Genomic DNA, 57,671 nt, shown 5'->3' on the forward strand with positions numbered 1-57,671 from the left:
CCCTACGAGCGATGTTCCGGACTCGGCGGCAGCGGGGCCTGGGCGATGCTCAATGGTAGCGATGGTGTGGCCGCTGAACTCAACCTGGGCGTCGGCTGGCAGGACCCAGCTGTGATTTTCGAGACGGGTCTCTGCGTATGGAGAAGCGGCCAGCGCCCTTCGTTGGAATTGAAACGCGACGGGCAGATGCTCGCCGGCCGGTTGGCTATTTTCTGGACCGGCAAACCCCACGATACGCCGGGTCTCACCGATACCAAACGCGACTACCAGCTGATCCACACCGCCAGTGAGATTGCTCGCGATGCTGTGATCAAGAACGATATCACGTTACTGGGCAAAGCGGTTCAGCACTCCTACCGGGCCCAGCTCGACGAGGGCATGGCTGAGCTCCCCGCGGTCGATGGCGCACTCGCCCGCAAGTACTGCGGCGGAGGTTGGGGCGGCTACGCGGCCTATCTTTTTGAAGACCCCAGTGCCCGCGACGCGTTCCTCAAGAACAAAAACAGCTCGGCAGTTGAGCCTTATCTGCGCTAAAGCATGCGACCGATCCGCTCGCTCTTTCCCAAGCCGACACGAGTAAGCCAGCGGCTCGTGGTCTTGGGAACGTCGCCAGCACAACACTATCAGCGCAAGAAAAATGGCTGGCTACGCGAGGTGCGTAACCAGCCATTTCGTTTGTCTACTAAAGTGACTCGATCTATCGCTTACGCGAAACAACCAAACCAGTCATACCGAGCAAGAACAGCGCGATGCTGGTCGGCTCAGGGACCATCTGAAAAGTTCCGGTTGGGAATGGCGGGGTCGAAGTGGCATTGGTTCCGTCATCGGTGCCAACATTGTTGTCGTCACCGTCCCAGGCGTCAGCACCGGAATAGTAGAAATCGGCAGCGTCGAATACGCCGCCATTGGGTCCAACGCCATCGTTGCGATAAGCCCAACCGTCTAAGCTATCCCAAGCCTCTCCGGTACCATCGGTATTGATATCGCCGAAGGTGTCGATCACGGACTCGGAACCGGTGAACAAACCTGTTGCGTCGAAAAACAGCTCAATTGCATCGTCGCCGTTGTGGTTCACAGCGCCACCGGGTGCAACAAAGTCAGGTGCGAAACCAAACCACTGAGTAAAGTCACCATCGGCAGCATTTGCGACATAGTAGAAATCGCCAGCGGAAAGAGAACCGGCCGGTAGTGTGGCTTCAACGCCATCGGTGCCGTCACCATTGTTTGCGGAGCCAATACCGTACAGACTCAAGTCTGCGATGTCGGCGGTCGCGTATAGCTCGACACCTTTAGGGTCACCGCCTGGTAGCGGCCCATCATAGACCCCGGAGATAAGTAAGCTCGCGTTCGCTTGGCTCGCAGCCAGCAACACGACGCCGCATAAGGCGGCAGTAAGGTTTCGAAGACTCATTAGGTCCCTCCTCAAAAGAAAAAAACAACTACGAATGGTCTATCCAACACCGACAAACCGTTGCCGGTGCTTACAATTTTCCGCCCATCTTGCTGAGGAAAACCTGCCCCAGCGACTGACTCCAGTGTAATCGATCCTTGTGAATATTTGGAGAATCCGACCCCGATTATCGCGAAATTCCTGGCGATCTGCGGAATATACCTACTTGCTGGCCCATCCTTGGAGGTTGGCCGCTAGTGGCTTGACCGCAAACGTCTTCCAGAGCAACCGGATGCCAGAATCGCCGTAAGTCCAAACAGCACAAGCGTTGAAGGTTCTGGCACGCTCTGCACGCTAGTCGCCTGAACGTCGCCGTACTGCAGTTGCCAAATGTCCAGATCGAGCCCATCGACCGTGCCATCGCCGTTGGCGTCTCCCTGGGCGAGGGTTGCTCCCGCCTCCAGGCCCTGTTGCCAGATGAGGAAGTCCTCTCCATCAACCATGTTGTCGCCATTGAAGTCTGCGTCGTCGGCACCCACGATAATCGTAATGCCGCTCACTTCGATGTTGTCGAAGGCGAACGCTTCCTCTTGACCGTTAGTGCCCGCCAACAGCGACAGCGTAAGAACATCACCATCGGCTCCCAAAGCGGAAGTGAGGGTCTGGAATACATTGGTGAGTTGAAGGAGGTCACCACTGTTATTTTCCATGCTGAGTGGATCGTCAAGCATTTTGACTGCACCGCTAGCGAGCGTGTAGACAGCGTCATCAACCGCTTCGTCCACTGAGGAAGTAAATAGGGCCTGTTCTGGACCACCATCGATCGAATAAGTGAAATTGAAGAAATCACTGCTCTCCTCAAAATCGCCCATCGCCGCAAAGTCGATCGAAACACTTAAGCCGGTAGCGCCTGCGATGTCGAATTCCCACGTGGCACTGGCGGTACCAGAAGGGTTATCGTTGTTCACGGTGTCCGAGATACCAAACCAACCATCGGTCTTGATTGCCGCATCGACAATACCTCGTGCGTCGTTGGAGATACCAGCATTGGTCTCATCGACCAACTGAAAGGGAATCGTGCTACTGACGCCAACTTGATACTCTTCAAATCCACTAGCAGGGCTTGTGAACGCCCCCGGCAGTGGACTCTGCACGAAGCTGATCAACCCCATCGGGTTATCGAAATCGTCTTTCGCCAAGAACGGCACCGAGTTGACCTGCCCCACGGTGAAGCTCACCGGAATGTTCACCAGCGCGTTGGCCGCGCCCTGGCTAGAAGTCGTGACGGTAATCACGCCGCTCTTGGTGCCGGTCATCGAGGTATCGAGCCCAATGCTGTGCGAGTTGGCACCCGCTAACGCAAAGCCGGTCCCCGAAGCGCTGCCAAACAAATCGCCCGAGACGCTGATCGAGTAGTCGAGCTCATCCGCGCCAGCGGCAGCTACGACATTCGCAACATTCTGCACCAGCACGTCCACGTTAATCGTCGCCCCTTGGGGCACGTTGCCTGGCATCGAAGCTAGTTGCGCACCTAACACTGCCGGCAATTGGTAGTCTGCCACCACGGGCAGGTGATCGCTAAAATCGTGCAGTGCATCCAACACGCTGGCTGATTGCGAACGACCGACGTAGGTGTTGTTGATCGCTTGGTTGTAGGAGACCCCGTCGTTACCGAACGCAGCGTAGGAATGGGCTAGGCCCGAGAGCCCCGTAGAAGTGGGACCAATGTAACTGAGCCCTTCGCCATCGAGTAAATTATCCGAAACGAGCTGCAAATCGAAACGGTCGTCGAGTCCGCCGGTCGCCCCGCTATCACCCTGGCTAGCGATTCGTGTAGATTGCGTATGGTGAATCGACTCCGACGCTGTATTCGGCCAACTCGGCAAGTCGAGCGGGTCGTTACTCGTTACAAGGAGATTCGTGTAGCCCTGCTCGTGGCTGCCGAAATTGAAATCGCCGGTAAACACGAAATTCGCGCCGGCTCCAAGGGTCAGAGCATCATCGCTCAGAGACTGCCCTTCCGCGGCACGGATCGAACTCCCACCACTCGACGAGAAATGCGACGAGTAAACATAGAATTCGGTGCTTGGATCCGTGTAGCCGATGGGCTGAAATTGGCCGCGGAGTGTAGGACGCGGCCCGGCGGTCGAGATTTCGCTCTGTCCAAGAAAGGAGACCGAAGCGCTATCATAAACAAAGCCCAGCCGATCAGCAAAATCGCTGCTGATTACGGGCTCATAAGTACTCACGCCATAAATGCTGTTGAGCAATCCAGCCATTCGTTCTGCGGTATTGGACGTGCCGAGTCGAGACTGTTCTTGAAAAGTGACGACATCAACCCGTTTGGAAAAGCCATTGGCCAGCGTATTTCCGATAGCGGAGAAGATGGTGCTGAAGTTGCTGTCGTCGGTCACGTTCTGTGGATTATTCAGTGTGTTATACGAAACGATCCGCAGCTGGGCCTGTGCCCCGAGCGAACTCGTCGAGAGCGCGATCGCCGTCAGAAGTCGGAGGAAAAGCTGGCCTGATGGCATAAGTTTATAACGCGGTATGGCGTGAAGTGGTGGTTAATCGACACTCTCAAACGCTTAGCAAATCTTCCGACGCAGACCCAATCCGATGAGCCCTGCTCCCAGCAATGACAGCGCACTTGGCTCGGGCACAACGCCAGCAGCAGCACCCCCGCCAGTTGTGCCGTACTCTGCTTCCCATGCTGAGATCAGCGAAGGGTCGTCCCATTGAATGAGTAGAAAGTCCTCGCCATCGATCATTCCGTCCTCGTTGAGGTCGGGGTCGTCGATCGGGGCGATCACCTCGAAGTCGATATCCAATATCACCAAATTGTTCTCCGCAGACTGGCTGTCACTTGCAATCGTGATCGTGCCGGACTTCAAGCCAACACTGCTGGTATCGAGTTGCAATTGATGCATATTCCCTCCGCCCAGGGCGAGGTCCATGTCCGCGACACTACTGCCAAGTAAATCGCCAGTAAAATTAATTGTGTAGTCGAGTTCGTCCGCTCCGAGCGAGGCAACGACGTTTGCGACATTCTCTACGAAGACGTCCAACAAAAACTCCTCATCGAGGGCAATTGTTGCCGGGATGGTTGTCGCGATTGCCGCGTCCATGACTGCGGGCAATTGATAATCTGCTACAACGGGTAGGTGATCACTAAAGCTGTATAGGGCATTCAGCACACTCGCTGGCTGCGACCGACCCAAGATAGTGTTATTGATGCGGGTGTTGTAAGAGACTCCATCATTGCCGAACGCTTGGTAAGAATGCTCCAATGAACCAAGCCCTGTCGAAGTTGGTCCCAAATAGCTAAGTCCCTCCCCATCGAGCAAGTTGTTCGAAACAAGCTGCAAGTCAAACCGATCGTCCATTCCGCCAGAAGCACCACCGTCGCTCAGATTTGACGTGCGAGTCGATTGGGTCATGTGCTCCGCTATCGAAGAATTCGGCCATGAGGACAGATCGATCGGGTCGTTCGCTGTAACCTCGAGGTTCTCGTAGCCATCTTCACTGCTGCTGCCAAAGTTGAAGTCGCCCGAAAAGATAAAGTTGGCGTTGGTGCCGAGAGCGGCGGCATCGTTACTCACACGCAACCCCTCAGTCGTACGAGTGCTGATATCTGAGCCACTACTCCCCGCTTTGAAATGCGAGGAATAGAGATAGAGGTCTGCCGAGGAGTCAGTATATCCGACCGGACGAAACTGGCCGCGGAAAGTTGGTCTCGGCCCACCGGCAAACACATTGGTGGTGTTAATCAATTCGACAGTTGACGAATCGTAGACTATCCCCACGCGATCAGTCCCAAAGGCGTATAGTGAGGCTTCGTAGGAACTTACTCCGTATTCTGTGTTCAGCAAGTTGGCCATCTCTTGCGCCGTGGAAGTACCGCTTAAGCCTCGCTGCTCTTGCAAGGCTAATAGATCCACGCGTTTAGCGATTCCATTGATGCTCTTGTTGCCTATCGCAGTAAAGATGGTGCTAAACAGCGTCCCCTCCAAACTATCGATTGGTTTGTCGAGCGTGTTATAGTTAACAACGCGAAGCTGCGCGTGAGCCATCAGCGAGGTCGTCAAAACGATGGTCGCCACAAGCGAACGAATAGTGATATTTACCAACGCCATGGAAACCAAACATAAAACTGGCCATGCCGCTAGAGCGGCATGGCCAAAGATGAACGTAACTCGCCGCTTCGGGTATTCAGCTAGCTTTGCGACGCATTCCCATCGCAACCAGCCCTAGGCCCAACATGACCAGCGTGCTTGGTTCAGGCACAGCACCCACCGAGGCACTGCTGCTACCAGCGGTGCCGTACTGAGCTTGAAAATCGGCAATCGTGATCCCAGCTGCCGAAGGGTCACCGTTTTGAATCAACAGTAAGTCGGCGCCATCGACGAGTCCGCTGTTGTTCACGTCAGCGTTGTTGCCACCACCAACATCACCTTCAATGAGCAGGTTGTCGAACACAAAGACTTCGCCACTACCGTTGTTGGCTGCAGAAAATTCCAGAGTAAGCGTAGATCCTGAACCGGTGATTCCAGCTGCATAGGTTGTCAACTGGTTGGTTAAGTCAGTTGTGCCATTGATCTGCAACGGGTCTTTGAATAATTCGAACTCGTCGTTGGTAAACGTGCCGAATGAGTTCATTTCTTGGTAGGTTCTTAGACCAGTCGTGTCATCAAGACCATCTTGAGGATCGACATCACTTGAAGAATAGGTGATCGCATCCCCGCCATTATCGAACGGGCCATTAGTAGAGAGTTCATCCCAAATCGCCGAGTTGAAAAAGCCATTAGCCGCGCCGGGGTACGTATCGCCACTTTCCATAGTAACCGTGTAGGTTACACCTTCGTTGGCAGTAATATCAAAGAGCGTCTGTGGATTTCCGCCATCAATCGTTGCGGTGAACACGAATGAATCAGCTAGTTCAAAGTCGCCGATGGAGGCCATGTCCAATGATAGCGACAAGTTGGAAAAACCGCTGATATCGTATACCCAAGTCGCAGTACCGGTACCTCCGATATTATTTCCATTCTCCAAATCCGCGATACCGAAAACGTTGTCCGTCTTGCCCGTGAAAAGGATGCCTTCACTGTCACCAACAAAAGTACCGGCTGAATCATCGGCAAAGTCGAAATTGACACCGCGGTTGGTGATTCCAAAGACATCAAAGCGACTACCCGAGAAAGAGCCAGCAACATCCGCACCGTTTGAGTCCAGTATGATATTGGCCGAGTTGTCTGGCGTGATGACACGTGAGGTGAAGTCACCGTTAGGTGTGCCGCTAAAGATGCCGTCACCACCGACGAAACCGAAGTCGTCGAAGCCAACTTGAACGGCCGAACTTACATTAGCTGTTGCGAACAGCAGGGCTACTGCCAATGCTGCGATTGAATAACGAGACATTAAGGTCTCTCCCATTCTGGTTCCTAGAGAAATAAACTGACGGACATCGCCATTAAACTAGCGACATAACTCATTCCAAACATTAAGGTCGAACCACGAGTCACAGACCTATTAAGCGGCAAAGTGAGATACTAATCCATTGTATCAACCCAAAACAAATAATACCCGCTAAGCCCCCCCAGAATATCCGAAAAGTGAGAAGGTATCATGTAGACTGTCCATTTTGCAGGCATCCACCATTTCCAAAGCCACGTGGACAGATTATTTCAGTACCGTTGTTCAGTTAGTTTTTGCTAAGTATATTCGAATTTCAGGCTTTACGTGTAAAGTCCTGCAATTACGGAGAGCGTTTCTCCTGATTGAAGATCGTCTCGATATTCGATTTTGAAACCGTTACTGCATTTCGCAGAACGGACAACAACTAGGTGATTCCCGCAGCGTGTGCCAATTCTTTATAAAAACCGGCTATAGTGGGTAAGATCAAATCAGATACTCCAGTATCATTTTGCACTAGCAAGAAGCTGTGCTACCCGTTCATTGTGGAGAGCCAAAGCCTCCACGGCTGTGTTAAACCGGAGCAGGTCATGACCAGAGAAAAATCCATCAAAGAGACAACTGCAGGCTTCACCCTTGTTGAGCTTCTTGTCGTCATCGCCATCATTGGCGTGCTGGTCGGCTTGCTGCTTCCAGCCGTACAAGCGGCGCGCGAGGCCGCTCGTCGTTCGCAGTGTGTGAACAACCTCAAGCAAATGGGGCTCGCAGCCGCAAACTACGAAAGCGCCCACGGAGTCTTTCCTCCCGGTCGACTTATCCCCGACTGGTCTACCAACGGCACCGAGAAATCCCTCGGCTATACGAATTACGAGTCGGTGCCCGCAAATGCGAGCACTAAAACTGGTTTCTACTCGGTGCATATTTGGTTGTTGCCATTCATGGAAGCTGGCAATGTCTATAATCTTATCAATTTCGACATTGCTCAGGTCAAACGAATGACCACCAACGGAACGCCTACAAATCCGAATTACGACGCCTACGCAACGGCCCAAGGTCTCTTTATCTGCCCGAGCGACGGGAACACCGAACGTATTATCTCGGAGAATAACTACCGCTGCAACTTCGGAGGTTCAACACCTGGTGCCGGAGGGCGGGGCGGGAAGACCTCTCGTACCGGAGCGTACGGCGAACAAGATGGCGATGTCTGGAATGTTGGCGGCAATGGAGCATTCACCATCGGAAAGAAAGGCCTAGCTGCGAAGCGATTCACCGATGGCCTGTCAAACACCGCATTCTTTTCAGAACGCACGAAAGGTTCGGGTGGGCCCCAGCAAGGGAGAACTGCCATTGGCGACATGGTCCGCTGCCCCAAATATGATTTCGATCCCACCGAATCATTTGCTGAAATCTATGACAAGGCCGACCAATATTCAGGGAAAATTGAGAGCTTCATATTTAGTTGGGCCGGGAGATGGGCCACCAGTGGCGATTCTGCCGACTGGTCGAACGGCTGGCCCTTTGCTGGCTATGACAGCACGCAATACAACCATGTGGCGCCCCCGAACTGGAGGGGCCAGGATTGCGGTGCCAGCTTCATACCCGATACACCTCAAGAACACGCCATTATTGCCCCACGAAGCCAGCACCCTGGCAGCGTGGTAACGGCCTTCGGTGATGGTCACACGGACATCATCAACGATAGTATCGACCTCTTGGTCTGGCGAGCAATTGGCACGCGTGAAGCAGAGCAAGGCGAGCCTGTGAGTATCGATTACTAATCGTCGCGACGATGGCCAACTATCGTGAATACCTGAGGCTGCTGTTGTTTTTCAGCTTAGCATGGGCTTTGCCCGTTCAGGTTTCGGCGGACATCGATCAACCACAACCAGCCCTTCGCTTTGCCACTTTCAACGTCTCGCTCTACGGCGAGAATTCTGGCGAAGTCGCCCAGCGGATTGCCGGTGGCAAAGATCCACAGGCGCAGGCGCTTGCGGAAATCATCCAGCGAGTTCAGCCCGACGTGCTGCTGCTCAACGAAATCGATTACACGCCTGACGATCGCCTGCTGAAAGTTTTTCTCAAAGAGTATCTCGGCAAGCCCCAGAACAAATCCGGCTCACCGGACGGGCCAGCCAAGCCGGTTGAGTTTCCGTATCATTTCACCGCTCCCTCAAACACCGGCGTCCACTCCGGTCGCGATCTTGATCACAACGGCATCATCGACTCACGGCCCGGCAGTCGCGACTACGGCGGCGACTGCTGGGGCTTTGGCGTTTACGAAGGGCAATACGGCATGGCTGTGCTCTCGCGCTTTCCGATCGACGAAGGCAAGGCACGCACGTTTCGCAAGTTTCTGTGGCGTGATCTGCCCCATGCTCAACTTCCTACCGAGCCGCAACGTGCTACTTCGCCGCAAGGACTGGTCGAGTCGTGGTATTCGCTCGCCTCGCTCGCGCAGTTCCGGCTTAGCAGCAAGAGCCACTGGGATGTGCCGGTAAAGATCAATGGGCAGCGCGTTCACCTGCTCGCGTCGCACCCGACGCCGCCCGGCTTCGATGGCCCGGAAGATCGCAACGGCCGGCGCAATCAAGATGAGATCCGCTTCTGGACGGACTATCTCGCCGCGGGCAAGGAATATCACATCGACGATCGCGGCACCAAGGGCGGTCTGAAAGCGGGCGAGCGGTTTGTCATCGCAGGCGACTTGAATGCCGACCCGGCCGACGGCGCTGCCAACCAGGCGATTAGGAACTTGCTCGCCTCACCGAGGGTTGCCCAAGCGGACGCCCCTTCGAGCGTGGGTGCCGTCGAGCAGTCTGAGCGTCAAGGTGGCGTGAACGTCCAGCACACCGGCAATCCCAAGCACGACACCCTGGACGCTTCTGATAATGCCAATAAGGGCGGTCCCGGGCGAAATCCTGGAAACCTGCGCGTCGATTACGTGTTGCCATCGGTAGGATTTCGCATCACCGGCAGCGGCGTCTTCTGGCCTGAGACGAGCGACCCGCTCTTCAAGCTTGTCGGCGTGCATCCCTTCCCCAGCTCCGATCACCGGCTGGTATGGGTTGATGTGGAGTTTGAATAGCAGTTTCTCTGAAGCTAGAGAGCGAGCCACCAAGATTTCTACAAATTGGTGCCCCTCCTACCAGAAGTCCGCAGCTTCTTTTGTTATACTTCTGGCCTTGAATGCAACTGGCTCCCTATTTCTCTAGTGAGAGTTTCGGCGACTATGAGTAACGAACGTTGGCCCCTAGGCGTATTCGCAAGCGTAGATGCAGGCTTCGGAGTGAAGCTCGACGTGGCCGCCGCCCTGGGCGTGCCGACGATCCACCTGCACGCACCCGCCAATTTGGCTGATCCGGTCCAGGCAGCACAAGACTATTCCGAGAAGACAGCCCACCTGGGCATCCGCCCAACGCTGGTGTTCACCGAATTTGGCGACGAGAGCTACGAGAGCATCCCCATCGTCAAGGAGACTGTTGGCCTCGTGCCGGAAGCGACGCGAGAGAAGCGCGTCGAGATCCTCAAACGGACCGTCGTGTTTGCCAATGAGCTAGGAGTGAATGCAGTCGGGTTGCATGTCGGCTTCGTACCGCACGACACGGAGGACCCCACCTACGCGGTGATTGTGGAGACGCTGCAAGAGGCCTGCGACTATGCAAAAACGCACCAAACCAGCATTCATCTCGAAACGGGTCAAGAACCGGCCGACGTGTTGCTTGCCTTTCTTAAAGCGGTCGATCGCGCAAACCTATTCATTAATTTCGATCCGGCGAACATGATTCTCTACGGCTGCGGCGAACCGTTGCCGGCACTTGAGAAACTGGCCCCTTACGTGCGCAGCGTCCACTGCAAAGATGCCACCTGGAGCGACCAGCCTGAAGAAACCTGGGGCGCTGAAGTCCCCCTCGGCGAAGGCGATGTCGGCATGCGAGAGTACCTGCAAACACTCAAGAAAATTGGCTATGAAGGTCCGCTGACCATCGAGCGCGAGATTTCCCAAGAACCGGCGCGGCAAGAAGCAGAGATCGGCGCCGCGCTCGGGCTGCTGACGAAGCTGAAGAAAGAACTATTGAGCTGAACTAAGCCTCTGTACGAAACGCCGCGGAAGCCAGCCTCAAGAAACTTTGCACCACAGCTTTGCCATAAAAGCATCCCCTCGATTTTGAAAGAATGCACCGATGGGCGTAAAGACACGACTTTGCATCATGATGTTTCTCCAGTTTTTTACTTGGAGCGCTTGGTTCAACACGCTCGGACTGTACATGGGTGCCAACGGGCTCGGAGATTTCATCGCCGGTGCCTACGGTAGTGCGCCGATTGCGGCGCTGATTGCCCCGCTATTCTTGGGTCTCGTTGCCGACCGGTTTTTCGCATCGCAACGAGTCATGGGAGTCTTGATGCTGCTGGGAGGTGGGTTGTTATTCCTTGCTCCCACCTATGCGGCTTCGGACGACCCAGGAAAGTTTGTGTGGGTCTGCATTGCTCACATGTTGTGCTACATGCCTACCCTAGGCCTAAGCAACACGATTGCCTTCTCACACATCGGCGACCAGGATGAGTTTCCAAAAATCCGCGTTTGGGGAACTATCGGCTGGATTGTGGCCGGATTGGTTGTTGGTTTTTCCGGCTGGTCGGCCAGTCCTCACATGTTCCAACTGGGTGGATACGCCTCGATCGCGTTAGGGCTGTTTTGCTTCACCCTTCCGCACACGCCCCCACCAGCAGCAGGCAAGCCAGTCGATATGGGCACGCTGTTCATGGCAGACGCTTGGAAGATGCTTGCCGAACCAGCGTTCTTGATCTTCATTGCCGCGTCCACACTCATCTGCATCCCGCTAGCTTATTACTACGCGTTCACTTCTATGCTGCTCGGTCAAATGGGCTTCGCGGCACCCGCGGCAACGATGACACTCGGGCAAATGAGCGAAATCATCTTCATGCTGCTCATCCCGTTCTTCTTCCGCCGACTTGGCGTCAAGTGGATGATCGTGATCGGCATGGCTGCCTGGGCTGGTCGCTACTTGCTCATGGCCTACGGGGCAGAAAGCCAAACCGCCTGGATGATCTTGCTAGCAGTCGTGTTGCATGGAGTGTGTTACGACTTCTTTTTCGTCACCGGCTTTATGTACACAGATCGCAAAGCTCCGGCTGAGGTTCGTGGCCAGGCACAAAGCTTGCTTGTGTTCTTTACCCAGGGTGTAGGCATGTACATAGGTTACGCGGTAGCGGGAAAGTTCTTTGCAAACGTAAAGCCCAAGGCCGACTTACTCAGCGAGCAACTTGCCAACGACCAACCCGCATCGACACTCTCACTAGAATCTCTCGGCAGCATGTTTTCTGTGAAGGTTCCGGAAAGCGTCGATCCGCAAATCTATCAAGATACGATGACTCAGTGGAAAGAGTTTTGGATCACACCTGCCTGGATGGCGTTGGCCGTGCTTGTCGCCTTCGCACTCCTGTTTTACGACAAGCGTGCCACGAAGAAAATCATTGAAGAACAACTAGGAGATAATTCATAATGACACGTGTAGGAATTGCCGGCATCGGCTTCATGGGGATGGTGCATTACCTCTCTTACCAGAAAATTGACGACGTGGAAGTTGTCGCCCTTTGCGAACCGGACGACAAACGGCGTGCTGGCGATTGGCGCGATATCAAAGGCAACTTCGGCCCACCCGGAGAACAAATGGATCTCTCCGGCGTGACGACGTACAGAACGTACGAAGAGATGGTTGCGGACGAGAGCCTCGACATCATCGATATCACGCTCCCCCCCGCGATGCACCACGACGCGGCCCTTGCGGCTCTTGGCGCTGGTAAGCATGCGTTCACCGAGAAACCGCTGGCTATGAAGCAGGCCGATTGTCAAAACATGCGCGCTGCTGCCGAGGCAGCAGGCAAGCACTTGCTCGTCGGACATGTGCTACCCCACTTCCCGGAGTACGCCTGGGCGCTGCGCGAAATCAATAGCGGTAAGCACGGTAAGCTTTTGGCCGGCTCGTTCAATCGTACGATTTCCGATCCCGCTTGGCTGCCGACCTTTTGGTCCGCAGAAAAGATCGGCGGTCCGCTGCTCGACCTCCACGTGCACGATGCTCAGTTCATTCGTCTAGCCTTTGGCATGCCCAACGAGGTCATCGCTCGCGGGCGCATGCGTGAAGGTCTGGCCGAGCACTGGCACTCCCTCATGCAGTTCGAGGGCAACGACATGACGGTCCACGCCACCAGCGGAGCTATCCCTTACGCCGGACGTTCCTTCCTGCACGGGTTTGAAATTCAGCTTGAAAAGGCGCTTCTCACTTTCGAGTTCTCAGTGATTGGCGACGAAGGAAAGTACTCCCGCCCACCCACACTGCTCACCGGCGATGGAAAGATTGAATTCCCCGAACTGGGCGACGGCGACCCGATGAACGCTTTCGAAGCCGAGCTGAGGCATGTGGTCGAAGTCGTTGCCAACGACGCTCCGCTAGGAGCCCTCGATGCGCAGCTCGCGCAGGATGCTATTGCGATTTGCGAATTGGAGCGTGAGAGCTTGGCCAGTTGATGCATCCCTAACTAATGTCTGCGGCGCGAAGAGTCGTAAGGCTGGGTGTCGTTAGTTACTTTCTATCACGCGCAGGAACATTGCGATTGTGCATCGCATCCTCTCAATCGCTAGCACCGGAGGATCGGGCGGTTCGTTGGATGGATTGCGAGAGCGACGGCGGTTCGCAGGTACCGCTGAGCCGGTCGCGGAGATATTCTAAGGCGCTGCGGCCGAGTTTTTTCGACGTCTGCACGATCGTAGTGAAGACGTTCATCGCACGGGTTCTGCGGATGCTCACGCTATGTAAGCTCACGTCGCGACGGCGCGCACTCACCCGAGCGCCTAATTCCGAGGCGTCGTTGTGCAGCGGGACCGAAGACTCCGATATAACCATCAGCAACTCGTCTCGCTTCGACTGCGTCTTGGCAATTCGATCATCGAGCGCCTCGTATCTGGTGCGAATCGAGAACAGCTTGTCGAATTCCACTCGCAGATGGGCCGCCAATTCCACGGTTGGTCCCGCGCGATAGTCTTGCAACCCTCCATAGTAGTTCCTATACGCTTCCCGGAACGCTTCCAGCGCCTCCGCATGGCGACCCACCGTTAGTGAACGTTTTTTGTAATGTCGCCCTGCAGCGACTCTTGCAAATATACAGGGCCAACACAAACCGAGTTTGTCCGTGAGCAGCTTGAACTGGCCGGCGCCGTCGCTAACCACCGACCTGACGATCGGCACGGAACTTTGACGCCGATAACAGACAATCGCCGCTGCCTGCTCGCTCGCCGTGCGGAGTTGAGCGTTACGCATGCCGAACCAATCGTCGAGCAAAGCACTCAACTCGGTCGCCTGGCAGCTCGATGTCGGTAGCGTAACATTAGTTCTATAATTAGCACTGAGATAAACCGGGGCCTTTGCTGCTGAGAGCGGCAAAACAGCAACAAAATGCTCAGAGCTACCTGCCCCAACAAGCCCTCAAGGGCGAAGTGGCTCAAGACTTGATAAACCTCTTCAATGCGGCGGACCGCGGGGAAGCGGATCGTCTCTTGCAGATGGCAGCCGACAAGCACCGCCAGGCGGCCCCGAAGTTGGCCGAGTGGATGGAAGACAACGTACCTGAAGGGCTCGCTGTGTTTCACCTGCCGGCCGCACATCTCAAACGCCCCAGGACGAGCAACGTCTGCGAAAGACTCAACAAAGAAATCACTCTGCGAACACGCGTTGCCACGCTGTTCCCGAACGAGGCGTCACTGCTGAGGCTTGCCTCAGCAGTACTCGTCGAAACTGATTAAGAATGGCGCACAGGAAAGCGGTACCTAACCGCGGAAGCTAACTCGTAAATCAAAAAGCGATTTACAGCACTACCGTTGCTTTACCCAAGAATGCAGCGTAGAGTGTTCGTGTTTTGAACTGGTACGATAAAGTCACTCTTGATCGCAATCGTTACTAAAGTCCATCCCCTCACCTTCACAATGAAATTGTGCGATGCAACGAATCTTGGTCATGATGACGTGTGCCCTGGCTTGCGTTCAATCTGCAGAACACCCTTCGGTGGCAGAAGATAGTACTGCAACGTTTGATAGCCAGGTCGTCGAGCAGGTATCTAGTCCACTGCGTGACTATCTATTAAAAGAGGACCTCAGTTACACATGGGAAAAAGTCCGTGAAGGCAAGATTGCTGGCGTCGAATACGTTGAGCTTATTCTTACCTCACAAACTTGGCGGGATATTGTCTGGAAACATCGCTTGTTCATCCTCAACCCCGGCAAGGTAGCAAAGAGTACAAACGCACTGCTAGTCATTGCTGGTGGTAGATGGAAAGAAGAGTTCGCAGATCCCTCCTATGATAGTGCCCCAGGCAAAGAGGCATTACTGTTTGCAGCTTTTGCACGACAGCTTAATTCTCCCGTTGCTGTGCTCCTTCAGGTTCCTCAGCAACCTATTTTCGATGGAATGGTAGAGGACGAAATCATCTCCTTCACCTTTGAGCAATTCCTTGATACCAGAGAGCCGGAGTGGCCCCTGCTCTTACCCATGGTAAAAAGTGCTGTGAGAGGCATGGATGCCATCCAAGCGTTTTGTGAGGAGGAATGGTCTCTCTCGATTGAAACCTTTACCGTGACGGGGGGATCCAAGCGAGGTTGGACCACATGGCTCACAGGCGCAACGGATCCTCGCGTAACTGCCATCGCTCCGATGGTCATCGACATGCTGAACATGAGGAGTCAACTAAAGCATCAGCAAGCAACCTGGGGAGAGTTCTCTCCAATGATTCATGATTACACTCAAAGGAAGATTTTTGAAAGAATAGAATCTAGTGAGGGAAAGGAACTCCTAACGATCGTCGACCCCCTGGCCTACAAGGATTCGCTCAAAATCCCTAAGCTCATCGTCCTGGGCACAAACGACCCCTATTGGACTCTTGATTCCCTCAACCTGTATTGGCCAGAACTTCTTGGGCCGAAGCATATTCTCTATGTGCCAAACAACGGGCACGGCCTGAAAGACATGCCTCGCGTACTAGGTGGAGTCTTGGCGCTGCATGAGCAGACAAGTGGTGGAGACGAACTTCCGGATTTGTCTTGGTCTTTCCGCGAAAAGGGCGATAAGGTGGTCCTTTCTATCAAGTCGGATATCCCCCCAGTGAAATGCCACTTGTGGACCGCAGAATCGATATCAAGAGACTTTCGGGAGTCCCGTTGGACAGCATCAGAAGTTCTGCCGTTTGAGGATGGCTATACCATTGAAATTGACAAATCCAAGACTGGATCGAAGGCGTTGTTTGGGGAAGTTGTTTACGACCGCAAGATAATGCCTCTCTATCTGTCAACGAATGTGCACATAACTCATTCCACCAAGCCTGCACAGCAGCATGAATGAGGTGGTCCTAAATTGACGGACAGGTGGGGAGCTTAAAATGGGGACAGAAAGGACAGCCGTCGCGCCCCGCAAGAAGGTACAATCCCCGAAGTCAGGATGCCGTGCCTGTTCTCAGGAGTTCAACCAGGAAGCGGTCCAGGTGCTGCTGGACGGTCACACGACCAAGTCAGTGGGGGCTCACCGGTACCAACCTACTCTACCGCTGGAAGCGAGAACAACTCTCCCAGAGTGGCACAGCGGCAGGCACCATAGAAGCACGCGTTCATGAGCTAGGACTCGATCTGCGTCGCGTCGAGCGAGAGCGAGATGTATTAATGAAAGCGATGGCAGTTTCAACTGCCATTCACAAAATGAAGAGAATCACCTGTCCGTCCATTCAGGACCACCATTATGGCGGCCAAGAAGAGTATTCACGACAACCGGACAACACATGTTTGACTACAAGAATGAAGCATGCTGCGACCATACCACCTGAGGGATCTCGCTGCCCCAGTCAATTCGCAGACGTCCTTAGCGGCGATCAGAGCCAAGAACGCAGTCCTTGCACCAACTGTTCGGGGCAGCCGCTCGCTCGGACGATCCGCGACCAAATCGCCAGGTAAGCCCACCTGCCACCCAATACGACTCAACATTGGCGGCGGATTGGCCGAATTGATCTTCCGTGAAGAACATGCCACCGGCATTCACGTCGAAGTCGACGCCCGGCAAGAAGTCACGGATGCCGAAACCGGCAGAGAGGCGGTGTTCGTTGATCGAAGGGAACTGGGATTGCAGATACTGAATCGCCGGTAGCCCATCAGGTGGAATCACGCCTCCCACAACCAGCGATGGCGCATCCAGCATGTTGTATTCAGCAAATGTGTACCCCAGGCGGATGCGGATGTTCTGTGTGAGGGAGTATTGAGCTCCGGTTTGCAAGACGAACTGGTCTTCCCAAATGGCTCTGAAGAAATCCGACTCAGAATATCGTTTGTAGAGGATATCGCTGGCCAACAGCAGACGTCCACCCATGAGTCGATCGTTGGCAATGCCCCAGCCGAACGTTTCGGGCAAGTCCAGTTGGATATCTTGCGCAGTGGAAAAAGCGCCGCCGCCAAGACTGAGGCGCACGGCGTCTTCGAAGCGAAAACTCTCTTTAGTCATCCAGTAGCAACCAAGCGTCGTATGGTCGGTCGCTTGATAGGTAGCGCCAAACAGGCCGCGTAACCCATAGGCCGTTGTGGCGGAGCCGAGACCGGAAAAAGGCCCATCCAGGATACCCGTCGTCACGTAGAGTTGCGCGCCGACCGACAAACGGTCGCTGACCTGCACGCCGACACCGGAGGCGACGTGCAGTGCAAGTAAACTTGCCGCGGAGCCATTGCTTTCGGGCGCGTCGAAATACTTCACACCCAGGCCGGCACCGCTAATGAATGCAGCACCCCAAGTGACTGGCAATCCGAGCGCGGAGAAGTCTTGCGTCACAGCAATATTGGCCAAGGCGTTTCCAGGCGATCCGGACTTGGCTTCGTAGGGTGAGATGCTTGCCAAGGGTAAATTCGCGTCATTGTCCACGTTGATAGTAGGTTCCACCCAGCCGCTGCCAAAGCTGAACTGTGTGCCGCGAAATTGTGTGAGCGTGGCAGGATTACCGGTAAAGGCTGACTGGACGTCTTGGGGCCGAGCGACGCTTACCCCCCCCATGCCACCAGAGGCCGGCATCATCGCGGCGTGCAATTCCACGCCAAAGGATTGGGCCGAGACGTCTTGCTGAATCAAAGAGGCGATAGCAACCGCCAATGAAAATATGAGTCGTCGGGCAATTGGGCGCCGTGGGCAAGACATTTTGGACCCTTAGTTGGAGTCAGACTGATTCTAGCGATGATTAGGGAAATCTTTACCGATGGGATCGACCGAGTTTGAGCGCATAGGCGAGATAAATGGAGAGTTTTACCCCACTAAGTGATGGACTTATTCGGGTCGGGCCGATTAGGAGAGTTATGCCGCACGAACTGGGCCAATACTCGTCCCCGGATTTCCCAGATGACTTCCCGAACTATGGCACGCAATTCGGGATATTCCCTGGGGTAGCAAGGGGTTCTGCCAATTCGAGCCATCATGGCAGGAGGACCTAATGAGTGATTGCCAAAACGTGGGTTTACGGGTCGGTTACGAGCGCCGCCTGAACGTCAAGTTCCTGGTAAGTCAGCTCACTACCGACACCGAGCGAGTGGCGGCGAGTGCTATTGCCGGTGATCGCCAGGTATGGCCACTTGGACATCTCCAATTTCTTGTGCCATGAGGTGAAGCACTAGTCGCCGACCACGCTAAGCAAGAAGCTGGTGAAGATTGCGGTGAAGGTTACCCTGCATGCAATATACGTGCGTTTCAACTTGCCGAAGTGGCTATCACTCGGAGATTGTTCGAGGCAATTCTCGACCACATTGAACGGCTCACTCTGCCGCCAGCGGTGATCGCTCAGTGTCGTGTGTAGTAATTTGGATTGCTTTTACATTCGATACTGGGAGTAATATCTGCTCAGAAAGGTTGGGAATGTGCGGCTCAGAAGCTTGAATCTTGTTATGGGCGGTAAAAGTCAGAAAATGGGTATGATAGCCAACGAACAGGAAATGTTGTCATGTGCTACTCATGGGGGGGGGGGGCTCATTCTGTTACAATAGGCGACATGCGAGTCTGGGTTGGTTCCAGGCAATCGCAACCGGAGGATCTCGGATCAGGTAATCATCAGCAGCAAATGGGGATCACAAAGATGAAACGCTATGCAGTACTTGGGCTCGGCCTCGCGGTAATTGCCGCTGGATCTCTCCAAGCTCAGCAATCGCAGCACAATACTGACGCCCCGTACTACGACCTTGGTGGGGTTCACTACCCAGTGACCACTGACTCGGAAGCGTCGCAAACGTGGTTCGACCGCGGTTTGGCGATGTGCTACGGCTTCAACCATGAGGAAGCAGTACGCTGTTTCGAGAAATCTCTCGCTGCCGACCCTGGCAACGCGATGGCGTATTGGGGCCTTGCTTATGCCTGGGGGCCGAATATCAATAACATGTTGATCGAGCCCGCGCAAATTGCGCAAGCAACACTGGCCGTACGTTTGGCACGGCTGCATTCAACGCATTGCACCGATTTGGAGAAAGCGCTGATCGAAGCGATGGCCTCACGCTACGCAACACACGTGCCGGAGGATCGTGATCCACTTAATCAGGCGTACGCCGATGCGATGCGTACCGTTTACCAGCAGCACGGTAACGACCCGCTGGTAGCAACTCTGTTCGCGGAATCCCTGATGAACTTGCAACCGTGGTTGCACTGGGCTCCCGATGGCAAGCCGGGAGCGCACACGTCGGAAATTGTCGAAGTATTGGAAGCAGGCATGAAACGTTCGCCCAAGTACCCGTCGCTCTGCCACTTCTACATCCATGCGATGGAAGCTTCCCCAACGCCCGAGAAAGCGCTACAGGCCGCGAATCACCTGCGCGACGCACTGCCGGACCAGGGGCACCTGTTGCACATGCCCACACATATCGATATTTGGTTAGGCGACTACGAGAAGGTAATTGCTGAGAATCTCAAGGCAATTGAAGCGGACAAAAAATTCCTGAGCCGCGAGGGGCCGCTGAATTTCTACTCGTTGTATCGGATTCACAACTATCACTTCTTGGTCTACGGCGCGATGTTCGATGGCCAAAGCGAATTGGCTCTCCAGGCCGCGCAAGCGATCAAGGAGCAAGTCCCCGAACCGATGCTTCTCGAACAGGTCGACTTCTTGGACGCCTTCATGCCGACCGATTTGCATGTGCTCGTACGATTTGGCCGCTGGGAAGAAATACTCAAGCAGCCAGAACCGGCCGACTATCTACCGATGTCCCGCAGCATCTGGCACTACGCCCGCGCGCTTGCCTATGCCGCCACGGAGCGAATCGATCAGGCTGAAGTCGAGCAGGACTCGTTTGAGGAAGCCTTGGAGCAAGTCCCCGAGACAAGTTTCCTCTTTCAAAATCCCTCGATTAACATTCTCGGAGTCGCCGAGGAGATGATAGCCGGGGAGATTGCCTATCGACGAGGTGAATTCGATGTTGCCTTTGAGCACCTCCGCGAAGCAATCCGCCGTGATGATGCGCTCAACTACGACGAACCTTGGGGGTGGATGCAGCCCGCGCGCCACGCGCTCGGAGCGCTACTGCTCGAACAAGAGCATTATGAGGAAGCCGAAGCAGTCTATCGCGAAGATTTGCGGCGGCATCCCAAGAACGCCTGGGCGCTGCATGGCCTGGCGGAGTGTCTTGAAAAACAGGGCAAGACCGAGGAACTGGCGCAATGCCGCGAGCAATTCACAATCGCCACCCAACGCACTGATGTGAAGATTGATCGCTCATGCTACTGCAAGTTGAAAATGGATGATGAATCCGACGACTGAAGCAGTCTCAAGAATTAGCCAGCTTGTTCGAAGGCCAAGGGTCTGCGATGGCGAACGCGAGGCGTTCGTGTTGTAGCTTATCGAAAAGCGTCCGTCTGCTCGCTGTGTCTCAACAACTGAGCGAGGCTGGCTGGGCTGTTAAGATCCTACTACATTAATCATAAGAGACTGGTTCCCTATGCAGCGGCAGTTCAACTGCCTACTGCTCCAACACGTAGCTCAGCGCAACCTACTAGTTCGTTGCAGCTCATTGTTCGAGCGGGGTCTGTAACCCGAGTCGACAGACAGAAGTTACTCTGTCATCAACTGAAGACTGGCGACCCCGCTACCCGAAACAAATCGAGGCAAACTGGGATGCAGTCCTATTGAGTAAACATCTCGATAAACACACTTGGTATAACTCTTGAGGTACTAGCATGAGCCTAACCATCGTCGGTGTAGTCGTTCACCTGCTGGTAGAACTTGTACTGATCATACGTGTGATGACTCGGCCGCATCGCGAGCCCGCATCGCGAATTGCTTGGATCGCTGTCATTGCAGCGGTGCCATTCCTGGGAATGTTGGTCTACCTTTTGTTTGGTGAGACCAACATCGGTCGACACCGAGTGGAGCGAATGAGGCAAGTCATTCAGCATTTGCCCTCAAGGGTGATTGCTAGCTCGGGCGAGGAAGAGAATGCCCTAGCCACTGTGCCCAAGCGGTACGAGCATCTCTTCCGCACCGGTCAGTCGATCAGCGGTTTTGAAGCGATCGCAGGCAACTCGGCACAGCTGATGGCTGACTCGAATGCCGCCATTGATGCAATGGTGGCGGATATCGACAGTGCCACCGACCACGTGCACTTACTATTCTATATCTGGCTACCCGATCGCAACGGCATGAAGATGGTCGAAGCCCTGAAACGTGCGGCGGGACGAGGCGTCGTATGTCGTGCCATGGCAGATGACCTAGGCTCTCGGACCATGATTCGTTCGCGACATTGGAAAGAAATGCGGGAGGCCGGGGTTCGGGTAGCCAGCGCGCTGCCCATTGGCAATCCACTATTACTACTCTTGCGGGGTCGCATCGATCTCCGAAACCACCGTAAGATTCTGGTGATCGATGGGCGTATCACTTACTGTGGTAGCCAAAACTGTGCTGACCCCGAGTTCTTGGTCAAGGCAAAATATGCTCCCTGGGTAGATGCCGTGGTTCGATTCGAGGGCCCCATTGTCCGGCAGAACCAACATCTGTTTGCCAGCGACTGGATGAGTTACACGAACGAAGACATCGGAGATCTGCTGCGATCGCCGATTGCAACGCCGCCATCAGGTTTCCCGGCCCAGGTCATTGGCACAGGGCCTACAGTACGCTACACAGCTATGCCCGAGATGTTTGAGTCGCTGTTTCACGCGGCTCGCCGTGAATTGACAATTTCTACACCGTATTATGTGCCCGATGAGTCCATGCAGAATGCGCTTTGTGCAGCGGCCTGGCGGGGTGTTAAAACCACGATCATCTTTCCTGCCAAAAACGACTCGTGGATCGTGGGTGCTGCCAGTCGCAGCTACTACGCGGCCCTGTTGGAAGCAGGTGTGGAGATCCACGAATACGTCGGAGGTTTGCTGCACACCAAGTCGCTCACGCTGGACGGCGAAATAACGCTGATCGGTTCGGCCAATATGGACCGGCGCAGCTTTGACTTAAACTACGAAAACAACATCCTGTTGTACGACCCGAAACTCACCACGGAAGTTCGAGCCCGCCAGCAGGAATACATTTCCAGATCCCGACCCGTGACTCGAGAGGTCGTGGAGTCGTGGTCAGTTACCACCCGACTCTGGAACAATACGCTGGCAACCTTAGGACCGATCCTGTGACCGGCCGAAACGACTTATTGGGTCGATGTTCAAGTTGGCGGAAATGGCGGAATTGTGGTTGAGTGCAATGGGTACGGTAGAGTTAGATCTAGCTTTGGAACGCAAGTTTCGATGCTAGTCATAAGTGTGCCGTCTGTGAATGTGGCGGATTGTTCTTACCAGGGATGTGTGCCCATCGATGCGCTGGCGTGCGAAGGCGACAGAGACAATTCCTCCCAAAAAAAGTTGCCGACTATCGCCATTTTCGGTCGGCGGGGGTAACATTGGGGACATCGAAATTGCGATAGACGCATCGGCGATTAGTTGAAGCGTACCGGCATTGGGCCAGGTCCGTTAGTTTCATGATGTACATGTAGCATTACAGGACAAGGCGTGTGACACGGACTATTGTTGTTCTTCAGACTGCTCGAATTCTTTCCTAACGATGCGACTTTTCTACACTGACTGGGGATGCAAGTTATGAGAATTGATGTTTGTCGTGCTTTGTGTTGCATTGCGCTATCGATTGCGTCTTTGGGAGCGTGCGAAGCTCAGGAGACAAAACGACCGTCAATAGTACAGTCGCCTGAGTCTACCGAAGCTCAGGATAAGGAATTTGCCGCGCTTCGCGCCGGGGCGCAGGCATTTGTTGAAGCCTTCAACAAAGGGGACGCCCAAGCGGTCGCGGCATTGTGGACTGAAGACGGCGAGTACGTTGACGATACCGGACGTAGCTTCGTTGGCCGCGAGGCGATCGAGAAAGGCTACGCCGAGTTTTTTGCCGACAACGGCAAAGCTAAAATTCAGATCATGATCGGCTCCTTGCGGTTGTTGAGTAACGATGTGGCTATCGAAGACGGGCACACCGCCAATGAGGCAGCAGCGGACGGTGCTGCGGGAATTAGTGACTACACCGTCGTGCACGCCAAGGTCGACGGAAAATGGCATATGGCTTCAGTACGCGTCGAGTTGATAGAGAGCTTGGTTGCGCAGCAAAACCTTGCGGATCTTGATTGGCTGGTGGGGACTTGGGTTGCCGAAGACCGCGGAAACAAGCACAAGTCCGTCTGCCGTTGGGTCAGTGACCAGAGCTTTGTCCAACGAGATTTTAAGGTCACTCGCTTAGATGGGACACAAACCTCGGGCGTGCAGTTGATCGGTTGGAATCCGCAAGGCGGTTATGTGCAATCCTGGACTTTTAGTGCTGATGGCGGCCATGCTGTTGGTGCTTGGACCCCGACCGAGGGTGGTTGGTCAGCACAGATGCAAGGGATGACGGGCGATGGCATGTCGACCTCATCGACTAACATACTCAAGCGCCTGGATGATAAAGCCTACGTGTGGCAATCAGTCGACAGAACCATGGGCGGTGTTGCCTATCCGGATACCGATGAGGTGATCTTGAAACGTCTGCCAGTGAATCAATAGAACAGCCAAATATCCAGAACACTTTCAATTCGTGAGCTTTAATGATGGTCCGACAATTCTTATTTACGCTCTTCGTAGTCAGCTTGGCATTCAGCCTACCGTTGGAGGACTGCTGTGCCCGCGGGGGTCGCGGTGGTGGGGGCGGCCGTGGAGGATTTAGTGGCGGCGGTGGTCGCGCCGGTGGTTTCAGTGGGGGCGGAAGTCGCAGCGGAGGATTTAGTGGGGGCGGCGGATTCAGTGGGGGTGGACGCATGCCGAGCGGAATGGGCGGAGCTGGCTTCACCGGAAACGCTCGTAGCCCCGGTGCTTATAGCGGTAGTGCTAGTCGTGCCGGAATCGGCGGATATGGCACATCGGGCGCGGCTGGCGGTCGAGCTGCAGTCGGCGGACTTGGTGCGTCAGGAGCAGGTAGCGGCCGCGCCAGAGTCGGCGGAGCTGGTACTGCGGGAGCAGCTGGCGGCATGGCACGTGGAAACACCTCGCAAAGAAATTTCAGCCGACCCAGCAGCAGCCAGCTGAGTAGTTTTTTAAAAATGCCATCGGATGAAGGTCTGCATAGTTTTGCCACCAGTGGGAGATCAGCGCCGAGTCAGTTGCCAGCAGGCGGCGGCAACTTTGAAGTGAACCATGGCTCGACAACCGGTCCGCGCGGCGGTCAAGTCGGAGGCGCAACAATAACTGGTAGCAGGGGCAATACAGTGGGACGGGCGGTAGGCGTCGGTCCGAATGGCGGAGTTGGTACCGTCGGTGGAGTCCAGGGTGCAGCGGGTGGTAAGGCGGCTCGAGGCGTGGGCGTCGGTCCGAATGGCGGAGTTGGTGCCGTCGGTGGAGTCCAGGGCGCAGCGGGTGGCAAGGCGGTTCGAGGCGTAGGCGTAGGACCTGGCGGGCAAGTTGCCGCTGGCCGGGCAGCAGTTGGTCCTGGTGGTCGCGCGGCAGCCGGTGGCATCGTTGCCGGCCCTGCGGGCGTCGCCGCCGGCTTTGCTCGAGTCACACCCTCGGGACGTTACACAGCCGCCGCTGCCGTACGAACCAACTACAACCGTTGGGGAATTTATAACCGGGGTTGGCATGCCAATTATCCGGGCGCTTGGTTTGCCGCCGGATGGGCCGCCAATGCTGTATGGAATCCATGCACTTGGACCACAGCCTCGTCCTATTGCGGCTACAGTGATGTGCCTCCGGTTTACTATGACTACGGCAACAATATCACCTACCAAGACAACAACGTCTACATGGACGGCAACGATGTAGGGACCTCGGAAGAATATTACAATCAAGCTGCTGATATTGCTGAAGACGGAGCAAAGGCAAACGCTCCGGAGGACGGGGACTGGTTGCCTTTGGGTGTATTCGCGTTGACCAAGCCCGACAATCCTAAGTCAGACGTAACCATCCAACTGGCTGTTAACAAGGAAGGGGTCATTCGCGGTAACTCGACCGATTCAGAAACAGACAAGAACGAAGTTATCCAAGGTGCGGTCGATAAGGAAACTCAGAAGGTCGCCTTTACCGTCGGCGATCATCCTGAAGTAGTTGTCGAAACGGGGATTTACAACCTCACCAAAGACGAGGCGCCGATTCTAATCCACTTCGGCAAAGACCGTACCGAACAATGGCTACTGGTGCGACTGCACAACCCGGATGCTTCCGCCGGAAAGCAATAAGGTACTACGTGTTAGAGAAAGCATGTGAGGGTCGTACCACGCCCTGAAGTCGTATATCAAAATCCCAGTTACGCAATTTGCGACGGGTTTTATTCTTCTTGGTTCGCTTCTTTAGTCCACCTACTATGAATTTACCCCAAAGCGATTCCGCTTTCGACTGGGTGTTCATTATGGCGTCACGCTGTAGGGTCTGGTGCAGGTTCACGATGTCATTGTGTGCGTTCCGCGAACCCCATTCAGGGACTGCCTAGAACTGGCAGTGCTCTAAAAGCTGACCTCCATCACGCGTTCCCGGACGTGTCCGATCCGCGAACCGCCCCCTTGGCGGTCGTGGGCCAGTCAGCGGCCGAGACTTCGATCCAGCGAATGCAGGCGGTGCAATTCGCGATTTAACCACGGACCGCATCAAGGTCACTCATCGCGGCGTCGGTTACGCCGAGCGCCATCTCGCTCGGTTTGGCCCTGATGGTCCGAATCAAGTGATGACCCAGCGTTTACGAGACATTGCAGATGGCAAACTAAGTCCGACACGATACGATCGTAATTTCTACATCCATGAACTGCGTGAATCCGTGAGATATCGCCGTCTCGGTCACCGTACTGGTGCAGGTAATGACTATGACTTGTGGAATAACGCACACACGGGCACACTTGAGGACTACCGGTTGCCAGACTTCGATGCGAATGGAAACCGCACGCCTTACCATCCCGATACTTGGCATCTGTTTAATTGATGCGAGAGGAATTAAAATGAACAACGTTCAAATAAAGCTGTTGCGATCAATTGAAAGGTACGATGGTGAGTGGGGCTGGTACCAACTTGATCGCGTTGTTAATCCGCGAGACTTTCCGGATGGGTTAACACTTATGGATGTTCTTCGTTCGCTTGAAGTAGACGGATTGATTGAACAACGACCAGCAACCCCACAGAACAAGTATGTGATTACCGAGACAGGTGCCGCAACTATCAAAGCCGTTGAGAATGAAGAAGCGTGAAGCTCTGTTGTCAATTCACCATAGACTCAGCCGCATCCTCGGCCTTCCACACGTCGGGCAAGAACTGCCCAAGCTTCTCACGTGGCGTCGCCCCAATTTTCGCCAGCACGCTGATGAGATAACGTTGCGGATCGATCTTGTGGCGTTCGCAGCTGGCGATGAGGCTCCACAGCCGGACGTGATTCTCTGCCGCTGTGTCGTTGCCGGCGAATAGCCAGTTCTTGCGGCCGATTGCGACTCGCTTGAGCGCCCGCTCACTAGCGTTGTTGTCGATGTTGAGGTAGCCCTGCGTGGTAAAGGTGTTGAGCGCCTGCCACTGGTTCTAGGCGTAGGTGATCGCAGTGGCCATCGGGCTGCGGGGCAGCACAACTTCTTGTTCACTGTCGAGCCACAACTTGATCTGCACGAGTATCGGCACGCTGCGATCCTGACGTAACGCTATTCGCGTTTCATTATCTGTGTCTTTCCCTTCACGCTCGATGGCATACAACTGCCCAACGAGCGCAAGCATTATCAAGGAGCGCTGCTCGCCAGAGTCCTGCGCGTAGTAGAACTTTCGCCGCGCATGCGCCCAGCAGGCGTACTTGTGGCGAATGTGCTTGAGAACTTTGAAGCTGGCCGGGAAGTATTCGAGTTGCTCACTGATCTCGGCACCGATCCGGCAACGCTCGTTCCCGCAAGCTGGGCACGCTTTACTGTCGAGATCGTGTTCGATCTCAATTCGCTCTAGATGCTCGGGCAGTTGCTGGCGACCGTGCTAGTCGCGGTTCTTGACCCGACGAGTGACGAGCGGTTCGCCCGACTCGTCTTCGACGCTCGCCTGATCGAGGTTGGCTCTATCGATGCGTTGCCCGAACAGCCAGAGTTGCCGCGGGTCGAACTTCTCAGAAGGAGGACCATAGTAGCGACGCAAGATCGCAGCGACGGCAGCCTTCACCGCTTCATCAATGGCGGCTTGCTGCTCCTCTTTAAGATGCTCGATCTCAGAAGTATGCTGCCAATGCTGTTCAGCAATAAATTGCTTCAACGCATCCACATCGTTTGGCAGTTCTTCCATGGCAACCGTCATGCAGCCCGTTGTAAAGCATGAGGCAGGACACGCAGGACAAGTTCTCAAGAATGTTCACACACTTGCGCTGCGCGACACTCATGCCAGAAAGCAATCGCAAGAGCTGATCGCAACTGACCTCGACGACCGGTTTGCCCGTACGTGGGAACTGAAACTCGCCACGCTCCAATCGCTTGTAGTAAATCGCCAAGCCGTCGCGGTCCCACCACAGAACTTTCACTAAGTGACCGCCTTTGTTGCGGAACACAAACAGGCTCCCGGAGAGCGGATCGTGCCCAAGGAAAGAGCGGACGACCTCCGCCAACCCGTCGAACGACTTCCGCATATCGACCGGCGTGGTTGCGATCCACACTTGCACGTCTTGCAGGTTGGCGGCAATCATTGCGTGTCTCGTGATCGGGGGGTGTGAACCAGTTCCGCGATCCGCTCGGCGGTAGTCGCTGGCGGAAGGCGAAGCTCTAGGTCACCCGCCTGTTTTATCACGAACGGCGATTCGGGGCCTGGCTCGTCGCTGATCACCGCCGGAACGAAGGCGAGTGTCTTGGAAGTCGGCTTTCGAGTGCCATCACGTTCTGCAACCGTCCGTCGCCAGGCGTAGAACGCAGATTCAGTCACCTGCTCGCGCCGACAGAACTCGCGAACGCTCAGGCCGCTGGTTGAAAATCGCTGTAGCGTCTTACGCCAAGATGCTTCTTTCGCGGGGTCTCGCTGCTTGTTCGCCATCGCTGGTTTCCTGAGTGAGAAAACCAGCAGCTTGACCCGAACGCGCGAGAACTAGAAGATGTGTTTAGCGGAACGCACACGCTGAGACTGCTCAAAAAGCTGAGCTGTCGCATCGTCAGTGAAGTTAAAGACCTTCCCCGGAACTGTGGTCCGCGGCACGGACACTGACATAGTCCCGAGAATTCGTGCCGACTCAAATTGACACCACCCACTGGTGTCACGTTTGATTGGTCAACGTTTCCAACTAGGGTGAGTGATCACCGACGCTGGAATCGTAGCTCGCCAATCGTCGAAGCTGAGTTGTGGTGATGACGAATCACGCACAGCTGCTATTTAGGCTTCGAAGGGCGTTCTAGCACTTGGCCGTCAGCTAGCAATTGATGGCGTAGTTTGGCGTAGGGTATGTCTTGAACGGAAACTTGGTGATCAATCGCCAATGAGGCAGCGGTCGCAGCGCTCTGTCCGAGCACCATGAAAACAGGCTCCATGCGGATGGATCCGAACGCGATGTGCGAACTGGAGAGACACACTGGGACCATTAGATTAGTGCATTCTTCCTTTTTGGGGACGAGCGAACCGTAAGCGATCTGGTAAGGCTGCCTTGGAGGGACGCCGATGTCTCCTTCGTTTTGGACGTACCCATTCGGTTTGATGTAACGCTGTACATTGTGCGAGTCCATCGTATACGACCCCATCCCAATGGGACTCGGCGGCTGACGTTTGCCCTGCACATCGTTTTCTGTGGTCACGTACTCGCCGATCATGCGTCGTGCTTCGCGAACGTAGATCTGATGAGGCCAGTTGCCATTGTCAATGAACTCGTCTTTCGCCAAGCCCCACGCATTCATGCGGTCTTGAAGTTCTTTTGGCACTCTTGGATCGGTACAGATGAAGTAGAGCAGACCCTGCTGGTAAGTCTCGTGTTCCTTGATAATTTCGCTCCTGCGCTCGTAGCTGGCTTCGGGATAGTCCCAGTTCATTCCAATATTGTCAAAACTGAACGGCCCGTGGTTGTTGGTGTCGGTCTTTCGGTTCGGGATCAGGTCGAATTTCTTAAAGACGTACATCGGATCGAGACCCGCCTCAAAGATGCGCAGTAGCAGCTCGTACTGGGCAGGATCGTAACCTTCGGGCTTCGGGAACGGGACGCGGTTTTCCGGATGATCGGTCAGACACATGCGGAAACAGTAGGCCTGCACGCGCTTGTCACCCTCTCCTTTCTTGCCTGGATCTGCCGTAGAAACTTTGGGCAATACGCCGCTATTGGGATCTCCTGGAGTTTTATAGGGCGATACCTGGAGTTCGCCGAAATGATGCTGGTGGTGTAGGACCCCCACCTGAATGCCGTTCCAACTCTCATCGTAAACACGGTTTGCCTCTCGGCCGACGTGATAACTTGCACCTGCCGCTGCCATTAAATCCCCTTCATAGGTAGCGTCGATGAAGACCTTGCCCTGAATGGTTTTATCGCTGAGAGTTGTTATCGAAGTGATGTGGCCATCCTCCTTCTTGACTCCATTCTCTCGATCTAGCCATTCGTCCCTGTAGACAGGGATTTCGTATTCGGCGACTAGGTCCTCGAATACTTGTTCCGCAATATGTGGTTCAAAGATCCACATGCTGCGGTCTTTACTATCGGAAGGCGGCATGACACGCCCCCGAAAGCTGTAGTCAGACCTGTCCTGCCATTTCCATGTTTCTGGCTTGTCGTAGTAGTTAAAAATCCGTTCGTAGAACTCTCGGGAGAGTCCCCCGATGACGGATTTATTTCCTGAGTCGGTCCAGCCAAGTCCTCCGGATGAGAGTCCCCCCAGATGCTTGTCGGGTGAGATAATCACCACAGACTTGTCCAACTTCTTTGCTTGCACCGCTGCAATGACCGCAGCTGAAGTTCCTCCATAGATGACAATGTCGGCCTCCAGCGTCTTGGGAGTGGTCTGGGCCTCGGCGAAATTGGCAAACGCAAGCAGTAAGGCTGCCAATATTGCGATTGAGTTTTTCATGATTGTAACGTGAAAGAGAGTAAATCGGTTCATCTAATGCTGCTCAAGCTGTGCTCCAGCTTGACGGAGGGGGCAGGCATCTGCCCATAATCCAATAACTTTTGTCGTAGTTTAGTATAAGGCACGTCCTGCACGGCTTGGTGTTCATTGCAAACAACGCGTGAGCGCCCTTGAGAATCCTGGCCGAACCGCGAGTTGCTTGATCCGGCCTCTAATCTCTCTACCCATAACGCCATAAAGGCTCTACTCAGCCCCGCGCCAACGCGTCGCTCTGCTCGACAAAGTCGTCGCCATCCCACTCGGCGTCTTCCTTGATCATCTTCTCTTTCTCATGGGCTGCCTTCTTCGCAGCTCGCGCCTCGGCTTGGCGTTTCACAAGATCCGCATGGGTCGTGAAGAACTGCAAGCTGTGTCCTTTGAAGTCTTCGAGCGTTTCAAACTTGTGCTTCTCCATGAAGGCGAGCAGTTGGTCCTTCATCTCTGCCACGCAGCGGTAGCCCATCTTCATGACACCGGTGCAAACTTGCACCGTGTCGGCACCCAGCAGAATAAACTGTGCCGCATCGTTGCCCGTTTCTACGCCACCAATGCCTGAGAGCGTGCGACCGGGGAATTCCTTGTCGATGCACGTGGAGATTTCCATGCACATGCGAAGTGCAATCGGCATGACTGCCTGGCAAGAATAACCACCCGGGGTCGTGTACCCCTCGACGCTTGGCTCTGGGCGAAGCGTTTCCAGGTCCACCCCCACAACGCTGCGAATCGTATTGATCGCCGCCACACCTTGGCAGCCAGCTTTTAGAGCGGCCCGCGTGGGGTCTTCGATGTGCGTTACGTTCGGAGTGAGCTTTGCCCAGACCGGCTTCTTAGCGACTTCCATCACCCAGCCGCACACTTCTTCGAGGATGTCCGCGTTCTCGCCCATCGCCGCGCCCATACGCCGCTCTGGTAAACCGTGTGGGCAGCTCATATTCAACTCAAACGAATCGACCCCCGCCTCTTCGCAGCGTCCCACGATCTCTTGCCAAGCGTCCTTGTTGTACTCCTCCATGATCGAAGCGATGAGCACGCCCTCAGGATACTTATCCTTGATCTGCTTGAACTCATCAATCCAAGTGTCGAACGAACGGTCGGAAATTAGCTCGATGTTCTCCCAGCCATAAATTTCGTTCGATTCACGACTGCGCAATCGCACATACCGCGGCTGCACATTGACTACCTTCTCAGCATCAAGGCTGACGGTCTTACAGATGACCGCGCCCCAACCTTCATCAAATGCCTTGCCAATCACGTTCGCATTCGTCCCGGGAGGGCCCGAACCGATGACGAAAGGATTAGGAAGTTTCAGACCATCGACGGTAGTTTCTAGAGTAGGCATGGTGATTGACCGGATTACGGGATTTTCGGGATTGACTGGATTTTCTTAACTACCGAGCTGGGAGGGACTTCAGGTCGCGAACCTCCCTGCGAACATTCACACCTGTTGACCCAAAGTTGATGAGGAGCCCTACTTCTTTACTAGTGGCTACTAAGTAGTTTACCAACTGCACTTCGTGAGACTGACTCAATGCTTCTGCGGCTTTTAACTCAAGGATGAGCTGATTGTTGACAATGATATCTGCGTAGAAATAACCAACCGTGTGCCCTCGGTAAATAACATCTAACTTCACCTGTGGGATCGCTTGCAGTCCTACTTCGCGAAGCTCGATGAGCAATGCGTTTCATAGACTGACTCGAGAAATCCCGCACCTAGAGAATTGTACACCTTATAAGCACAGCCAATCACCTTCTCTGCCAGATCACCGTGCTGCATCAATTTGAACCCCTTCCAAGCGATCCTGTTAATCCCGCACGATCCGGCAATCCGGTCATTCCCCAAGCACTTCATCCAACATCGCTAGCAAATAATTAGCATCGTCCTTAGTAATACACATCGGCGGTTTGATTCGCAGCGTGTTTCCATAGAGCCCGCCTTTGCCGAGCAGCACGCCGCGCTGTTTCATTGCTTCCATCACGTCGGACGCTTCGGTGTTGGCCGGTTCTTTCGTTTTGCGGTCGCGCACGAGCTCCACGCCGAGCATGAGCCCCATGCCGCGCACGTCGCCGATGATGTCGTGTTTTTCTTGCAGCGCGAGGAAGCCGTCCTTCAGGTGGTTGCCGACTTCGAGCGCATTCTGTTGAATGCCGTCCTCCTCGATCACTTCGAGAGTCGCCAAGCCTTGTGTCATACTAATCGGATTGCCGCCGTAGGTATTGAAGTGAATCTTGTTGGTCATCACTTCGGAGATTTCCTCGGTCGTTGTAAACGCGCCCAACGGGATGCCGTTGCCAATTCCTTTGGCCATGGTGATCGCATCGGGTACGACATCGTAATTCTGGTGCGACCAGAAATGCTTACCGGTACGTCCAAAACCGCCCTGCACTTCGTCGGCAATGCAAATCCCGCCGTGCTGGCGTACGATGTCGTAGACGATCTGGAAGTATTCCTTCGGCGGCACAACCGCGCCTCCAACGCCTTGGATCGGCTCGCCAATAAAACACGCCACCTCGCCAGAGGTTTGGTACTCGATTACTTCCTTCACGTCGTGTGCGCATTTTAGATCGCAGCTCGGGTACTCTAAGCCATATGGACAGCGATAGCAGTAGCCTGCGTGCGTGTGAACAATACCCGGGGCGTTGTTCGATTTAAACTTCCACGAACCGTGCGCTGTGAGCCCCATCGTGGTCGCGGTACCCCCATGATACCCGTTGCGCAAGCCGATGACCTGCGTGTTGCCGGTATGCTCGCGTGCGGAAAGAATCGCCACCTCGTTGGCTTCGCTGCCACTGTTAGTGAAGTAGGAGCGAGTGAGTCCGTCGGGCATTTTCTCCGCGAGTTTCTCCGCGAATTGCGCAATCGTCGGGTGCAAGTAAATAGTCGTGGTGTGCTGTAGCTTGCCTGTCTGCTCTTTCACCTTCTCGACGATCTTCGGATGGCAATGCCCCACGCTGACCGTCACAATACCCGCGAATGCATCCAGATAGCGCGTTCCTTGGTCGTCCCACACGTACTGCATATGCCCTTCGACGACCATCATCGGCTCACGATAGTACGTAATAACCCCCGGCGACACGTACTGCTTGCGCAGTGCAATCACTTCATCACGCGAAAGGCCGTCGTAAGGCGTGGGCTGGTGGTCGATGATGGGGAGTTGCATTTGTGCTTTCGTTGTCATTTGTGTCACTCGCTATCTTCAACTAAAAGATTTAGCCACAAAGTGCACGAAGGACACAAAGAAGAACTGCTTCTAGTTCTTAGTGGAGGGACTTTGTGCTCTTTGTGGTTCACTAGTTAGTAGGTTCAATATCAACATCACCCGCTTCAGGTACCAGTATACCCGGTCCCGTATCACTAAGTCCCCTCTCTTCCTTGGTGCCTGGCACAAGGTTATCCAATAGGATGCCCAGGATCGCAGCCACTGCCATTCCAGTGGAGCCAATCGCAATCGCTACGCCGTAGAGACCGTTCCCAAAAGCGTTGGCACCCCCATCTTCTCCCGATCCGCCCACATTGGCAAGCCAAGCGAGGTCGGCCTTACCTGTGCCAAAATCAAAGTAAAACGGCACGCTTAATCCCATGAACAGCGCGAAGCCGCCGATGAACAAGTTGCGATCGCTGTTTAGATCGGCCTTGGCGAATTGTCGAACGCCCACCGCGGCAATGAGGCCAAACAACGCGCAATACAAACCGCCCACCACTGGCTTAGGAATTGCTGAGGCCAGTGCGCCAAATTTGCCGAACAGTCCCAGCAAGATCAGTACCACGGCTCCGATTTGCACGACGTAGCGACTACCCACTTTAGTCAGTCCTACGAGCCCGATGTTCTCTGAATAGCTGGTACTACTGAACCCACCCAGCACCCCGGTGAGCGAGCACCCAACGCCTTCAAACCCAATACCTCGCGAGATTTCCTTTGGGGTAGGATCGCCACCGCCGGCCATGTTTTTACAAGCATGGTAATCGCCGAACGATTCGATCATCGATGCCAAGTACCCAGCCAGCACTGCCACCACTGCGCTGGTCGCCAGCTTAGGAAAGCCCCACGGGAAGAAAACTGTCGTCGTGCGGAACCAGTCGGAACGGCTAACAGCAGAAGTATCAATATAGGCAGCGTTGCCCGGTTGAAAAATTCCCTGACTCGTCAGCACAGCACATACACTCACGCTAATACCAATGGCCGAGAGCATGGGAAAAAGTTGGAAGAAGCGGACTTGCTTGGAAAGCACGAGCGAAAACAGCACGATTAAAAACATCGTCAGCAACGATATCGGCCAGTGCGTCGCCGCTACTGGTGCACCGAACTGATAGAGCGCCAATCCAATCAACATGATCACCGGCCCGATCACTACGGGGGAGAGCATCCGGCGCACGTACCCCATGAGACCCGTGAAGCCAACAATCGCCTCCAAGATGCCGCCGAAGATGATCGCTCCGGCGATGGTTTGCATGCCCGAGGAACCGGCGGCCTGCCACTGATCGACAATCGCGGTTATGTCTTCGTCGGATGCACTGCCAGCGGCTACGCTACTCCAATCAAGTCCTGCCTGCTGGTGTACGTCGGCAATGATCGCGAAGAACGCTGCTAAGAACGAGAACGAAACACCCTGGATAATTGGCAATCGCGAACCAAATGTAGACTGCAAGAGTGTCGCCACGCCGCTACACAACATGACGCTCGAAATGAGTAGCGCCGTGTTGGTGAGTTGCATCTCAGTGAGCTGCGTCGTTAACTCCGCCGAAAGCCCCTCTGGCATTGGCCACAACACGGGACCAAAAATCAATGGCACCGCGACAGTCGACCCAAACATTGTCAGTACATGCTGCAACCCCAACACCACCGACCGAGCAAAAGGCGGCTTGTCGTCGAGGCCATAAATGATAGTGCGTTCTAGCATAGGCAGATGATAGACAGGATTAACAGGATGAGTCTTGTAGGCCGAAACAAGCAACGCACAGTTACGGCATGGATACCACAATGATTTGAACCACAGAGGTCACGGAGGAACATAGAGAAACATTTGTTAAGCGAAGTTTATTCTTGATGCTGCGAGCTTAGATACTGCTACGGTCAAGCGATTTTCATCAAATTTTCGGTCCAGTCTCAATGCTGAGCATTGCATTAGAGTTTTCGTCGCGCTAATCACGCAGGGCGGCAGCAAGGTTAGAAAAGAACTCCGTGTTCCTCCGTGATCTCTGTGGTTCAATAACACTGTGGCCACTCTAGCCAGAACGGCCTGCAAACAGATCACGGCGCAACAATCGCGCCGTACGTTTCCGGCCGGCGATCGCGGAAAAACTGCCATGTGTTGCGCACTTCACGGATCATGTCGAAGTCCATATCGGCAATCACGATGTCGTCCTCGTCACGCTTATCACTCTGCTGGACGTACTGCCCGCGCGGATCGACGAAGTAGCTTTGCCCGTAGAATTCACCGATGCGCCAAGGCTCTTCCCAGCCGGGTCGATTAATCGCGCCGACGAAGTACTGATTCGCCACGGCATGCGCAGGCTGTTCGATCTTCCACAAGTACTCGCTCAACCCGGCTACCGTGGCCGAGGGGTTGAAGACGATCTCCGCGCCGTTCAGTCCCAGGCAACGCGCACCATCCGGGAAGTGGCGATCGTAACAAATGTAAACGCCCACTTTGCCGACGCGCGTTTCAAACACGGGGTAACCCATATTGCCCGGGCGGAAGTAAAATTTCTCAAAGAACCCCGGGTTGCAGTGTGGGATGTGAATCTTACGAAACTTGCCCAGGTACTCACCATCCGCATCGATTACCGCAGCAGAGTTGTAGTACACGCCGGTGATGTCCTCTTCATACATGGGCACCACGAGCACCATCTCGTGCTTTTTAGCAAGCTCCTGCATGAGCTTCGTGGTCGGCCCATCCGGTAGGCGCTCCGTCAGATCGTACCACTTGACCTCTTGCTCCGCACAAAAGTACGGCCCGTAGAACAGCTCTTGCAGGCAACAAACTTGCGCCCCTTGGTCGGCCGCTTGGGCGATCATGTCGACATGCTTATCGATCATCGCCTGTTTGATTTTTTGCACCGGCGAAGTAGCCGGCTCACAGAGGGTTGCCTGAATTAACGCGCCGCGAACTATACGTGCCATTGCTGATGCTTTCATTGAAATGATTGGTCGGAAACGACTAGCGCGTAGACTAGTTGCGCAAGCTGATGGGCTTCCGCATCATAGCGTTTTCGCTTCGTAATCTCCACCAGTTATTATTATTGGACAGGCCCGTCAATCTCTTTGGACAGGATTAACGTGATCACCCTGCGGCAGAAACAAAACTTGCGGAAACTACTCATCCGGGAGGCTATTACCCCTGAGTTTTGCTACGATAGGATTGCCCCGATATTGAATCCGGTGACTTGTTACCACTAACAGAAAGCACTCTTCCATGACTGCCACCGCCACCCAAACGCCCTTTGTGCCTGTGCTGTCCGGCAGCAGTTGGCAAACCGTCGAGACAGAAAACTTTACCGAAGTTTTCAATCCATCGACCGGTGAGGTTATCGCCCGTACGCCTCACTTGAGCGCGGAACAAACCAACGACGTCGTCGCTGCCGCCAAAGCCGCCCTGCCCGCTTGGCGCGAAACGCCAGTCGTCGAGCGAGCCCGCGTGATGTTCCGCTATCGCGCGCTCATGGAACAGCATTTCGAAGAGCTCGCCGCACTGGTCACACGCGAGCATGGCAAGACGCTCGCCGAAGCGCGTGCCGAGGTGAATCGCGGAGTGGAAATGGTCGAGTTCGCCGCGGGCTTGCCGAGCCTGATGATGGGCGAAACGCTACCTAATATCGCGCGCAGTGTTGATGCGGAAGCGGTCAAGCACCCAGTCGGCGTGTGTGTGGGCATCACACCTTACAACTTTCCGAACATGGTCCCGCTGTGGATGTTCCCCGTAGCAATCACCTGCGGCAACACGTTTATCTTGAAGCCGTCAGAGAAAGTACCGCTGTCAGCCGTTCGCTTGGCTGAGCTGCTCCTTGAAGCCGGCTTGCCTGAAGGTGTGATGAACGTCGCGCACGGCGATCGTGTTTGTGCTGAGACATTACTCACCCATCCCGATGTGGCGGCCATTTCGTTCGTTGGCTCCACCCCAATTGCCAAAGCGATCTACGAAACCGGCACCAAGCACGGCAAACGTGTTCAGGCGGCCGGCGGAGCGAAGAATCATCTAATTGTCATGCCGGATGCCGATCAGGAACAAACCGTCAAAGCGCTCTCCGCCAGTGCGTTCGGCTGTGCCGGACAACGCTGCATGGCGGGTAGCCTGACGGTTGCCGTCGGCGAAGCGGGCGATGCCGTCGTGCCCAAACTGGTCGACTATGCCGGTGCGATGCGCGTCGGCCCGAGCGACGGTAATGAAAACGTGGATATGGGCCCCGTAATCCGCAACGACCACCGCGAACGGGTCGCCAGCTACCTGGACATTGCCTCCGGCGAGGGCGCGACCGTCGCACTAGACGGCCGCCGTGATTTTTCTGGCGACGGCTTTCTCATTGGCCCCAGCGTGGTCGATCACGTGGCTCCCACGATGCGTGTCGCCAAGGAAGAAGTCTTCGGCCCGCTGCTATCGGTGGTGCGCGTGAACACACTCGAAGAAGCGCTCGCACTAGGCGACGACTGCGAGTTCGGCAACGGAGCGGTCATCTTCACGCGCAGCGGCTACGCGGCCCGGCAGTTCAAACAACACTTCAACGCCGGCATGATCGGCATTAACGTCGGTGTACCGGCCCCGATGGCCTGGTTCCCGTTCACCGGCTGGAACCGCTCGTTCTTCGGCGACCTACACATCCAGGGCACTGAAAGCATCCAGTTCTACACACGCCAAAAAGTGACGCTCACCCGCTGGCCGCAAGAGGGCGAGTCGCACCACGACCCGGTGTGGAAGAGTGGTTCGGGGTCGTAGGGTCCGCTGTGCGGACCATCAATTTGGAGTGACTTGAGTACGAGTCTGTCAGCAATTTGGCATTTCCAGTTGGCTCCCCTTAGGTCGCCCTTTTCGAGTCTAGTGGTCCGCACAGCGGACCCTACTTACCGTCGGCGTAGCTCGGCGGCTACGGCCACTATGGAGCAGTTTGTTGCTCAAAGCCAGAGTGAGTGACCGAAATTGGTTGAAGCCATTTTGACTTTGAGAAGTTTGCTTTGGTAGAATGTGTAGGAGTTGTGTTAAATTGCAATCCCACTAGCAAGACGCCTTTTTCAATTCATCGGAAATGAGAGCCATGACCGACGAAAGCACCCTGCCGCGAAGCACTCCAAGAATCCGCGTAGGCCGCATTTCGCTCATTGCCGTTGGGCTTTTTCTATTGGCGGGGTCTATCGCTTGGCACTATCGACTGCTGCCGGGGTCGTATCCGAGCGCTCGCGAGAATGCCATTATGGTCATCGCTCCCTATCGACATGAGGGCACTTGGGTATTCGACGATGATTCCACAGGTCTTGTCAAGGAACCGTTTCTGGCAGGTGTACCAGAAATGATCGACGTTCTCGTAGAAGACATCCCCGACGCAGACGAGGGCTTCCGACTACTGTTCAGTGCAAAGCCTTTTCCAGGTCACCAGGAAAAGCTGACTTGGCTTCGTGGCGACTCCGAAGGCAACTTCTACGCCATTGATGATCCACCGATGGAGGGATGGATTTGTCCGGCCATGTTCAAGTACTACTCGAAAGCACCGAAGAATCTCTATGTAAAGGCTGAGTGTATCCAGGAGCGATAAGGGCAAGTCAGCCACGACATCACGAGGCGGCGTCTGGTAAAACGTAATGCCCCACCCAGCAGCCAAGTCTAACACCTCGCCTGCCGTATCCAAAACCTGTCAGCAGCCGCCGAGTGCCAAGGAGGACATTCGCTACATTTTTTCAAGCCCGACGACGACCGGCACCAAGGGAACACATCACGACAAGAGCTAGAATTATGCTGGTAGGCTCAGGCACCCGGGTAATCAGTACCGCGAACACCTCGCCACTCGCAGAGGAAAGCCCCGTGGGGTTACCAAACACGTGCGGCGCATTCGCAATCAGTCCCCCATAGATGTAGCCCACCTGCGTGGTGCCGCCCACTGAGGGTATTTCGCAACGACCCAACGCCGCTGAGTGACGTCACGGCACTTCTTGTGGTAGTAGCTACCTTGCCAGTGCCTAGTTCGCTCATGCTGCTTCTATCTGGGAGCTCGCTATTCAGCAGGCGTGTTCGATGAATTGCCCGGCTCCAGCGAATATACCTTAAAATTTGTATAGATATGGTGAGTGCCAACCATGCGAAATCCGAAGTAGCCCTCCCGGTAAACCGGAAAGCGATCCGAGTCATACACGGCGTCTCGCACAACTCGCTGGCCTTCACTATCGCGTCCCTCGATCAGAATCCTGTCGCGGCGACCGATTTGATAGATCAGCTTGCCATCAACGATGTATTGAATCACGTCGTCGTAGGCCACCAGTTGAACAGTCATCACTTCGTCCGGAGTTATCAGATAGGCTGGCTTACCGTCTTTGTCGTTCAACATAAGATGCTCGGCTGGCTCTCCATCCAATGCACGCGGATATCGCCGCATCCGGGTTGTCTGGTTTCGACGCCCCCCGGTACTAGCGTAATAGCAGTGCATCTTGTCGTAGCTCCCAAAATCTCCGGTGTACCGCGACGAATCGAATAGCCCTTGTATTGGATCTGCTGGGTCGGTTGCCATCCAGAAATTATTAATGTCGCTCGGCTGGACTCCTTCGATCGCCGGTTCATGTGTGGGACAAAGCACATTATAAGTGATCGTCATTCGCGTTGGGAATTTCTTCTTGTACCAGATCGTGCATCCACGTCCCGGAGTTAAGCAATCCAACGAACGGTCTCGCGCCACAACTCGTGCCGAATCAAACCCCGACCGCCGCTGAATCTGAACTACCCAGTTGTCAAGGCTCTCGAAGTTATCCTGCTCAAGCAGCGGCCCAACAGTGAACAGTCCTGCGCCATGGCCGAGCACTAGCGGACTTCCGCCGGAAGCTGGCTGGCTCTGGCCGGTCTGCGCCTGATCTGCAGTCGGTTGGGCAAGCGCATCAGAATATAAAATGGCAAGCACAAGCAGACCTGATAGAGTCGCGTTCATTCTCATTGCTAGAATACCTCCCTGAGTCACCTGTCACAGTCACTCTTGATTTCGCGTGGATGTCGAACTGCTACGATGTCGTGGTCACCGAGGAAGGGACCACACGATGCTGGCAGCTTGCAAGAAGTCAATACTTGGCTGTTCTAGCTATCCTTTAGCCGCCAGGCAACCATTGGCGGCGACTATCGAACGGATGATGGAAGTTCCTGTAAGCGGAGAACATTACGGCACTAGCGCCGGTGAACACACCCGTTAGAGGTAGGCGACACTCCGAGCTTGGATTGGGTCCGGGCTGTTTTCCGACGAGCAATCTGGGTGTAGGGATTATTATCACTGTCATGAAACACGTAGTGATAGACTTTCTCAAGCAGAATTCCTAGCAAAGCTATTTCCATTCTGGAAGCGTGATCGTCTATTGAGAGTCACTCTGGTACAATGTCGCGTGAAAAGTTCCCATTCGTAAACTCTTCTATTCGAGATCTGCAATACGCGAAACTTCCGGAAAATACGCCGGCGTGGCGTGAAATCAGTGGTCGCTATCCTAGCGGTTGTTTTCGTCGTGGCAGGAATTAATGCGTGGCTGAGTCTTTCCCCCACAGAACCACCAGCCCGTGAGCCGGGAGTGGTCCTCTTTCGCTACAATTTAAATAGTGTCAGCACAGAGTTGCGTGAATAAGGATTCCTTAATACGCTCTCCGCAGAATTCCCAGAGATTAAGGTCCTTGATTCCAAACAGTACCTGGGGGCCTCGCGCGAAAACTTTACGCAACGCGCGAAGCTGCTAATGGAAAGATGTGGGGACGCGCTCCAAGGTGTCTTCTGTGTCAACGAGCCCAACTCCGACAGCATGCTGCAAGTCTTCGAAGAGTTCAAGCTTTCTGGGAAGGTTCCATTTATTGCATGTGACTCGAATGTCCCGCTAGCAGAGGCTTTGAAGAACAACAAGATTTCTGGCATCGTGCTGCAAGACCCTGTGGGGATGGGATACAGCGCAGTGAAAACGATGATTGACCACCTCGATGATAAAGAGATCGCTCTGAAAATCAGCACGGGCCAAACGATGGCAACCCCTGAGAATGTGGATTCCGATGAGATCCGCAGCCTCCTGTACCCGGAACGGTTCAGCGGCACAGAATTCGAGCCAGAGAAAGCACGCTACACCATCGCAGTCGTTGCCAAGGAACATACCCATGAGTATTGGCAGTTCGTTCACGCCGGAGCGGAGAAAGCTGCGCGCGAGGCAGGCGATATCAAGATTCGCTTCGAAGCGACCGTACGGTAGTGTCCGTCAACCTGCGCACATTCATTTTAGGCTTTGCTCTTGCTGGTAGGTCCTCCCCAGCATCACAGGCGGCGAGTACATCTCGTCGAAACTCTTTCGAATACGCTTGCATCGATTCACCTCCTAGCTGAAGTGAACCTAGCTTAGCTAACTTGCCTAGGGAGCGTTAGAGCTAGTCAAAGAACGCACCCATGCTAATCGTAAATACTCAAAGTTCGACTGTGGCACAAAGAGACAGCCTTGCGTCTTTCAAGGAAATGGCTTGCGACGAGTGCTTTTCAGTGGGTCGACTAGCGCCACTAACGATCGCATGGCAGCATCTTCTGTAATTAGTTTGTTTCGAGCATTCGCTGTCGATAATGTTCGTCAGACCTTGCACCGATGCGTTCCACCTGTTCAACGGGCATAAAGATGGGGCCACCTGCGGTCGTAGCACCCACAAATACTCGTGCTGCTTTCTCTGCCATCATAAGTGCTGCCTCTACTTGTTTCGCGCTACCACCGATCGCAATCAGGCCGTGGTTTTCTAACAAGATCGTCTTAGGAATGCAGCCAGTCCGGTCCCTAAAGGCTTCGACTTCTTGCGCAATGCAACGGGCCAAGGTTAGCCCAGGATCGACGTAGGGAATGAGCACCGACTCTTGTCCGCAGTAAACAATCTGATCGGGGAAGAGACGACGCTTGGCATAATCTTCAGCTCGCGGAGAACACAGTAGTTGATTCACGCAAATCGGATGTGTATGGCCCACAAAATGAATGCCTGGAAGTTCCAATAGCCAGGAGTGAAATAATGTCTCCACGGAAGGCTTGAGGGCATCAGGGTTTGCCCGGCTTTCCAGCAATAAGGATTCTACGCCTTCATCACCGGTATCCGCGCCGTCCAGCGACTTCAGGATTACTTGCGAGTTAACCTCTACCAGTTGGTCTGTTGTTAAGGTGCCAAGTTGCGTACCGCTTGCTTTTATCAGCAACCTATCGGCATCTAATTGTCCTGAGACATTGCCCTCACCCAGTATTGCCATCTCCTCGAACTGCGCAACTTGGTGCGCCATTTCGATGAGGTCCTGCTGGATCGAAGCTAGATGTTTCTCGGCATCTTGTTGGCTATTCACTTCATGCACCTTTCATTGGTCCGCTGAGCAGAACTAAATCCTACGAGCCACACCTTTATGCTGCTCACTAGACCAAGCTATCAACAGAATATACATACTTGCTCACTGTGACGGTTCACCCGAAGAGTGGCCCATAATTGCGACAGGCACGGAAGTCGGCCCCTTCAGGGTCTGCTGTGCCGAAGGCGTTCCATGAGCTTGGACGGAAGATATTCTCATCCGACACATTGTGCATGTAAACCGGGATACGTAGCATCGCTGCCAGGGAGATCATGTCGGCGCCAATGTGGCCGTAGCTCATCACGCAGTGGTTTGCACCCCAGTTGTTCATGACATTGTAAGCGTCACGAAAAGCTCCCTTGCCAGTAATCCGCGGGGCGAACCAGGTGGTGGGCCATGTCGGGTTGGTGCGTTGATCCAGGATGTCGTGCGCTTCGTCAGGGAGTTCCACGGTGACTCCCTCGGCAAGTTGTAGCGCAGGACCAAGGCCCTGGACAAGGTTCAAGCGGGCGATCGTGGCCGGCATTCCACCCTTCGTGCGATAGCGAGTCGACCAACCGCCTCCAGGAAAATACTCGGTAATTGATGGATGCCAAGTGGTCGCTTGCAAGCAGGCTTGCTCCTCCTCGTCGGTGATTTGCCACCAAGGCTTTATTGCCGGCTCCCCATCGACTTGCTGTTCACCCGTTCCATCGAGAGCTGCTGGTCCTGAGTTAATCAAGTGCAGCAGGCCACTGGCGGCGTCGCCCTCCAGCTTGTGGCCGGTCGTCCGCTGAACTGCATCAGGACTCCAGTAGGTGCGTAGATCTGCAAAAATTTGGGCCGTGTTCGTTAGCAAATGTCCGAAGAGCATCGTAACAGCATTGAGCGCGTCATTCTCAGTGGCCACCATGTAAGGGCAGCGGCGACCATTCCAATCGAACGAGGTGTTGAGGATCGCCTCCATGAAGTCACCGTTGGGGTAGGTGTCTGTCCATTGACGCTGCCCCTGAAAACCGGCGGCAATCGCATGGTGTCCTTGCGCTTCTTCATGAAATCCCATCTCCGCTAGGCGCGGATTGCCTACCATGAGGTCTCGCGTAGCGAGGGCCATCTTCACGCTGGTTTCCCACTCCTTATCGAGCTTATCGCGACTCCGCTTCTTATCGTCCGAATTGGCATCGAATCCTTCCGTGCAATTTTCCTTGACCCACGTCATGGCACGTTGATATTCGTCTTGGTCAAAAATCCCATCACGTTCTCGACGGGCAACTTCCGTCATGTCGACCACCTCAACACGCATGCCAAGGTATTGCTCAAAGAAGGCAGAATCGACGACCGACCCAGCAATGCCCATCGAAGTGCCACCAATGGAGAGGTAAGACTTACCCCGCAGTTGGGAGACCGCTAGCCCAGCACGAGCGAAGCGAAGAATCTTCATCGCAACATCATCCGGTATGGAGCTATCGCCTGCATCTTGCACGTCACGACCGTAAATTCCAAAAGCCGGTAGGCCTTTTTGGGTATGACCGGCGAGTACCGCCGCCAGATAGACCGCCCCTGGGCGCTCGGTGCCGTTGAACCCCCAGACGGCTTTGGGCCGGAGCGGGTTCATATCCATCGTTTCTGAGCCGTAACACCAGCAGGGAGTCACGGTGAGCGAAACATCGACACGTTCGCGTAAGAAATGCTCCTCAGCCGCAGCGGCTTCCGCGACACCTCCGATGCACGTGTCGTGTACGACACACTCTACCGGCGATCCGTCGGTTAGAAAAAGCTTGCTGGAAATCAGCTCGGCTACGGCATGGGCTTGCCCCATGGTCTGGGCTTCCAGCGACTCACGTACGCCACCCATTCGACCATCAATTGTTGGGCGGATTCCGATCTTTGGAGTGCTATGCTGCGGCATTGGGGGGTGTTTCCTCAGGGAGTAGTTGTACTAAAAAAGTTCTCATGGAATTCCATGGCTGTTCAAGACGCCACTGATTGGCGCTCGGGTCACAACGGGGTGACGCCTTTCTTCAGAAGAATATTACCGTACTTACAAGTCTCGCCGGTCATCACTACGGCAAATGCCTTCCGAGCGCGGTCGTAGAACGCAGAACGTTCAACTCGAGCAATTTCTGCGACCTCAGGATTGTGACGATCGACAACCGATCGATACGCGATTTCGACTGCCGCGTCGATTTGGTCGCCATCTACGGCAGCCATCATTACGAGTGGTGCATCAGCGTAAGTGTCGAGTTCAAACAAAGGTAGAATCGCGTCTATGAGATCAGGAATCCTAATGCCATCGGCACGCAGTACGTTGGTATTCGTCGAGTGCCCAGGAAAATGGGCATCAGCGAGAACAATCTCATCTCCGTGACCCATTCGGCAGAGACAAGCCAATAACTCAGGCGATAAGATTGGTGAGATACCCTTAAGCATAACGTTTCTCAGCTCATTTATACATGATTCTAAATCGTAACAAAACCATAGGCGTCGATGACACTATGCGATAGCCCACCACAACGGACAGCCTAAATGATTGCCTCCTGCCGTGGCTAGGCGGTCAAGAAATCGGGGGTATTTGCGAACTTTCTTCGATAAACTACGGCATATGTTACGGATAACTCAATATAAACAGGGAAAACCCGATGGCCCTGAGAGCATCGGAATGGAAAATATCATGACTCACAAACTTAGTGTTTGGCTCGTCCTACTGCTTCTCGCAGTTTCGCCGGCGGCACATGCTGCTCAGCGTCCCAATGTGATGCTCGTGATTACTGACGATCAAGGGTACGGAGACCTCGGTTGCCACGGCAACCCGGTACTGAAGACACCGAATATCGACTCGTTGTACGCCCAGAGCGCCCGGTTCACTGATTTCCATGTAAGTCCGACTTGTTCGCCGACGCGTGGAGCGCTGATGAGCGGACACTACTCCAATCGCGCTGGCACTTGGCACACCATCATGGGGCGGTCGATCTTGTTCGAGGGTGAGACAACCCTGGGGGAGGCATTCTCCTCGGGAGGTTACGCGACCGGCATGTTCGGCAAATGGCACATTGGGGACAACTACCCTTATCGACCGGAGGACCGCGGCTTCGGCACGGTCGTGCGACACGGTGGCGGCGGAATTGGGCAGACTCCCGACGTGTGGGACAACGCCTACTTCGACGACTCATACTTCTGCAACGGCCAGATCGAGAAACGCCACGGTTACTGCACCGATGTGTTCTTCGACGAAACTAAGAAGTTCATCCAAGGAGCCGTTGCCGAGGGAAAGCCGTTCTTTGCTTACCTGTCGACGAATGCCCCGCACGGTCCGATGCTTTGTCCCGAGGAGTTTTCGGCACCGTACCGAGAGCAAGTCGGGGAGAAGCAAGCAGTGTTTTTCGGCATGATCGCCAACATCGACAAGAATGTGGGTGAGCTCCGCGCTTGGTTGAAAAACGAAGGGTTGGCAGAGAACACCATCTTTATCTTCATGACAGACAACGGCACCGCAGCCGGCGCGAGGATTCATAACGCTGGCATGCGAGGTGGCAAGGGCAGCCAGTTTGAGGGGGGGCACCGCGTGCCGCTGTTCATTCATTGGCCCGAAGGAGGCATTGATAAACCCGTTGATATTGACCGACTCAGCGCCCATATCGACGTACTACCAACGCTCCAGGAACTCTGCGGACTACCCGAGCAAGAAGACTATGAAATCGATGGCGTTTCGCTCATGCCCCTGTTGAAAGACCCGCAAGCCGATTGGCCAGATCGGGTGATTGTCACTGATTCGCAACGGGTACTCGACCCCAAGAAATGGAAGAATTGCAGTACAATGACCCAGCGGTGGCGGTTGGTGAACGGCAAAGGTCTGTACGAGATCGCGAAAGACCCCGGACAGAAACACGACGTCTCCAAAGAGCATCCACAAGTCGTTGAAAAGCTGCGAGCCGCCTATGAAGACTGGTGGCAAAGCCTCCAGCCGGCCTTGGCCCGCCATGCGGAAATCGTCCTCGGCAACCCGGAAGAGAATCCCAGTCGACTAACCTGTCACGACTGGTTGACGGATGACGGCGGGCACTCGCCGTGGAACCAAGCGACCATTCGAGCTGGCCAAAGTACCGTTGGCGACTGGGCGGTACGCGTCGAGCAGGCGGGCAAATACCGCATCACTCTCCGGCGTTGGCCAGCAGAAGCCGCCACGCCCTTGACTGATGCTCTGCCAGCTGGCTCGACTGTGCCCGGCATGGAGGCGTTTCGCGAAACGCCCGGCAAAGCATTGAAGATCCGATCAGCGGGCATTCAAATCGGTGACGTCAAACTCCAGCGACCTGCCGCATCGGATGCTGAGTCTGTAGAGTTTGAGGCAAAATTGCCCGAAGGTTCAGAACGTCTGCGGTGCTACTTCGAGCTAGCCGACGGAAGTACTATCGGGGCATACTACGCTGACGTAGAGCTGCTTAGCAATTAGCATAAGAGAAAGCCCAATTGCCCATGGGATCGGCCCATGGAACCGATTGACCAGTTCCTCGCTAGTAGGTCAGGATGCGGAGATGATGCAAGAGCCCAATCGTGTAGACTTCATACTAGCTGCGACGCTGTTCTTCCTTTCGGGATTGCAGCCAGAACTTCGCGCCGAGGAACCCACGTCTGCTAAGGCGACCAGTTTTGTGCATCCGGGCATCGCGCACACACTACCTAGTATCGCGTTTGTAAAGCGCAAACTAGCAGCCGGCGAGCAACCTTGGACAGAGGCTTGGGAGCAACTCGAAGAGTCTCGCTATGTCCGTAGACGCAGGCAGCCTCAACCGCGAGCCCACGTCGCTCGGGGACCTTACGGGAATCCCGACCATGGCGCTTCCGAGTTTGTTCGTGATGGCACCACTGCTTACACGCTTGCCTTGAAATGGGTCATTACCGGTGAGGAAGACCATGCAGGTGAAGCGGCGCAGATATTAGATGCGTGGTCTCAAACTCTTGAAAAGGTCACCGACCATGATGCCGCGTTGCTGATTGGTATGTGTGGTCACCATTACTGCAATGCTGCCGAACTCATCAAACATACCTGGGATGGGTGGCCCAAAGAGGACCAAGCTCAATTTGAATCGATGTTGAGAGAAGTTTGGTACCCAATCATCAAAGATTTCTACCCGAGCGCTAATGGGAACTGGGATGGTTCCATACTTCAAACCATGTTGGCGATGGGAGTCTTTCTAGATGATCGGCCAATGTTCGACCGTGCTGTAAACTACTACCTGGAAGGCGAAGGAAACGGTGCCGTGCGGAACTATTTCAACGAGTTCGGCGAATGCCAAGAAAGTGGTCGCGATCAGGCTCACACTCAAATGGGCCTAGAGTATTTGGCAAATTCGTGTGAAACGGCTTGGAACCAAGGGATCGACCTGTACGGTGCGTATGATAACCGGTTGTTGAAGGGATTTGAGTACACAGCGAAGTTCAACCTTGGATTTGAGGTGCGCTACGAACCCTACAAGAGTTTCGAGGGGCGTTATTTTTATGAGTCAATCTCGGAGGAAGCTCGTGGTCGGCTTCGCCCCATGTACGAAAAAGTCTTGAATCACTATCAAAACCGCAAAGGCCTGGACGCGTCTTTCACCAAGAAAGCCGTCGCGAAGACTCGTCCTGAGTCTCGCGGACGATCAATCCTGCCTTGGGGCACACTCATGTTTGCCGATCAACCAGCTGAATTTCCAGTAGACAAGTAGTGGGCTTGCTAGTTTCACAACTTGCAGCCTTCCTCTCCACTCAATGATCGAGACAGCCGCTTCCATCGGTTCGAACTAGTCTGTTGGCGTTAGCGTGACGCGGTGCAAGTCAAAGCCTTCCCAGTCATTTTTGTTTGGCTTGAGCCCCAGAGTATAGATGCCGGCCTTGGGAATGGTAATCTCGCCAAGACTAATTGACCGAACGCCCTTTGCATCAGTCGCCAGGACCTCGATGGGTTTCTTAGTTTTGTTGAATTCAAGGGACAACTTACTCTTTCCCCCCCCCTCGATTTCAGCCATGACGTCATAGGTGCCTGCCTTGGCCGCGCGAAAATCCCACGACAACCACGATTTCACTTTGTTCCAATCAGTGATCTTCGCGCTATTTCCCTTCTCTTCCAAACGGGCGTGCGAGCGGATCGTGTTGTGGATGTCTGCCCAGACCGCGTCAAGCACGATGCTGCCATCGGGGAGCGTCCCCGGCAGGTGAGGCACTACGTTTAGCGGACCGGTAAACTTCAACTCGACCACACTTGCGATTGCGTCGGGAGCATTTTGAGGAACAGTCACTACTACATCGCCCTCAGTTGCCTTAGTTGAAAGCTCTGCACCCGTGGCCAGCAATCGCGCAGCTGTCACTTCGTTTCGGAGGCCGGGAATGACCAATTTCTGATCTGATGGCCAATCAAACACATGAATGTAAAGTGTTCCGCCATTTTCCGTGGTCTTCTTGGTACAGCGACCCCATTGCAACTTTGCAAAGGGGCTGGCGGTGGTTCCGTAAATGGCGGATCCATTGAGCTTCATCCAGTCTCCCAATTGTTGCAATCGCTGGATGCTCGGCTCGGGGATTTCTCCTTCTGCGGTAGGCCCGACGTTGAGGAGGTAGTTACCACCCTTACTCACAATGTCGATGAGGTTGCGAAGAATTACTTCCGTGGATTTCCAATTGTCGTCGTAACTCTTATAGCCCCAGGTGTCGTTCATTGTCATGCAGGTTTCCCAATCACGACCCTCGATACCTGTGGCAGGAATGTGCTGCTCGGGTGTCTCCGTGTCGCCCTTGTAACCGCCACCGAGACGGTTGTTCGTGATGAGTCCGGGGCGCAACGCGATCAGGTCGTGCAACGGCTTCGCACGCTCAGGCGTCATCAAGTGTGGCGTGTCCCACCACAGAATGTCTGGCTTGATGCGTGTCAGGATTTCGCGAGTCTGTGGCACGGCGATCTTCTTGAGGTATTCATCGAAGCTGCCCTTATGGGCATCGTCCCAACCGCCCCCTTCCTTGGAGCCAGCCTTCGCCCCGCCTGGATGTGTCCAATCCTGAGCCTGCGAATAATAAGTACCGAACTTCAATCCCCTGTGGCGTGCTGCTTCCGCCAAGGGCGTAATCAAATCCTTTTTATACGGCGTAGCATCTGCAATATCCCACTCCGTTGCGTCCGAAGGGAACAGCGCGAAACCGTCGTGATGTTTCGCGGTGATCACGATGTACTTCATGCCAGCGTTCTTGGCGAGTTCCGCCCAGGCTTCAGGATTGTACTTGACTGGGTTGAACCCCTTGGCATAGCCCTGGTATTCGGCGACGGGGATCTTTCCACGCTGCATGATCCACTCGCCGATACCCTCGATTTGCTTACCCTCGTAAACTCCAGCGGGCACAGCATAAAGACCCCAATGGATGAACATGCCAAACTTGGCGTCCCTCCACCACTCTAAGTGGTCGGAAGATTGCTTTGGTGAATCTCCTGATTCCGTTTTTTGGGCACTGGCGGGTAGAGCCGCAGTGGTCAAGAGAACTATTAGAAGTAGCGGGAGAATTGCTCGCTTCATGGTGTTTCCTTCTATTTCTATGTGACTAGAAAGTAAAATTCATAGGTACTTCGCGACCTATTGTACTTAACTGAGTGTGAACGAATTCCAATGGAAAGTCACTACTTGGAGCTAACGGGTAGTGCCCCTTGCCAACCGGCAAGCCATTGCTGGGTAAGTTCGTCTACCAGGGTTGCATGGGCCGGATCGTCGGCGATGTTGGTGTTCTCTTGCGGATCCGTTTGATGGTCGTAGAGTTCCACTGCGTCCACCTTGGTGTGATCTTTGCGATCGACCCAACGAGTGAAACGGTAGCGATTGGTACGCATTGAGTAGCCCATCAGTCTCTTGCCCTGGACGGTTCGCGGATACTGGCTGAAGGCAGCTGACTTCCAAGATCGTTTAGGGTTTTTGAGCAACGGTTTAACGCTTGTTCCCTCTAAATGCTCAGGCAAAGGAATATCTGCAAGCTCGGCCAATGTTGGATAGATGTCAACAAACTCGACCAAGGCGTCGGTCTTCTTGCCTCCGCCCTTCGTACCAGGGGCTGAGATGATCAGCGGCGCCCGAGCATCGTCCTCTACGTTGCTGTGCTTGCACCAGCGATTGTGCTCGCCTAACTTCCAACCATGATCGCCCCACAGAATGACAATGGTGTCCTCACGCAGATCTAGGGCGTCAAGCTCCTCAAGCACCCGACCGAGTTGGGCGTCCATGTAGCTTACTGCGGCATAGTAGCCGTGCTTCAGCTGCTTCGTGTAGTACTCCGGCAGGTCCTTCACGTCGGGCACGCCACTGTAATTCCACATCTCGTTCTTTTCAACGAGGGCGTAGCTCGGGGCATCGCTTGGTAAGAACGGGTTGGGCGCCGGAGGAATCTGCTCTGGATTGTAAAGATCCCAGTAGTGTTTTGGCACGCTGAACGGTAGATGGGGCTTGTGGAATCCGACGCCCAGAAAGAATGGCTTTCCGCTCGCCTTGAATTGTCGTAAGGCTGCGATTGCTTCATCAGCCAGCTTCCCTTCTCCGCCACCGTTGGGGGGATCGTCAGTCGCTCGGAAGGCTTGGCCACGATTCGTCTGGGTCAATCTGTTTGCCCATTCCCTGGGCACGTTGTTGTTGGTGGCTGCTAGGCTATTTTTGCGCCGGGTACGATTCTTGCGCGGTGTGGAAAAGGCTCCGGCAGCAACCGACCAGGATGGTGCGTCGCCTAAACCGCCATGGTAGATTTTCCCCAGACCGGCGCACTCGTAACCATGTTCCTTGAACAACTGCGGGAGGGTCACCACGAGAGGCAAGGCCTCGCGAAAGTGAGTCCGCAAGTCCCACACCCGGCTGGTGTCAGGTCGAGTTCCCGTCAGCACACTGGTCCGCGAAGGCGAACAGACCGCCTGCTGGCAATAGGCACGATTGAAGACTAGGCTCCGCTCGGCGAGTCGATCGATGTGAGGACTCTTGATCACCGTGTTGCCATAGCAACCAAGCTCCGGTCGGAGGTCATCAGCAATGAGAAACAGCACGTTGAGACGTTTCGGTGTCGCGGTAGCGGTGGTTTCTGCCAGGAGTCTAGCATTCCAATTCACCGACAGTACGACCAGCAAACCGAAAATGAGTTTGACCATAGTAGTCACCCCTAGTTGGTCTTCCTGGCGGACTTTTCGAGGACAATCTCGGCGTCGTTGGCTTGTTTCGGGCCCGGCGTGCTGCGACCGTCTACCACAAATTGTCTGAGCAGCTGTGTTAGTCGCTCAACCTCTTCTGGAAATTCCGCTTGTAGGTTCTTGGTTTCATCCAAATCGAGGGCGAGGTTGTAGAGTTGGGATGCAGGCAACGCCTTTGCTTCTCGGCTTCCGGGTTTCGGGGTACTCCAACCGCCAGAGCCCGGGCAGAGTGCAAGCTTCCAGTCTCCTTGCCGGATCGCGAAAGAGCCATTGATGGAGTGATGCACGATGGCATCACGTCCTGGCGACGACACTTTGCCTTTGCCGAGGAGCGCGGGCAGGAAGCTAACACTATCCTCTCCGGCGTCGGAAGGCAGCTTTGTTTCGAGCAGTTCAGCGCAGGTGGCCAGCAGGTCAGTCAGGCAGATAGTTTGTTCACTAAAGACGCCCGCCTTCACTTGGCCTGGCCAACGTGCAATGAAAGGAATCCGATGGCCGCCTTCAAAAATATCTGCCTTGGATCCCCGGAGGTCGGCGCTCGGGTAGTGCCCCTGCGCTTGAAGCTCGGGAATCTCGGCAGCCTTCGAGCAACCATTGTCGCTTGTGAAGATTACGAGTGTGTTTTTCGCGACGCCCGCCTGGTTGATCGCCCTAAGCACCTCACCCACCACCCCGTCGGTCTCCATGACAAAGTCGCCGTAGTCGCCAAGCTCACTCTTTCCTTGCCACTGCTTGCTCGGCACAATAGGCGTGTGCGGTGCGCTCAGCGGCAAGTAGAGAAAGAATGGCTGGCCTGTCTTACCTTGCTGGTCGATGAACTCGACCGCTTTTTTGGCCAACAAGGGCAGCATATCGACTGGCTCAATCATTTGCGTCACGCGATCATTCTCAAATAGCGATTTCATCATCCGCGCGTGATGAAAGCCGATGAACTCATCAAAGCCGCGCGTTATCGGCCCGTCGTGTGTGATCGCACCCAACGGTGCTCCAAGCAGTTCGCCTCGGTTCTTACGTTTACTGCCCCCCGACTCGTCGGCACCTTCAATCGTGAACCCCAAATGCCATTTTCCGATGCAAGACGTGCGATAGCCGTTTTGCTGCAACAGCGATGGTGCGGTTAGTCGCTTCACTGCAATCAAAGGTGTCGCATATCCAGAAAGCACACCCGCCTGCAAACGTGTCCGCCAGGCGTAGCGACCCGTGAGAATGCCGTAGCGTGTTGGCGTGCAGACCGATGAACCAGAGTGCGCATCGGTAAAGTGCATTCCCTGAGCTGCCAACTGATCGATGTGCGGTGTGGGGATTCTTCCGCGATCGCGATTCAAACACTGCACATCCCCATAACCAAGATCATCGGCCAGAATATAGACGATGTTCGGCTTGGTGGCTGCGAAAGCGGACGAAGAGACCAACAGGAAGCCGATTTGCAGAAGAATTTTCTTGTTCATAGATTGACCGACCGATACAAGAACGTGAGGTGACACAATTGAGGAGCGTTGTTAAGGTCAGGTGCGTTTCTTTACGCCATTGGTCACGTCTTTGTGCCAGTCCTTCAATAGTTTGATGAATTCACTGACCAGCTCAGGATGCTGCTCGGCTAGGTCGTGCTTTTCGCCGAGATCGGTCTCGAGGTTGTACAGGACAGGGTTCTTGAAAGCTGTAGTGGTGACGAGCTTGAACGCTCCCTTTCTGATTGCCAATCGCGTTCCCATACTCCAGAAAATCGGGCGAGGAGCCAGCGGACTCGCGTTGGTCAGATGGTCAAGCAAACTCTCGCCATCGATGGTAACTTCCTCGGGTAACGAAGCCCCCGACATTTCCGCCATCGTAGGCAGCAAGTCGGCCCCCATCACCGTTTCCTCCGAAACTCTGCCTGCTTTAATCTGACCGGGCCAGCAAGCCACTGCGGGCACGCGATGTCCGCCTTCCCAGATGGCGCCTTTCCTGCCCCGTAGGGGACCTACTGAGCCAGGCCTTGCCGGGCCGTTATCCGAAAAGAATACAATCAGGGTATTGTCTTCCACGGAGGCATCCTTAAGAGCTTGCCGAATACGACCTACCCCCTCGTCCATGACTTCAATCATCTCCTCGTAGACTCCAGGTCTAAACGGATTCTTGCGCTTCCCCTTTCCTCGCGTATAGAACTGCGGCTCCTCACGTCCTTGATAGGGATAGTGCGGGGCTGCGTGAGCGAGATAAAGCAGAAACGGCTTGTCGTGGTTACGCTTGATGAAGTCGACCCCGTAATCGGTGATCAGGTCAGTCGAATAGCCTGCCTCTGGGGTCAGTTCATCTTGCTTCCACCAATCTTCTTCGCCGGTTTGATCGAGATGGGCGTGGTAATCGACGTTACCAGCAACAAACCCAGTGTACTCGTCGAAACCTTGTCGGATTGGATTGTAAGCCGGTTGGTAACCTACGTGCCATTTGCCGAACAAGGCCGTGGTGTAGCCAGCAGTCTTGAGAATCTCTGCGAACGTCGTTTCCTGCAAGTCTAGTCCCGTGTGGCGATGGCTCTTCGCGGTGACGACTCCCACAATGCCCGTGCGCTGCTGGTATCTGCCTGTTAAGAGCGCTGCCCTAGTTGGACTGCAGACTGACCCGTTGGAGTGGAAGTCCGTCAGCCGCACGCCATCTGCTGCCAGGGCATCGATATGGGGCGTCTCGACTTCGGTGCTACCGAAGCAACCAACGTCTCCATAGCCCAAGTCATCCGCGACGATGACGATGATGTTTGGCTTATCGCTTGCTCCAACCGGCATCGAGCTCATGAGCAACATGATGGTTGCAAAGTACCGACACAATAGTTTGTTGGAAAGGTGCATGGCGTCTATCTCGATAATGCATTAACCCGTTGGTAGTTTACTTCAACTTTAGTCTCAGCTTTCGAAGATTGATTGGCTGCCAACTGTCTGCTTCGGGAATGATCTGCAGGCTGTAAGTTCCCGCCTGCTCAATCTTTATCGTACCGAGAAACTTCTCCGTATAGGAGCCATACCCGCCTGTGGAGGTGACTTCCACCGTGACCTGCTTCTCCGGCAAACCAATGCGGAAGCTGGACTTCGCTTTCTCGATAGCCATTTCTGCCGATACTTCGTACGTTCCCGGTTGGTCGAATTTCACCGACCACTCGACCCAAGCGTGGGCATCAGTCCAGTAGCCGATATTAGGAGTGCCTTCTGCACCTTGCACTTGTATGTCTCGGCTGCCTTCATTGTTATGGAGGAAGGCCGTTTCGGCGGTCAGAACCAGCGATCCGTCCTGTTGCTCAAGGGAGGAATCGCTGTCGATATCCAATGCTCCCTGCACCTTCAGCACAATAACGCTATCATTCTCGTCAGGCGCATTGGAAGGCAAGGAAACCAGTACTCCCGCCTCCGTCAGGCGAGTTTTTAGGGGGTTTTTGTCGGCCAACAAGAACGCTTCCTGAACTGTACTCTTCAAGCCGGGCACCAACAATTCGTCGCTGTCGGGCCAGTCGAACACGTGCAGATACAGGATGGTTTCATCCCCGGCCGTCTTCTTTGTACAGCGTCCCCACTCTAGTTTGCCAAAGGGGCTGGCGGTCGTCCCGTAGATCGACTCGTTATTGATCTTCATCCACGCGCCAATGGCTTCTAGCCGCTCGACTGCTTGGGGGAGCAAAGTCCCTTCACCTGTCGGGCTAACGTTGAGCAAGTAATTTCCACCCTTGCTCGCGATATCTGCAAGGTTGCGAATCAAAGTCTGTACTGATTTGAAGTTATTGTCACCTCGTTTGTAGCCCCAACTGCCGCTGATGGGCATGCAAACCTCCCAATCCTGGGCGGTCGGACCGACGGGGGGAATCTTTCGCTCAAAAGTCTTATGGTCGCCTGGATAACCTTCACCCAGACGATCGTTCGTGATGAGGCCGGGCTGCAGAAACCTAGTTGAATAGAGGCTATCAAGCGCTTCCTTGCTCATTTTCCGCGGCGTGTCCCACCAGAAAATACTGATCGGGCCATATTCAGTCAGTAGTTGTTTCGCCTCGGGATAGGCCTTCTCGCGAACGTATTGATCATTGCTCACGCGTTCGAGGGTCTTGTCCCAGTTGTTGCCCATGCCACCGGGATGGTGCCAGTCCTGCGCCTGCGAGTAGTAGAAGCCAAGTCGAATCCCTTGCTTCTGGCAGGCCTCGGAAAGTTCCTTCATGATGTCACGCTTGAAGGGAGTGGCATCGACCACATTGTAGTCAGTGGCCTGAGAGCCAAACATGGAAAACCCGTCGTGGTGCTTAGCGGTAATGACGATGTATTTCATGCCAGCGTTTTTGGCCATATTGACGAACTCGTCCGCGTCGAACTTGGTTGGGTTGAATTGATCGGCATATTTCTTGTACTCGGCTATGGGGATCTTCCCTCGGTTCATCATCCATTCTGCACTGTTGGGAAGTTTTTGCCCTTTGTATTCTCCTCCGACTACGGAATAGACGCCCCAGTGGACGAACATGCCAAACTTGGCTTCACGCCACCAAGCCATCCGAGCGTCGCGATCGTCTGACAGATCTTTGGCGACCTTCATCGAAGGAAATTGCCTTTCAAGGTATCCTAATGAACTCAAGAATCGATCAGTTTCTATTAGGGTTTCCTGATACTTAGTTTCCGGCTTTGACTGATTGAAGAATCCGTGCCGTGCTCCCTCATACAATCGCAAATCGCATCGAACACCAGCCGCCTCCATTCTCTTCTTATACTCTTCGGCGGTGGCTACAGGGATGAGGTCGTCTTTGGTACCAAGGAGAACCAACGTGGGGGGAGCCTCCTCGTCGATGTTGTGCAGCGGAGAGATCTCCTGCCAGTAGTCTTTCACGCGATAGTAGCCGTAGCCTGTCTCACTGTTGTCGAAGACTGCGTTGTAGAGGACGAGCGCATTAGGGAGGCAACTAATTGACGTATCTTCGCCAGTCTCGTTGAACCCGTCCGTTAGCGCGGCCGCCGCTGCAACATGCCCACCGGCCGAACCGCCTGAGGCTACGATCCTATCTGGGTCGATACCCAACTCGTTAGCATGAGCGCGGGTCCACCGAATGGCCGACTTGCCATCCTTAACGCACTCTTGCGGGGTTGTCTTGTGCCTGCTCTTCACGCGGTAGTCCGCGCAAATGGCAACCATGCCCCGAGAAGCGAGATACTCACTCTGCGGGAAGAACTGCTTGACGGTCCCCCCATTCCACCCCCCGCCGAAGAAGAATACGATGGCAGGTCGCTTATCGGTAACTTGGTGATTAGCTGGATTGAAGACGTGCAGCTTCAATTTCACTCCGTCGATAACCTTGTATTCGACAATCTTGTCGGGTTGCTGCTCGTCAGACGGATTGTCAGATTTTGGAGCAGCCATGACGCTGCCGACTTGCAAGGCTACTGCCAGTGCAACAAGGAATACTCGCATGAATCTTCTCATCTGCTTGGCCGTGTTGTGAGTTGTGAGTTCGATGGTTTGCTTATCAGTCTTGTTTGTTGATTGGGTTCTGGACATGCTTCGCAATGAGTCGGGCTATAATCCGATTTCCTTCTGGTGACGGATGTACCCCGTCGCTGTGCATCCAGTTAGGCTCTGCTCCTAACAAACGATACAAGTCGACACTCGGGACATCAAGTTT

At 54.5% G+C, this 57,671-nt stretch carries 46 protein-coding genes and 3 pseudogenes (2 of these 49 running past the window's edge); 20 read left to right on the top strand and 29 right to left on the bottom strand.

Annotation, left to right across the window (positions count from 1 at the left end; genetic code table 11):
- Nucleotides 1–534: the 3' end of an adenylyltransferase/cytidyltransferase family protein gene (locus HG15A2_RS19910; protein ID WP_145062607.1), read on the top strand. Its footprint begins 543 nt before the window's first position; 534 of the gene's 1,077 nt are visible here — the last part of the coding sequence; the start codon falls outside the window, past its left edge; its stop codon occupies nt 532–534.
- Nucleotides 535–697: 163 nt separating this feature from the next.
- On the opposite strand, the gene HG15A2_RS19915 is transcribed toward HG15A2_RS19910, so the two are convergent.
- From HG15A2_RS19915 to HG15A2_RS19930, 4 genes are all read right to left on the bottom strand, one after another.
- Complete coding sequence (locus HG15A2_RS19915) at nt 698–1,411, bottom strand: PEP-CTERM sorting domain-containing protein (protein ID WP_145062609.1); 714 nt, start codon at nt 1,409–1,411, stop codon at nt 698–700.
- Nucleotides 1,412–1,644: 233 nt separating this feature from the next.
- Nucleotides 1,645–3,924 carry a dockerin type I domain-containing protein gene (locus HG15A2_RS19920; RefSeq protein ID WP_145062611.1) on the bottom strand — a complete coding sequence of 760 codons (2,280 nt, stop codon included), beginning with the start codon at nt 3,922–3,924 and terminating at the stop codon, nt 1,645–1,647.
- A 54-nt stretch (nt 3,925–3,978) separates the two neighbouring features.
- Nucleotides 3,979–5,526 carry a PEP-CTERM sorting domain-containing protein gene (locus tag HG15A2_RS19925; protein ID WP_145062613.1) on the bottom strand — a complete coding sequence of 516 codons (1,548 nt, stop codon included), beginning with the start codon at nt 5,524–5,526 and terminating at the stop codon, nt 3,979–3,981.
- A gap of 76 nt (nt 5,527–5,602) precedes the next feature.
- Nucleotides 5,603–6,808: a PEP-CTERM sorting domain-containing protein gene (locus HG15A2_RS19930; RefSeq protein ID WP_218932122.1), complete on the bottom strand. Its 1,206-nt coding sequence runs from the start codon at nt 6,806–6,808 to the stop codon at nt 5,603–5,605.
- A gap of 584 nt (nt 6,809–7,392) precedes the next feature.
- On the opposite strand from HG15A2_RS19930, the gene HG15A2_RS19935 reads away from it, so the two are divergent.
- The 5 genes from HG15A2_RS19935 (at nt 7,393) to HG15A2_RS19955 (ending at nt 13,349) form a co-directional block, all read left to right on the top strand.
- A complete protein-coding gene (locus HG15A2_RS19935; protein ID WP_145062617.1) occupies nt 7,393–8,580 on the top strand; it encodes a DUF1559 domain-containing protein in 1,188 nt (395 codons plus the stop codon).
- A gap of 11 nt (nt 8,581–8,591) precedes the next feature.
- Entirely contained in the window at nt 8,592–9,887 is a 1,296-nt protein-coding gene (locus HG15A2_RS19940) for an endonuclease/exonuclease/phosphatase family protein (RefSeq protein ID WP_145062619.1), read from the top strand.
- A gap of 144 nt (nt 9,888–10,031) precedes the next feature.
- A complete protein-coding gene (locus HG15A2_RS19945) occupies nt 10,032–10,883 on the top strand; it encodes a sugar phosphate isomerase/epimerase family protein (RefSeq protein WP_145062621.1) in 852 nt (283 codons plus the stop codon).
- 100 nt (nt 10,884–10,983) lie between these two features.
- Entirely contained in the window at nt 10,984–12,324 is a 1,341-nt protein-coding gene (locus HG15A2_RS19950) for an MFS transporter (protein ID WP_145062623.1), read from the top strand.
- A complete protein-coding gene (locus tag HG15A2_RS19955) occupies nt 12,324–13,349 on the top strand; it encodes a Gfo/Idh/MocA family protein (RefSeq protein WP_145062625.1) in 1,026 nt (341 codons plus the stop codon). The genes HG15A2_RS19950 and HG15A2_RS19955 overlap by 1 nt, the downstream gene beginning before the upstream one ends.
- Nucleotides 13,350–13,452: 103 nt before the next feature.
- Here HG15A2_RS19955 and HG15A2_RS19960 read toward each other — a convergent pair whose 3' ends face one another.
- Nucleotides 13,453–14,139 carry a hypothetical protein gene (locus tag HG15A2_RS19960; RefSeq protein ID WP_145062626.1) on the bottom strand — a complete coding sequence of 229 codons (687 nt, stop codon included), beginning with the start codon at nt 14,137–14,139 and terminating at the stop codon, nt 13,453–13,455.
- A gap of 104 nt (nt 14,140–14,243) precedes the next feature.
- Between HG15A2_RS19960 and HG15A2_RS19965 the strand changes: the two genes are divergently transcribed.
- Both HG15A2_RS19965 and HG15A2_RS19970 read left to right on the top strand, forming a co-directional pair.
- Complete coding sequence (locus HG15A2_RS19965; RefSeq protein ID WP_145062628.1) at nt 14,244–14,621, top strand: transposase; 378 nt, start codon at nt 14,244–14,246, stop codon at nt 14,619–14,621.
- Between the two features lie 259 nt (nt 14,622–14,880).
- Entirely contained in the window at nt 14,881–16,209 is a 1,329-nt protein-coding gene (locus tag HG15A2_RS19970) for a PhoPQ-activated pathogenicity-related family protein (protein ID WP_218932124.1), read from the top strand.
- A 510-nt stretch (nt 16,210–16,719) separates the two neighbouring features.
- On the opposite strand, the gene HG15A2_RS19980 is transcribed toward HG15A2_RS19970, so the two are convergent.
- Together HG15A2_RS19980 and HG15A2_RS24880 are read right to left on the bottom strand one after the other, a co-directional pair.
- Entirely contained in the window at nt 16,720–18,033 is a 1,314-nt protein-coding gene (locus HG15A2_RS19980; protein WP_145062632.1) for an OmpP1/FadL family transporter, read from the bottom strand.
- 313 nt (nt 18,034–18,346) lie between these two features.
- Entirely contained in the window at nt 18,347–18,469 is a 123-nt protein-coding gene (locus tag HG15A2_RS24880; protein WP_261342138.1) for a hypothetical protein, read from the bottom strand.
- Between the two features lie 489 nt (nt 18,470–18,958).
- Here HG15A2_RS24880 and HG15A2_RS19985 point away from each other — a divergent pair, with 489 nt between their 5' ends.
- The 6 genes from HG15A2_RS19985 to HG15A2_RS20010 all read left to right on the top strand — a co-directional run bounded on the left by HG15A2_RS19985 (nt 18,959) and on the right by HG15A2_RS20010 (nt 26,552).
- Nucleotides 18,959–20,626 (top strand): tetratricopeptide repeat protein, encoded by a 1,668-nt coding sequence (locus HG15A2_RS19985; RefSeq protein ID WP_145062634.1) that lies wholly within the window; start codon nt 18,959–18,961, stop codon nt 20,624–20,626.
- Between the two features lie 416 nt (nt 20,627–21,042).
- Nucleotides 21,043–22,485 (top strand): cardiolipin synthase, encoded by a 1,443-nt coding sequence (gene cls, locus HG15A2_RS19990; protein WP_145062636.1) that lies wholly within the window; start codon nt 21,043–21,045, stop codon nt 22,483–22,485.
- Nucleotides 22,486–22,944: 459 nt separating this feature from the next.
- Nucleotides 22,945–23,892 carry a YybH family protein gene (locus HG15A2_RS19995; protein WP_218932125.1) on the top strand — a complete coding sequence of 316 codons (948 nt, stop codon included), beginning with the start codon at nt 22,945–22,947 and terminating at the stop codon, nt 23,890–23,892.
- 41 nt (nt 23,893–23,933) lie between these two features.
- A complete protein-coding gene (locus HG15A2_RS24885; RefSeq protein ID WP_261342139.1) occupies nt 23,934–25,556 on the top strand; it encodes a protocadherin in 1,623 nt (540 codons plus the stop codon).
- A 482-nt stretch (nt 25,557–26,038) separates the two neighbouring features.
- Nucleotides 26,039–26,290 carry a hypothetical protein gene (locus HG15A2_RS24265; protein WP_218932126.1) on the top strand — a complete coding sequence of 84 codons (252 nt, stop codon included), beginning with the start codon at nt 26,039–26,041 and terminating at the stop codon, nt 26,288–26,290.
- Between the two features lie 16 nt (nt 26,291–26,306).
- Nucleotides 26,307–26,552: a hypothetical protein gene (locus tag HG15A2_RS20010; protein ID WP_145062642.1), complete on the top strand. Its 246-nt coding sequence runs from the start codon at nt 26,307–26,309 to the stop codon at nt 26,550–26,552.
- Nucleotides 26,553–26,562: 10 nt separating this feature from the next.
- Here the strand turns inward: HG15A2_RS20010 and HG15A2_RS25210 are convergent, their stop codons facing one another.
- The 11 genes and pseudogenes from HG15A2_RS25210 to HG15A2_RS20070 all read right to left on the bottom strand — a co-directional run bounded on the left by HG15A2_RS25210 (nt 26,563) and on the right by HG15A2_RS20070 (nt 36,505).
- Nucleotides 26,563–26,784, bottom strand: a complete 222-nt coding sequence (locus tag HG15A2_RS25210; protein ID WP_391483928.1) for a transposase domain-containing protein — start codon at nt 26,782–26,784, stop codon at nt 26,563–26,565.
- Between the two features lie 12 nt (nt 26,785–26,796).
- A pseudogene (locus HG15A2_RS20025) lies at nt 26,797–27,294 on the bottom strand (IS66 family transposase); the annotation flags it as partial.
- Between the two features lie 15 nt (nt 27,295–27,309).
- A complete protein-coding gene (locus HG15A2_RS20030) occupies nt 27,310–27,609 on the bottom strand; it encodes a hypothetical protein (protein ID WP_145062648.1) in 300 nt (99 codons plus the stop codon).
- Entirely contained in the window at nt 27,560–28,003 is a 444-nt protein-coding gene (gene tnpB / locus HG15A2_RS20035) for an IS66 family insertion sequence element accessory protein TnpB (protein ID WP_145062650.1), read from the bottom strand. The genes HG15A2_RS20030 and tnpB overlap by 50 nt, the downstream gene beginning before the upstream one ends.
- Nucleotides 28,000–28,344: an IS66 family insertion sequence element accessory protein TnpA gene (tnpA, locus tag HG15A2_RS20040; RefSeq protein WP_145062652.1), complete on the bottom strand. Its 345-nt coding sequence runs from the start codon at nt 28,342–28,344 to the stop codon at nt 28,000–28,002. The genes tnpB and tnpA overlap by 4 nt, the downstream gene beginning before the upstream one ends.
- 329 nt (nt 28,345–28,673) lie before the next feature.
- A complete protein-coding gene (locus HG15A2_RS20045; RefSeq protein WP_145062654.1) occupies nt 28,674–30,347 on the bottom strand; it encodes an FAD-dependent oxidoreductase in 1,674 nt (557 codons plus the stop codon).
- A 247-nt stretch (nt 30,348–30,594) separates the two neighbouring features.
- Nucleotides 30,595–31,725, bottom strand: coding sequence for an NAD-dependent dihydropyrimidine dehydrogenase subunit PreA (gene preA, locus HG15A2_RS20050; protein ID WP_145062656.1), 1,131 nt, complete (start codon nt 31,723–31,725; stop codon nt 30,595–30,597).
- A 49-nt stretch (nt 31,726–31,774) separates the two neighbouring features.
- A pseudogene (locus HG15A2_RS25215) lies at nt 31,775–32,235 on the bottom strand (GxxExxY protein).
- Complete coding sequence (locus HG15A2_RS20060; protein WP_145062658.1) at nt 32,216–33,562, bottom strand: aspartate aminotransferase family protein; 1,347 nt, start codon at nt 33,560–33,562, stop codon at nt 32,216–32,218. Before HG15A2_RS20060 ends, HG15A2_RS25215 begins: the two are co-directional and overlap by 20 nt.
- Before the next feature lie 112 nt (nt 33,563–33,674).
- Entirely contained in the window at nt 33,675–35,282 is a 1,608-nt protein-coding gene (locus HG15A2_RS20065) for a uracil-xanthine permease family protein (RefSeq protein WP_145062660.1), read from the bottom strand.
- A 350-nt stretch (nt 35,283–35,632) separates the two neighbouring features.
- Nucleotides 35,633–36,505, bottom strand: coding sequence for a nitrilase-related carbon-nitrogen hydrolase (locus tag HG15A2_RS20070; protein WP_145062662.1), 873 nt, complete (start codon nt 36,503–36,505; stop codon nt 35,633–35,635).
- A 292-nt stretch (nt 36,506–36,797) separates the two neighbouring features.
- On the opposite strand from HG15A2_RS20070, the gene HG15A2_RS20075 reads away from it, so the two are divergent.
- From HG15A2_RS20075 to HG15A2_RS24275, 3 genes are all read left to right on the top strand, one after another.
- Nucleotides 36,798–38,312 (top strand): CoA-acylating methylmalonate-semialdehyde dehydrogenase, encoded by a 1,515-nt coding sequence (locus HG15A2_RS20075; protein WP_145062664.1) that lies wholly within the window; start codon nt 36,798–36,800, stop codon nt 38,310–38,312.
- A gap of 316 nt (nt 38,313–38,628) precedes the next feature.
- Nucleotides 38,629–39,123: a DUF6717 family protein gene (locus tag HG15A2_RS20080; RefSeq protein WP_246117803.1), complete on the top strand. Its 495-nt coding sequence runs from the start codon at nt 38,629–38,631 to the stop codon at nt 39,121–39,123.
- A gap of 46 nt (nt 39,124–39,169) precedes the next feature.
- Nucleotides 39,170–39,316, top strand: coding sequence for a hypothetical protein (locus tag HG15A2_RS24275; RefSeq protein ID WP_218932130.1), 147 nt, complete (start codon nt 39,170–39,172; stop codon nt 39,314–39,316).
- Here the strand turns inward: HG15A2_RS24275 and HG15A2_RS25220 are convergent.
- Both HG15A2_RS25220 and HG15A2_RS20085 read right to left on the bottom strand, forming a co-directional pair.
- Nucleotides 39,266–39,466 (bottom strand): PEP-CTERM sorting domain-containing protein, encoded by a 201-nt coding sequence (locus HG15A2_RS25220; RefSeq protein WP_391483904.1) that lies wholly within the window; start codon nt 39,464–39,466, stop codon nt 39,266–39,268. The genes HG15A2_RS24275 and HG15A2_RS25220 overlap by 51 nt on opposite strands.
- 113 nt (nt 39,467–39,579) lie before the next feature.
- A complete protein-coding gene (locus HG15A2_RS20085; RefSeq protein ID WP_218932131.1) occupies nt 39,580–40,500 on the bottom strand; it encodes a DUF6250 domain-containing protein in 921 nt (306 codons plus the stop codon).
- A 688-nt stretch (nt 40,501–41,188) separates the two neighbouring features.
- Here HG15A2_RS20085 and HG15A2_RS20090 point away from each other — a divergent pair.
- A pseudogene (locus HG15A2_RS20090) lies at nt 41,189–41,782 on the top strand (substrate-binding domain-containing protein); the annotation flags it as partial.
- A 329-nt stretch (nt 41,783–42,111) separates the two neighbouring features.
- Here the strand turns inward: HG15A2_RS20090 and HG15A2_RS20095 are convergent.
- The 3 genes from HG15A2_RS20095 to fucU form a co-directional block, all read right to left on the bottom strand.
- Complete coding sequence (locus HG15A2_RS20095; protein ID WP_246117804.1) at nt 42,112–42,894, bottom strand: class II aldolase/adducin family protein; 783 nt, start codon at nt 42,892–42,894, stop codon at nt 42,112–42,114.
- Nucleotides 42,895–43,009: 115 nt separating this feature from the next.
- A complete protein-coding gene (locus HG15A2_RS20100) occupies nt 43,010–44,782 on the bottom strand; it encodes an L-fucose isomerase (RefSeq protein ID WP_145062669.1) in 1,773 nt (590 codons plus the stop codon).
- Between the two features lie 89 nt (nt 44,783–44,871).
- Nucleotides 44,872–45,303 (bottom strand): L-fucose mutarotase, encoded by a 432-nt coding sequence (gene fucU, locus HG15A2_RS20105; protein WP_145062671.1) that lies wholly within the window; start codon nt 45,301–45,303, stop codon nt 44,872–44,874.
- Between the two features lie 241 nt (nt 45,304–45,544).
- Here fucU and HG15A2_RS20110 point away from each other — a divergent pair, with 241 nt between their 5' ends.
- Nucleotides 45,545–47,323 (top strand): arylsulfatase, encoded by a 1,779-nt coding sequence (locus HG15A2_RS20110; protein ID WP_145062673.1) that lies wholly within the window; start codon nt 45,545–45,547, stop codon nt 47,321–47,323.
- Between the two features lie 82 nt (nt 47,324–47,405).
- Complete coding sequence (locus HG15A2_RS20115; protein ID WP_145062675.1) at nt 47,406–48,578, top strand: alginate lyase family protein; 1,173 nt, start codon at nt 47,406–47,408, stop codon at nt 48,576–48,578.
- 75 nt (nt 48,579–48,653) lie between these two features.
- Here the strand turns inward: HG15A2_RS20115 and HG15A2_RS20120 are convergent, their stop codons facing one another.
- The 6 genes from HG15A2_RS20120 to HG15A2_RS20145 all read right to left on the bottom strand — a co-directional run.
- Nucleotides 48,654–50,411, bottom strand: coding sequence for an alpha-L-fucosidase (locus tag HG15A2_RS20120; RefSeq protein ID WP_145062677.1), 1,758 nt, complete (start codon nt 50,409–50,411; stop codon nt 48,654–48,656).
- 101 nt (nt 50,412–50,512) lie between these two features.
- Nucleotides 50,513–52,012, bottom strand: a complete 1,500-nt coding sequence (locus HG15A2_RS20125) for a sulfatase (RefSeq protein ID WP_145062680.1) — start codon at nt 52,010–52,012, stop codon at nt 50,513–50,515.
- 11 nt (nt 52,013–52,023) lie between these two features.
- A complete protein-coding gene (locus tag HG15A2_RS20130; RefSeq protein WP_145062684.1) occupies nt 52,024–53,499 on the bottom strand; it encodes a sulfatase family protein in 1,476 nt (491 codons plus the stop codon).
- A 57-nt stretch (nt 53,500–53,556) separates the two neighbouring features.
- On the bottom strand, nt 53,557–54,876 hold the full coding sequence (locus tag HG15A2_RS20135; RefSeq protein ID WP_145062686.1) for a sulfatase-like hydrolase/transferase: 1,320 nt from the start codon (nt 54,874–54,876) through the stop codon (nt 53,557–53,559).
- 37 nt (nt 54,877–54,913) lie between these two features.
- Nucleotides 54,914–57,547, bottom strand: a complete 2,634-nt coding sequence (locus tag HG15A2_RS24705; protein WP_246117805.1) for an alpha-L-fucosidase — start codon at nt 57,545–57,547, stop codon at nt 54,914–54,916.
- On the bottom strand, nt 57,516–57,671 hold the final stretch of the coding sequence (locus HG15A2_RS20145) for an FAD-dependent oxidoreductase (RefSeq protein WP_145062689.1). The gene runs 2,130 nt beyond the window's last position; only the last 156 of its 2,286 coding nucleotides appear in the window; its start codon lies off the right edge, out of view; the stop codon is at nt 57,516–57,518. Before HG15A2_RS20145 ends, HG15A2_RS24705 begins: the two co-directional genes overlap by 32 nt.

The organism is Adhaeretor mobilis, assembly GCF_007741515.1.
GTDB lineage: Bacteria > Planctomycetota > Planctomycetia > Pirellulales > Lacipirellulaceae > Adhaeretor > Adhaeretor mobilis.

Coding starts and splice junctions, on each gene's coding strand:
- HG15A2_RS19915 (WP_145062609.1), bottom strand. CDS start 1,411: ATGAGTCTTCGAAACCTTACTGCCGCCTTATGCGGCGTCGTGTTGCTG.
- HG15A2_RS19920 (WP_145062611.1), bottom strand. CDS start 3,924: ATGCCATCAGGCCAGCTTTTCCTCCGACTTCTGACGGCGATCGCGCTC.
- HG15A2_RS19925 (WP_145062613.1), bottom strand. CDS start 5,526: ATGGCGTTGGTAAATATCACTATTCGTTCGCTTGTGGCGACCATCGTT.
- HG15A2_RS19930 (WP_218932122.1), bottom strand. CDS start 6,808: ATGTCTCGTTATTCAATCGCAGCATTGGCAGTAGCCCTGCTGTTCGCA.
- HG15A2_RS19935 (WP_145062617.1), top strand. CDS start 7,393: ATGACCAGAGAAAAATCCATCAAAGAGACAACTGCAGGCTTCACCCTT.
- HG15A2_RS19940 (WP_145062619.1), top strand. CDS start 8,592: ATGGCCAACTATCGTGAATACCTGAGGCTGCTGTTGTTTTTCAGCTTA.
- HG15A2_RS19945 (WP_145062621.1), top strand. CDS start 10,032: ATGAGTAACGAACGTTGGCCCCTAGGCGTATTCGCAAGCGTAGATGCA.
- HG15A2_RS19950 (WP_145062623.1), top strand. CDS start 10,984: ATGGGCGTAAAGACACGACTTTGCATCATGATGTTTCTCCAGTTTTTT.
- HG15A2_RS19955 (WP_145062625.1), top strand. CDS start 12,324: ATGACACGTGTAGGAATTGCCGGCATCGGCTTCATGGGGATGGTGCAT.
- HG15A2_RS19960 (WP_145062626.1), bottom strand. CDS start 14,139: ATGCGTAACGCTCAACTCCGCACGGCGAGCGAGCAGGCAGCGGCGATT.
- HG15A2_RS19980 (WP_145062632.1), bottom strand. CDS start 18,033: ATGTCTTGCCCACGGCGCCCAATTGCCCGACGACTCATATTTTCATTG.
- HG15A2_RS24880 (WP_261342138.1), bottom strand. CDS start 18,469: ATGTCCAAGTGGCCATACCTGGCGATCACCGGCAATAGCACTCGCCGC.
- HG15A2_RS19985 (WP_145062634.1), top strand. CDS start 18,959: ATGAAACGCTATGCAGTACTTGGGCTCGGCCTCGCGGTAATTGCCGCT.
- cls (WP_145062636.1), top strand. CDS start 21,043: ATGAGCCTAACCATCGTCGGTGTAGTCGTTCACCTGCTGGTAGAACTT.
- HG15A2_RS19995 (WP_218932125.1), top strand. CDS start 22,945: ATGAGAATTGATGTTTGTCGTGCTTTGTGTTGCATTGCGCTATCGATT.
- HG15A2_RS24885 (WP_261342139.1), top strand. CDS start 23,934: ATGATGGTCCGACAATTCTTATTTACGCTCTTCGTAGTCAGCTTGGCA.
- HG15A2_RS24265 (WP_218932126.1), top strand. CDS start 26,039: ATGACCCAGCGTTTACGAGACATTGCAGATGGCAAACTAAGTCCGACA.
- HG15A2_RS20010 (WP_145062642.1), top strand. CDS start 26,307: ATGAACAACGTTCAAATAAAGCTGTTGCGATCAATTGAAAGGTACGAT.
- HG15A2_RS20030 (WP_145062648.1), bottom strand. CDS start 27,609: ATGGAAGAACTGCCAAACGATGTGGATGCGTTGAAGCAATTTATTGCT.
- tnpB (WP_145062650.1), bottom strand. CDS start 28,003: ATGATTGCCGCCAACCTGCAAGACGTGCAAGTGTGGATCGCAACCACG.
- tnpA (WP_145062652.1), bottom strand. CDS start 28,344: ATGGCGAACAAGCAGCGAGACCCCGCGAAAGAAGCATCTTGGCGTAAG.
- HG15A2_RS20045 (WP_145062654.1), bottom strand. CDS start 30,347: ATGAAAAACTCAATCGCAATATTGGCAGCCTTACTGCTTGCGTTTGCC.
- preA (WP_145062656.1), bottom strand. CDS start 31,725: ATGCCTACTCTAGAAACTACCGTCGATGGTCTGAAACTTCCTAATCCT.
- HG15A2_RS20060 (WP_145062658.1), bottom strand. CDS start 33,562: ATGACAACGAAAGCACAAATGCAACTCCCCATCATCGACCACCAGCCC.
- HG15A2_RS20065 (WP_145062660.1), bottom strand. CDS start 35,282: ATGCTAGAACGCACTATCATTTATGGCCTCGACGACAAGCCGCCTTTT.
- HG15A2_RS20070 (WP_145062662.1), bottom strand. CDS start 36,505: ATGGCACGTATAGTTCGCGGCGCGTTAATTCAGGCAACCCTCTGTGAG.
- HG15A2_RS20075 (WP_145062664.1), top strand. CDS start 36,798: ATGACTGCCACCGCCACCCAAACGCCCTTTGTGCCTGTGCTGTCCGGC.
- HG15A2_RS20080 (WP_246117803.1), top strand. CDS start 38,629: ATGACCGACGAAAGCACCCTGCCGCGAAGCACTCCAAGAATCCGCGTA.
- HG15A2_RS24275 (WP_218932130.1), top strand. CDS start 39,170: ATGCCCCACCCAGCAGCCAAGTCTAACACCTCGCCTGCCGTATCCAAA.
- HG15A2_RS20085 (WP_218932131.1), bottom strand. CDS start 40,500: ATGAACGCGACTCTATCAGGTCTGCTTGTGCTTGCCATTTTATATTCT.
- HG15A2_RS20100 (WP_145062669.1), bottom strand. CDS start 44,782: ATGCCGCAGCATAGCACTCCAAAGATCGGAATCCGCCCAACAATTGAT.
- fucU (WP_145062671.1), bottom strand. CDS start 45,303: ATGCTTAAGGGTATCTCACCAATCTTATCGCCTGAGTTATTGGCTTGT.
- HG15A2_RS20110 (WP_145062673.1), top strand. CDS start 45,545: ATGACTCACAAACTTAGTGTTTGGCTCGTCCTACTGCTTCTCGCAGTT.
- HG15A2_RS20115 (WP_145062675.1), top strand. CDS start 47,406: ATGATGCAAGAGCCCAATCGTGTAGACTTCATACTAGCTGCGACGCTG.
- HG15A2_RS20120 (WP_145062677.1), bottom strand. CDS start 50,411: ATGAAGCGAGCAATTCTCCCGCTACTTCTAATAGTTCTCTTGACCACT.
- HG15A2_RS20125 (WP_145062680.1), bottom strand. CDS start 52,012: ATGGTCAAACTCATTTTCGGTTTGCTGGTCGTACTGTCGGTGAATTGG.
- HG15A2_RS20130 (WP_145062684.1), bottom strand. CDS start 53,499: ATGAACAAGAAAATTCTTCTGCAAATCGGCTTCCTGTTGGTCTCTTCG.
- HG15A2_RS20135 (WP_145062686.1), bottom strand. CDS start 54,876: ATGCACCTTTCCAACAAACTATTGTGTCGGTACTTTGCAACCATCATG.
- HG15A2_RS24705 (WP_246117805.1), bottom strand. CDS start 57,547: ATGTCCAGAACCCAATCAACAAACAAGACTGATAAGCAAACCATCGAA.